The 57,671-nt window shown below is 38.3% G+C and carries 57 protein-coding genes (2 of these 57 only partly in view); 46 read left to right on the top strand and 11 right to left on the bottom strand.

Annotation, left to right across the window (positions count from 1 at the left end; all coding sequences use genetic code 11):
- Positions 1 to 181 carry the 5' end (the start) of an AAA family ATPase gene (locus BM308_RS00890; protein ID WP_074942424.1) on the bottom strand. The gene continues 3,872 nt to the left of window position 1, outside the view, so the window shows 181 of its 4,053 coding nt (coding positions 1–181); it begins with the start codon at positions 179 to 181; its stop codon lies beyond the left edge, outside the window.
- 160 nt (positions 182 to 341) lie between these two features.
- On the bottom strand, positions 342 to 1,322 hold the full coding sequence (locus tag BM308_RS00885) for a hypothetical protein (protein ID WP_074942423.1): 981 nt from the start codon (positions 1,320 to 1,322) through the stop codon (positions 342 to 344).
- 345 nt (positions 1,323 to 1,667) lie between these two features.
- On the opposite strand from BM308_RS00885, the gene BM308_RS00880 reads away from it, so the two are divergent.
- The 16 genes from BM308_RS00880 to BM308_RS00800 all read left to right on the top strand — a co-directional run bounded on the left by BM308_RS00880 (position 1,668) and on the right by BM308_RS00800 (position 14,463).
- The gene (locus BM308_RS00880) at positions 1,668 to 1,877 is read left to right on the top strand and encodes a helix-turn-helix domain-containing protein (protein ID WP_074942422.1); all 210 of its coding nucleotides are present in this window, start codon (positions 1,668 to 1,670) and stop codon (positions 1,875 to 1,877) included.
- Between the two features lie 12 nt (positions 1,878 to 1,889).
- Positions 1,890 to 2,984 (top strand): DNA cytosine methyltransferase, encoded by a 1,095-nt coding sequence (locus BM308_RS00875; protein WP_074942421.1) that lies wholly within the window; start codon positions 1,890 to 1,892, stop codon positions 2,982 to 2,984.
- On the top strand, positions 2,974 to 4,023 hold the full coding sequence (locus BM308_RS00870) for a DNA cytosine methyltransferase (protein ID WP_074942420.1): 1,050 nt from the start codon (positions 2,974 to 2,976) through the stop codon (positions 4,021 to 4,023). The genes BM308_RS00875 and BM308_RS00870 overlap by 11 nt, the downstream gene beginning before the upstream one ends.
- A 3-nt stretch (positions 4,024 to 4,026) precedes the next feature.
- A complete protein-coding gene (locus tag BM308_RS00865; protein WP_074942419.1) occupies positions 4,027 to 4,812 on the top strand; it encodes a hypothetical protein in 786 nt (261 codons plus the stop codon).
- Positions 4,785 to 5,993 (top strand): McrB family protein, encoded by a 1,209-nt coding sequence (locus BM308_RS00860; RefSeq protein ID WP_074942418.1) that lies wholly within the window; start codon positions 4,785 to 4,787, stop codon positions 5,991 to 5,993. Before BM308_RS00865 ends, BM308_RS00860 begins: the two co-directional genes overlap by 28 nt.
- A gap of 32 nt (positions 5,994 to 6,025) precedes the next feature.
- The gene (locus tag BM308_RS00855) at positions 6,026 to 7,291 is read left to right on the top strand and encodes an LlaJI family restriction endonuclease (RefSeq protein WP_074942417.1); all 1,266 of its coding nucleotides are present in this window, start codon (positions 6,026 to 6,028) and stop codon (positions 7,289 to 7,291) included.
- Between the two features lie 483 nt (positions 7,292 to 7,774).
- Entirely contained in the window at positions 7,775 to 10,276 is a 2,502-nt protein-coding gene (locus tag BM308_RS00845) for a hypothetical protein (RefSeq protein ID WP_074942415.1), read from the top strand.
- A gap of 255 nt (positions 10,277 to 10,531) precedes the next feature.
- Entirely contained in the window at positions 10,532 to 10,774 is a 243-nt protein-coding gene (locus tag BM308_RS00840) for a hypothetical protein (RefSeq protein WP_074942414.1), read from the top strand.
- Positions 10,775 to 10,849: 75 nt separating this feature from the next.
- Entirely contained in the window at positions 10,850 to 11,239 is a 390-nt protein-coding gene (locus BM308_RS00835; RefSeq protein WP_074942413.1) for a hypothetical protein, read from the top strand.
- Between the two features lie 85 nt (positions 11,240 to 11,324).
- A complete protein-coding gene (locus tag BM308_RS00830; protein WP_074942412.1) occupies positions 11,325 to 11,621 on the top strand; it encodes a hypothetical protein in 297 nt (98 codons plus the stop codon).
- Positions 11,622 to 11,635: 14 nt separating this feature from the next.
- Positions 11,636 to 11,941 carry a hypothetical protein gene (locus BM308_RS00825; RefSeq protein ID WP_074942411.1) on the top strand — a complete coding sequence of 102 codons (306 nt, stop codon included), beginning with the start codon at positions 11,636 to 11,638 and terminating at the stop codon, positions 11,939 to 11,941.
- A 14-nt stretch (positions 11,942 to 11,955) separates the two neighbouring features.
- A complete protein-coding gene (locus BM308_RS00820) occupies positions 11,956 to 12,210 on the top strand; it encodes a hypothetical protein (RefSeq protein ID WP_074942410.1) in 255 nt (84 codons plus the stop codon).
- A gap of 64 nt (positions 12,211 to 12,274) precedes the next feature.
- Positions 12,275 to 12,580: a hypothetical protein gene (locus tag BM308_RS00815; RefSeq protein WP_074942409.1), complete on the top strand. Its 306-nt coding sequence runs from the start codon at positions 12,275 to 12,277 to the stop codon at positions 12,578 to 12,580.
- A 13-nt stretch (positions 12,581 to 12,593) separates the two neighbouring features.
- Positions 12,594 to 12,899 carry a hypothetical protein gene (locus BM308_RS00810; RefSeq protein ID WP_143098540.1) on the top strand — a complete coding sequence of 102 codons (306 nt, stop codon included), beginning with the start codon at positions 12,594 to 12,596 and terminating at the stop codon, positions 12,897 to 12,899.
- Positions 12,900 to 12,913: 14 nt separating this feature from the next.
- Positions 12,914 to 13,219 (top strand): hypothetical protein, encoded by a 306-nt coding sequence (locus BM308_RS00805; RefSeq protein WP_074942407.1) that lies wholly within the window; start codon positions 12,914 to 12,916, stop codon positions 13,217 to 13,219.
- A gap of 296 nt (positions 13,220 to 13,515) precedes the next feature.
- On the top strand, positions 13,516 to 14,463 hold the full coding sequence (locus tag BM308_RS00800; RefSeq protein WP_177214392.1) for a tyrosine-type recombinase/integrase: 948 nt from the start codon (positions 13,516 to 13,518) through the stop codon (positions 14,461 to 14,463).
- A 5-nt stretch (positions 14,464 to 14,468) separates the two neighbouring features.
- Here BM308_RS00800 and BM308_RS00795 read toward each other — a convergent pair whose 3' ends face one another.
- Positions 14,469 to 14,663, bottom strand: a complete 195-nt coding sequence (locus BM308_RS00795; RefSeq protein ID WP_074942405.1) for a hypothetical protein — start codon at positions 14,661 to 14,663, stop codon at positions 14,469 to 14,471.
- 326 nt (positions 14,664 to 14,989) lie between these two features.
- On the opposite strand from BM308_RS00795, the gene BM308_RS00790 reads away from it, so the two are divergent.
- From BM308_RS00790 to BM308_RS00770, 5 genes are all read left to right on the top strand, one after another.
- Entirely contained in the window at positions 14,990 to 15,397 is a 408-nt protein-coding gene (locus tag BM308_RS00790; protein WP_074942404.1) for a hypothetical protein, read from the top strand.
- A gap of 11 nt (positions 15,398 to 15,408) precedes the next feature.
- Positions 15,409 to 15,648: a hypothetical protein gene (locus tag BM308_RS00785; protein ID WP_074942403.1), complete on the top strand. Its 240-nt coding sequence runs from the start codon at positions 15,409 to 15,411 to the stop codon at positions 15,646 to 15,648.
- A gap of 39 nt (positions 15,649 to 15,687) precedes the next feature.
- Entirely contained in the window at positions 15,688 to 16,551 is an 864-nt protein-coding gene (locus tag BM308_RS00780; protein WP_074942402.1) for a metallophosphoesterase, read from the top strand.
- Positions 16,552 to 16,553: 2 nt separating this feature from the next.
- On the top strand, positions 16,554 to 17,474 hold the full coding sequence (locus tag BM308_RS00775) for a hypothetical protein (protein ID WP_074942401.1): 921 nt from the start codon (positions 16,554 to 16,556) through the stop codon (positions 17,472 to 17,474).
- A 272-nt stretch (positions 17,475 to 17,746) separates the two neighbouring features.
- Positions 17,747 to 18,883, top strand: a complete 1,137-nt coding sequence (locus BM308_RS00770) for an RNA-guided endonuclease TnpB family protein (RefSeq protein ID WP_074942400.1) — start codon at positions 17,747 to 17,749, stop codon at positions 18,881 to 18,883.
- A 95-nt stretch (positions 18,884 to 18,978) separates the two neighbouring features.
- On the opposite strand, the gene BM308_RS00765 is transcribed toward BM308_RS00770, so the two are convergent.
- Complete coding sequence (locus tag BM308_RS00765) at positions 18,979 to 20,091, bottom strand: replication initiation protein (protein WP_074942399.1); 1,113 nt, start codon at positions 20,089 to 20,091, stop codon at positions 18,979 to 18,981.
- A gap of 2,588 nt (positions 20,092 to 22,679) precedes the next feature.
- Here BM308_RS00765 and BM308_RS13285 point away from each other — a divergent pair.
- Together BM308_RS13285 and BM308_RS00760 are read left to right on the top strand one after the other, a co-directional pair.
- Positions 22,680 to 22,847: a hypothetical protein gene (locus BM308_RS13285; RefSeq protein WP_177214391.1), complete on the top strand. Its 168-nt coding sequence runs from the start codon at positions 22,680 to 22,682 to the stop codon at positions 22,845 to 22,847.
- A gap of 1,114 nt (positions 22,848 to 23,961) precedes the next feature.
- Positions 23,962 to 24,864 carry an SEL1-like repeat protein gene (locus tag BM308_RS00760; protein ID WP_074942398.1) on the top strand — a complete coding sequence of 301 codons (903 nt, stop codon included), beginning with the start codon at positions 23,962 to 23,964 and terminating at the stop codon, positions 24,862 to 24,864.
- A 223-nt stretch (positions 24,865 to 25,087) separates the two neighbouring features.
- On the opposite strand, the gene BM308_RS00755 is transcribed toward BM308_RS00760, so the two are convergent.
- Both BM308_RS00755 and BM308_RS00750 read right to left on the bottom strand, forming a co-directional pair.
- Entirely contained in the window at positions 25,088 to 25,678 is a 591-nt protein-coding gene (locus BM308_RS00755; RefSeq protein ID WP_074942397.1) for a hypothetical protein, read from the bottom strand.
- A gap of 2 nt (positions 25,679 to 25,680) precedes the next feature.
- The gene (locus tag BM308_RS00750; protein ID WP_074942396.1) at positions 25,681 to 26,460 is read right to left on the bottom strand and encodes a ParA family protein; all 780 of its coding nucleotides are present in this window, start codon (positions 26,458 to 26,460) and stop codon (positions 25,681 to 25,683) included.
- 1,399 nt (positions 26,461 to 27,859) lie between these two features.
- Here BM308_RS00750 and BM308_RS00745 point away from each other — a divergent pair.
- Positions 27,860 to 28,207 (top strand): hypothetical protein, encoded by a 348-nt coding sequence (locus tag BM308_RS00745; protein WP_074942395.1) that lies wholly within the window; start codon positions 27,860 to 27,862, stop codon positions 28,205 to 28,207.
- A 303-nt stretch (positions 28,208 to 28,510) separates the two neighbouring features.
- On the top strand, positions 28,511 to 28,942 hold the full coding sequence (locus BM308_RS00740) for a hypothetical protein (protein WP_074942394.1): 432 nt from the start codon (positions 28,511 to 28,513) through the stop codon (positions 28,940 to 28,942).
- 84 nt (positions 28,943 to 29,026) lie between these two features.
- On the opposite strand, the gene BM308_RS00735 is transcribed toward BM308_RS00740, so the two are convergent.
- The 4 genes from BM308_RS00735 to BM308_RS00720 form a co-directional block, all read right to left on the bottom strand.
- Positions 29,027 to 29,221, bottom strand: coding sequence for a hypothetical protein (locus BM308_RS00735; protein WP_074942393.1), 195 nt, complete (start codon positions 29,219 to 29,221; stop codon positions 29,027 to 29,029).
- A 2-nt stretch (positions 29,222 to 29,223) separates the two neighbouring features.
- Complete coding sequence (locus tag BM308_RS00730) at positions 29,224 to 31,677, bottom strand: DNA topoisomerase 3 (RefSeq protein WP_074942392.1); 2,454 nt, start codon at positions 31,675 to 31,677, stop codon at positions 29,224 to 29,226.
- A 10-nt stretch (positions 31,678 to 31,687) separates the two neighbouring features.
- Entirely contained in the window at positions 31,688 to 32,521 is an 834-nt protein-coding gene (locus BM308_RS00725; protein ID WP_074942391.1) for a hypothetical protein, read from the bottom strand.
- Positions 32,522 to 32,622: 101 nt separating this feature from the next.
- Entirely contained in the window at positions 32,623 to 33,267 is a 645-nt protein-coding gene (locus BM308_RS00720; RefSeq protein WP_074942390.1) for a hypothetical protein, read from the bottom strand.
- A gap of 115 nt (positions 33,268 to 33,382) precedes the next feature.
- Here BM308_RS00720 and BM308_RS00715 point away from each other — a divergent pair, with 115 nt between their 5' ends.
- The 4 genes from BM308_RS00715 (at position 33,383) to BM308_RS00695 (ending at position 36,134) form a co-directional block, all read left to right on the top strand.
- Positions 33,383 to 34,231, top strand: a complete 849-nt coding sequence (locus BM308_RS00715; protein WP_074942389.1) for a GIY-YIG nuclease family protein — start codon at positions 33,383 to 33,385, stop codon at positions 34,229 to 34,231.
- Positions 34,232 to 34,287: 56 nt separating this feature from the next.
- Positions 34,288 to 34,620 (top strand): cyclic-phosphate processing receiver domain-containing protein, encoded by a 333-nt coding sequence (locus BM308_RS00710; protein ID WP_074942388.1) that lies wholly within the window; start codon positions 34,288 to 34,290, stop codon positions 34,618 to 34,620.
- Positions 34,621 to 35,215: 595 nt separating this feature from the next.
- Complete coding sequence (locus BM308_RS00700; protein WP_074942386.1) at positions 35,216 to 35,578, top strand: hypothetical protein; 363 nt, start codon at positions 35,216 to 35,218, stop codon at positions 35,576 to 35,578.
- 73 nt (positions 35,579 to 35,651) lie between these two features.
- Positions 35,652 to 36,134, top strand: a complete 483-nt coding sequence (locus tag BM308_RS00695; RefSeq protein WP_074942385.1) for an SMI1/KNR4 family protein — start codon at positions 35,652 to 35,654, stop codon at positions 36,132 to 36,134.
- 41 nt (positions 36,135 to 36,175) lie between these two features.
- On the opposite strand, the gene BM308_RS00690 is transcribed toward BM308_RS00695, so the two are convergent.
- The gene (locus BM308_RS00690) at positions 36,176 to 36,673 is read right to left on the bottom strand and encodes a hypothetical protein (protein WP_074942384.1); all 498 of its coding nucleotides are present in this window, start codon (positions 36,671 to 36,673) and stop codon (positions 36,176 to 36,178) included.
- Between the two features lie 172 nt (positions 36,674 to 36,845).
- Between BM308_RS00690 and BM308_RS00685 the strand changes: the two genes are divergently transcribed.
- The 17 genes from BM308_RS00685 to traN form a co-directional block, all read left to right on the top strand.
- The gene (locus BM308_RS00685) at positions 36,846 to 39,590 is read left to right on the top strand and encodes a TraI domain-containing protein (protein ID WP_074942383.1); all 2,745 of its coding nucleotides are present in this window, start codon (positions 36,846 to 36,848) and stop codon (positions 39,588 to 39,590) included.
- A gap of 63 nt (positions 39,591 to 39,653) precedes the next feature.
- On the top strand, positions 39,654 to 41,810 hold the full coding sequence (gene traD / locus BM308_RS00680; protein ID WP_074942382.1) for a conjugative transfer system coupling protein TraD: 2,157 nt from the start codon (positions 39,654 to 39,656) through the stop codon (positions 41,808 to 41,810).
- 10 nt (positions 41,811 to 41,820) lie between these two features.
- Positions 41,821 to 42,411, top strand: coding sequence for a hypothetical protein (locus tag BM308_RS00675; RefSeq protein ID WP_074942381.1), 591 nt, complete (start codon positions 41,821 to 41,823; stop codon positions 42,409 to 42,411).
- Positions 42,412 to 42,414: 3 nt separating this feature from the next.
- Complete coding sequence (locus BM308_RS00670) at positions 42,415 to 43,050, top strand: IncC plasmid conjugative DNA transfer DtrJ family protein (RefSeq protein WP_074942380.1); 636 nt, start codon at positions 42,415 to 42,417, stop codon at positions 43,048 to 43,050.
- Between the two features lie 133 nt (positions 43,051 to 43,183).
- Positions 43,184 to 43,474 carry a type IV conjugative transfer system protein TraL gene (gene traL / locus BM308_RS00665; RefSeq protein WP_074942379.1) on the top strand — a complete coding sequence of 97 codons (291 nt, stop codon included), beginning with the start codon at positions 43,184 to 43,186 and terminating at the stop codon, positions 43,472 to 43,474.
- A gap of 15 nt (positions 43,475 to 43,489) precedes the next feature.
- Positions 43,490 to 44,122 (top strand): TraE/TraK family type IV conjugative transfer system protein, encoded by a 633-nt coding sequence (locus BM308_RS00660; protein WP_074942378.1) that lies wholly within the window; start codon positions 43,490 to 43,492, stop codon positions 44,120 to 44,122.
- The gene (locus BM308_RS00655) at positions 44,123 to 45,256 is read left to right on the top strand and encodes a TraK domain-containing protein (protein WP_074942377.1); all 1,134 of its coding nucleotides are present in this window, start codon (positions 44,123 to 44,125) and stop codon (positions 45,254 to 45,256) included.
- A gap of 12 nt (positions 45,257 to 45,268) precedes the next feature.
- Positions 45,269 to 46,690 (top strand): TraB/VirB10 family protein, encoded by a 1,422-nt coding sequence (locus BM308_RS00650; protein WP_074942376.1) that lies wholly within the window; start codon positions 45,269 to 45,271, stop codon positions 46,688 to 46,690.
- Positions 46,691 to 46,771: 81 nt separating this feature from the next.
- Positions 46,772 to 47,260, top strand: coding sequence for a TraV family lipoprotein (locus BM308_RS00645; RefSeq protein WP_074942375.1), 489 nt, complete (start codon positions 46,772 to 46,774; stop codon positions 47,258 to 47,260).
- A 24-nt stretch (positions 47,261 to 47,284) separates the two neighbouring features.
- Positions 47,285 to 47,668, top strand: a complete 384-nt coding sequence (gene traA, locus BM308_RS00640; RefSeq protein ID WP_074942374.1) for a TraA family conjugative transfer protein — start codon at positions 47,285 to 47,287, stop codon at positions 47,666 to 47,668.
- 66 nt (positions 47,669 to 47,734) lie between these two features.
- Positions 47,735 to 49,114 (top strand): hypothetical protein, encoded by a 1,380-nt coding sequence (locus tag BM308_RS00635; RefSeq protein WP_074942373.1) that lies wholly within the window; start codon positions 47,735 to 47,737, stop codon positions 49,112 to 49,114.
- A gap of 11 nt (positions 49,115 to 49,125) precedes the next feature.
- Positions 49,126 to 51,882 carry a type IV secretion system protein TraC gene (traC, locus tag BM308_RS00630; protein ID WP_074942372.1) on the top strand — a complete coding sequence of 919 codons (2,757 nt, stop codon included), beginning with the start codon at positions 49,126 to 49,128 and terminating at the stop codon, positions 51,880 to 51,882.
- On the top strand, positions 51,875 to 52,216 hold the full coding sequence (locus BM308_RS00625) for a hypothetical protein (RefSeq protein WP_074942371.1): 342 nt from the start codon (positions 51,875 to 51,877) through the stop codon (positions 52,214 to 52,216). Before traC ends, BM308_RS00625 begins: the two co-directional genes overlap by 8 nt.
- On the top strand, positions 52,200 to 52,727 hold the full coding sequence (locus BM308_RS00620; protein ID WP_074942370.1) for a S26 family signal peptidase: 528 nt from the start codon (positions 52,200 to 52,202) through the stop codon (positions 52,725 to 52,727). The genes BM308_RS00625 and BM308_RS00620 overlap by 17 nt, the downstream gene beginning before the upstream one ends.
- Entirely contained in the window at positions 52,687 to 53,976 is a 1,290-nt protein-coding gene (locus BM308_RS00615) for a TrbC family F-type conjugative pilus assembly protein (protein ID WP_083425376.1), read from the top strand. The genes BM308_RS00620 and BM308_RS00615 overlap by 41 nt, the downstream gene beginning before the upstream one ends.
- Entirely contained in the window at positions 53,976 to 55,151 is a 1,176-nt protein-coding gene (locus BM308_RS00610; RefSeq protein WP_074942368.1) for a TraU family protein, read from the top strand. Before BM308_RS00615 ends, BM308_RS00610 begins: the two co-directional genes overlap by 1 nt.
- A gap of 3 nt (positions 55,152 to 55,154) precedes the next feature.
- On the top strand, positions 55,155 to 57,671 hold the 5' portion of the coding sequence (traN, locus tag BM308_RS00605) for a conjugal transfer protein TraN (RefSeq protein ID WP_074942367.1). Its footprint extends 495 nt past the window's final position; the window shows 2,517 of its 3,012 coding nt (coding positions 1–2,517); it begins with the start codon at positions 55,155 to 55,157; the stop codon falls past the right edge of the window.

Below are 57,671 nucleotides of genomic sequence, written 5' to 3'. Positions count from 1 at the left end.
CGGTGTAGTTTCCGGATAGAGCGAAACCATATTCCCGTTTTACATTACCACTCAAAGCCTCTTTTAACAGAGCCTTTTGATATCGTCCTAAACTTGAATATGTGCTTTCTTCATTATCTAAAGAACAGCCAACGTATCTGTTAAGTTCATCGCTATAGTTAATGCAGATTTCCGTACTCATAATCACATCCTCACTATTTGCTTTAATTGTATTTATGAGTTCACTCAGTTTTTATGAGAGTGAAAATATGGAGGTATTTCTGGACTTAGAATGTTGGAAGAATAATGTTTATACAACAGAGGAATAGGCGAACAGTGTCGCCTTTCCTTTGCAGTTTGTATTAGTCACAGTCACCGTTTAAGAAGGAATAAAGATGGCACTGAATTGAGGTAGGGGCTTTAGGGAAAAGTTCATCAGAATGCTGCACGACAAACTCTACAAAATCATCCTGTGAGTCAAACTCATGCACATAGTATTCATCTTCACATTCCGACTCATATGATTGATCAACATCATCGTGTGACTTATGGGTAGTTGATTCTGCATCAGGTTCAATACCACCATCTACGGAATTTGAAGATTCACTCTCCTCGGACTCATCCGTAAAATCCAGATCGTCCTGTGAAAGAGGCAATTCATCCAAATCACAGTCTAAAAAAGCCGGCTCATCTTCTTTGGTGAAAACAAGATCCTCATTAATGTCATAATCCATGTGATTATCAATAGAATTAGAGGAGTTGTTCTCTTCAGCGTCAAGCATATTACCTGGAGCATAGACACTGTTAGCCAGGTTCTGAGCATCTTCGTTATCGCAAATATTGCTGAACAATACAGTAAGATCATTGATATGAAGGGACTTTAGGTATTTTCTTACACTAAAGCAGTCGGCAAGAGCTTTGAAAAAAGACCACTTCTCATCATTGTAGAAATATTCATCATCAATTAGAGCATCAAAATCAGATAGATTTATTAGCCCCTTATTCTGAAGGCAGTTCTTTATAATGTTAAGTGTATATGGATTAATTAACTCATCATCAAGAACTAGCTCTCTGAGATTGTCATTGAAGGAATAAGCCCTATCACCACCATCGTCAAAATCCCAGACAATATCTGACGCTCTTAGGAAAAAAGGGATGAAACAAGCTAATCTTAGGTAGGCAAGGGTGTTGCTAACATTTTCATCCGTAGCTGCCTCCTGCAAGTAATCTTCAACAGGAACGTTTTGAATAATGTTCCATAGATAATTCAAAACTGCATTTTCTGTGCTGTTTTCAGTAAGCATAAACTGACGGTCTATCTTGTTAATATCAAGCTCTTGCATTTTAAGCTCCATTATAAAAATTCATAGGAAAGTTTCTTTACCTGATGACTAAAGTTTAATAATGAAGTCTCTCTTAATTTATGAGAATGAAAATATGATATAGATTGCTAGTTAAAAAAAGTTAACTTGGTAATAATATTAAAGGAAAATCATACTGTGATTAGCATAATTATCAAAGCAAGATTATTGATTATAATCCAAATTTACCTTATCTATGGTTATTCTATTTGAAATCATATAGTAAGACGAAAATACCATTCACAAATTGGACCGTTATTGTTAAGGGATGAATATAGTATAATATTGTTACATAAATGTTATAAAAATGACGATAAGGCTTTATATATGAGTTTTTCTGAAAGTATAAAAAAAATCAGAAGAAAAGCTTTTCTAACACAAGATAGTTTTGCAAAAAAATTAGGAGTTTCCTTCGCTACGGTCAATAGATGGGAAACAGGAAAAGCAAAACCTAATCTAAAAGCAATGAAATTGATTGACGACTATTGCAAACAAAACAATATAAAAATAGATGTCTGTGAACTAATAGATGAGTAAAGAGAACAAATAATGCATAAACATAAGTTTATAGATTTATTTTGCGGCTGTGGAGGCTTGAGTTTAGGTTTTAAAATGTCTGGTTTTACGCCAATAGCAGGTATCGATTTTAATAAATCTGCAATAAAAACATACAAAAAAAACTTCGTAAAATCTAAAGGCATTTGTGCTGATATTTTGTCCCTTGAAAAAGAAGATATTTGTTCGTTAGTCGAAAATATAAAAGACGTAGATTTGATAATTGGAGGACCTCCTTGTCAAGGATTCTCAAACGCAAATAAAAACTACGTTGAATTAGATGATCCGAGAAATAAACTTTTTTTTGGCTTTGTGAAGTTTGTTGATTTGGCTCAACCAAAAGTTGTTGTCATAGAAAACGTTCCTCAAATTATTACCAAAAATGGAGGTTATGCAAAAAATCGAATCACAGAAATATTCACAGAACGAGGATATTTTGTTACAAATGCGATACTAGATGCATCTAACTATGGCGTACCCCAGAAACGATTAAGAAACTTTTTTATTATTACAAAAAATAAAAAGTTTGATATGAATAGTATTAAAAAAAATGAAAAGCAAATAACAGTTCTGGATGCTATCGGTGAGTTATACCAGTTTGAAGGAACTTCATCTGATTTTAGAGAACTTCATTTAGAGCCAGATTCTCCTTATCGAACATATTTACGAGCAAAAAACAATAAAATTGTAAATCACGATATTCACTATCCTGCTGAAATACAACAAAATAGAATATCTTATGTTCATCAGGGCGGTAATTGGAAAGATGTTCCAGAGGAATTATGGAAAACTAACAGAACAACGAACTCAAACAGAAAAAACCGACATTCGTCTGCATACAAGCGACTAAAATCAGACGATGTATCAGTTACTATTGATGCAGGAAATCAACACAGTAACTATTATCACCCTGTTTTTCACAGACTTCCGACTGTTCGTGAGGCGGCTAGAATTCAATCATTTCCAGATAACTTTGTATTCGAGGGAAATATGACAGAGCAATACTTACAAGTTGGAAATGCTGTTCCTCCTCTCATGGCCAAAAGTATTGCAGATGCAATCATGGAATTATTAAATAATGAAAAATAAAATTATAGATCTTTTTTGCGGATGTGGTGGACTTAGTCTCGGTTTTGAAATGGCGGGATTTGAGGTTTCATATGCAATTGATATGTGGGAACAAGCAGTAAACACTTATAATTATAATCATAAGAATAAAGTTGCAAATTGTGTGGATATACATTCCCTATCAGATGACCAGATAATATCATTAAATAAGAACAACGATATTGTAGGAATTATCGGTGGACCTCCCTGCCAAGGTTTCAGTAAAGTAGGAACAAGAGATAATAATGATCCTCGAAATCACCTATACTTAGAGTATTACAGAGTAGTTAAGCTAGTAAAACCAGAATTCTTTGTTATCGAGAATGTCTCTGGATTGTTAACCTTATCTAAAGGAATGTTTAGAGACGATATCATAAAACGCTTTGGTAATCTTGGATACAACATATCTTTCAAAGAAGTTTTAGCATCAGATTATGGTGTTCCTCAAAATCGACGCAGAGTTTTCTTTGTTGGAATGAAAAATTCGAATTTTGTTTTTCCAGAGAAAATAAAAAAAATCGTTACAAGTAAGGATGCTATTAGTGATTTGCTTCCTTTAAATGTAGAAAACGGTCTAGATAAAGAACATGACTATGCAACCGAGCCACAGAATGAATATCAAAGACTAATGAGGGGAAATCAAAAAAAAGTAAAAAACCACCAAATAACAATTCACACTCAACAAACAATTGATATTATTTCAATGGTACCAGATGGTGGAACTATTTATGATTTGCCAGATGAATATTGGAATATTCGTAAATATCGAAAAGGCTTTGAGCGAATGCCAAGCTTTAAGCCTTGCCATACTGTTGATACAGGTCATAGAAATTATTTTCACTATTCAGAAAATAGAATTCCAACAGCACGTGAAAATGCAAGATTACAGTCATTTCCTGATTGGTACGAGTTTCTTGGGACAAAAACAGATCAATATAAAGAAATTGGGAATGCTGTACCCCCTTTACTTGCATCTCATATTGCAAAAGCAATTATGAAACAAATACAAAAAAAGAAATAATTTATGGATATTACCGTCTCAAGTCCAGGATCTCCAGGTACGACCTTAACAGACAATGTTAAGGAGCAAATACTAATTTATTTCGATATTATCAATAATATTGAAGGGGAAGTGACCAGAACAAATATAAAAGAAGAAATAGAAAAAAAACAATTAAATTGGAATTATGCCAGAAATATTCTTCCTTTTTTAAAGCATTGTGGAATTATCTCTTATCAAGATGGGACCAAAAAGGGATCTATTGTTAATTTTACAAACATCGGTCATACATACATAGATATTTTGAAAACCATAAAGGTAACAAATAATGAGCCCGAAGGAGAACTAAAAAAAGAAATCTTGACAAAACTTGAGAAAATACAAGAAATTATTTTCTTCCAATGCCTTGTTATTATGATGAAGAAGAAAGATTGTAACTATAGCCGAGATTTCTTCGATGTTCTATGTTTTGCAAAAAATTATGGAAGTATCGACCAATGTGAATATTTCTTAATACAAGAAAAAAGAAAGACTAATAATTCTTTTTATATAGAAGAAATGAAGGAAACAATACAACAATACAGAGCAGGCATTATCAAAATAAATGTGACTCAAAAGACGAAAAACGATAGCAAAGGTAACCAGAGTAAAGTCAACTCTTTTCCTTACGTTAAAGGTAATTTCGTAAAAGCAGGAATATTTATCGAGAGAGACGATAAGCAAGTATGTTTCAATGAGGAAAGGATAACTGAAGTTAACGACGCAATAAAGGAGATTGAACAATGTCTGAATTCAGCAAAGTTGCAATAGACTCTATAACACAAAATTTGGATGATATCAGACAGCGTCTATCATTAAACATCCAAGGAAATGCAAATACACAAACATTATCCGGACAAATTCTTTCAGAAGATGATCTTGAAAATAAAAGAATCAGTGGAGGATTAAATATTCTTCTATACGGCGTGCCTGGTTCAGGAAAAAGTTGGACAATCGAGCATGAGTATTTAGATGAAAAAAGCATTGTTGAGAGAGTCGTATTCCATCCTGATTATACTTACTCAGATTTTGTAGGACAAATACTCCCAGATGTAAATAACAACCAAGTAACATATATATTTACCCCTGGACCTTTTACAAGGATTATGCAAGATGCATATAACAATCCTCAAAATAAATATATTCTAATAATAGAAGAGATTAACAGAGGAAATGCTCCTGCAATATTTGGAGAAGTGTTTCAATTATTAGATCGAAGCTTGGAGCTTAAAACGGTCAATAAAATAAATTATCCAATAGGCACAAGTGAGTACGGAATAACAAACAGATATATTGCTGAGCAGATGTATAAAGATGGAAGTCATAAAGTAAGAATTCCATCAAACCTGTCAATTATTGGCACAATGAATACTTCTGACCAAAACGTATTTACACTTGATACCGCATTCCAAAGAAGATGGAATATGAGATTAATTGAAAACACTTTCGATAATGTACACCCTTCATTAGCTGATGCGTTAATATTAGATACTGAGGTTACTTGGAAGACATTTTGTACAACAATAAACAATCTTGTAATCGCAAATAAAGCAAAAATTGCATCAGCAGAAGATAAACGTCTCGGAGTATTCTTCATTCATAAAAGCGACATTGAGTTCAATGTAGAGAATGTTTATAAAACCACAGAACTTCGTCCTGAACTTAACTCTTTGCTAGAATTAGAACGAAATAACAATATTACTCCAGAACAAAATAAAAGACTTGCCGAAATAAGAGATGGATTAAAGAACATTCGCAAATTTCCGGAGAAAGTCCTTAAATACTTGTGGGACGATGCTTTTAAATTTAACCCAGAATCTCTTTTTGATACGGATAATATGGATAGTTTAGAAAAAGTAATCCGAACTTTCGTTTATTCAAAAGGTAAAGATAGATTTAATATTTTTAAACCTAGCGTAAGAGCAATCTTCTATCCCGACAAACATGATTAATAGTCTTCCAAAATAACAGGATAGTTCTTTCGATGAATATTAAGAAAAATTTAAGGGAACATTGCCATGTCAATAAAAATGGAGAAGGAGATAGCTTTGTCGGAATAAAAGCAGATACAGAAGATGTTGTAATTAATTTTCCAATTGGCTACCAACTTCCGCCAAACGATGAATCTCTCCGCGCTGACATATTTAATCTTATCAGTGTCCTTTCCTCGTTCATGAAGGAAGAGAACCTTCTCGAAGATGACCAAATTGATAATGAAGTAGCAGTAAAGCTTCCTATGCATGCTTACATTAAGGTGATTAGAGATTATCTAAGAACAGGCAGATACTATACTGAAACAGAGCATAGATTCAAAACAGATACAAAAGGAAATGCTTCTTGGTCTCGGACGTTAAAAGAACAAAGATCTTTTGTACAGAAAAATGGAGCGCTTATCTTTACAAAAATGACTGTTCGCTCGATAAACCCAAATACAAATAAAAAAATAACTCAAATTCATCGTTATTGTGTATATGAGGCATTTGAAAAGTTGGGATGGCTTTATGTCCCTTATATGCCAGAAAAACCCGGTATACAACCAGATAAAAGAGAGGCTATTTACATACTAGAAAAGAAACTTGCATCAACACATAACGATATAGAGCATGAATTATTTTCAGCCATGATTTCAATTCTACAATTTAAAGACGAAAAATCATCCTCAAAAAAATTTTTCTTTGGAACAGATTTTTTCGAGAGAATATGGGAAAAAATGATTGATAAAGCATTCGGAATTGAAAACAAAGAAAAATATTTTCCTCGAACAAAATGGATTCTCGATTACGGTATAAACAGGATAAAAACGCCATTACAACCAGACTCTATTATGATTTATAAAGACAAATTTTATGTATTAGATGCAAAACTATATCGTTATGGATATAGTGGCAATCCTGATCATTTACCAAATGGACAAGATATCAACAAGCAAATAACGTATGCAGAATACATTGAAAGAGCTAAAGGTGTCCCTGATTCTATACTATACAATGCATTTATAATGCCTTTCAATGGTGAAGATAACCCTTTCCATGATGATTTAAAAAACAAAGATAATCAAATATCAAATAGTAATTGCATTATTAAAAATATCGGCGAAGCAATAGCGGATTGGAAGCCAAATCCAAAGAAATATGAAAGAATTCAAGGTATTGTAATTGATACTAGATTCCTAATGTACAATTACATCACTATGGCCGACAAATATAAAAGCCAGTTAGTTTCAGCCATTGAAAAAGTTAATTATCGATAACTATTTACAGATTTATAATCTTTAACAATTTATTCTCTCCATCGTAAATATAAAAACGGCTATAGAAGATTTATTAAGAAGAAAAGACAAATAATGTTGAGAATTTAATATGCGAAGCATATAGGTAAAAATACGAAGAAAACTAAGAACAGTAGTAGGGCAATCTTGTTTCTGTTTTTAACATCATCTTCAGCCGCCAAATCAAAAAATTTTTTTATAAAATAGGCTGAGATTATTATCCAAATAAATAATCTAGGCGCAGTCCAAACTGCAATATCTATAATCTGCATATAGAAAAACCTCAATTCTACAAACTTTCAACGAATTATGAAGGTCTTATTTTTAAAATAGATTACCATCATTCCGAATTCTGATATCCTAATAAAAATAATTAGTTACATTCATTCACTCTCACAAAAACTGAGAACATAATTTCCTATAATCAGAAATAACAATCAAATACCATTTTCTGAGAATAGGATTATGACAACAGACACTATCGATAATTATGACCTAAAGAAGATCTACAAAAAGGTTGACGAATTAGTTAACAAATACGTCGGTAAGATTTCTATCGAAGATATAGAAGATTCATCCAAAGATGAAGACAAGTCCACTGACGAAAAAACACTTGAACAGAAAACCAAAGAAAAATTACACAAAGACTTTATTAAATATCTTTTAAGTGATGTGGATTTTTTCAAGGTTTTCATCCTTCTCCTCCTTGCCCCTAACGGTCTGACTAAAAACGACATTGCTTTATATTTAATGGATGGCAAATATGAAACCAAAACAGATAAAAACGGTAGGGTGCGAACACCAGAGGATCAGATTAAAAGAAATGTTACCTACATCGAGAAGGATGTAGCACACCTGTCCGCATTGCTTCATCTGTTTTATCCAACAGAACGAGATGCTTTAGAAATTGTTCCAAAAATAGATAAGACTAGATCTCGGCAAATAAGATATGGTTTTAGAAATTATGATGTTGCAAGAAAGTTGTTCAGCGGGCTAATTAACTTTGAAGGAGAGCTTCAATCATCTCCAGAAGTTACTAAAAAACAGAGAAATGAAATAGCTGACCAATGTATTGAGTATATTTTAAAAGAAGCTGATTCAGGTAGCAAAATACTTAACAAGACCTATAAAAATACCCTTATTAGTCTAATAAAAGCAATTCAGAACAAAACTCTATGTAAACTGTCATTCTGCTCCATAGACGAGGTTGATGAAGATTCTGATTACGATTATCTGTTTTTTTTACCTCTTATGATCAGAGATGCAACCGCAAAGGAGCTTGATTGGAACTTGTTTATACAAGAAAACCATTCAGATCAGGATACTCTTTTCAAATACCTTCAAATGTTAGACTTAGAATCAGATTATGTGGTTTATGGTTTGAGGTTTGAAGGCGATTATAAAGGAGAGAACATTGAATGGTATAAAAATGCTGATACAGACAGTATTCCTTTAAACATGATCCAGCAGCTAAAACTTACTAAACATAACCTAACAGAAAAAGGCTTAAACGAGACAGAGTTCTATCAGTATGCAACTCACCCTATTTACAATTTGAATCCATACCGCAATTTATGTGGTGAGGATTTTTATCTGCTGCTGCCAACCGAGTTCTACAAAAAAATCCCTTCTGATATAAGAACAGAGTGTTTCAATTATCAGTACGAAACTTATGGCACACCACAAGACAAAGCTAAAGATTGGATTAAGTCCTGTGGTGAGTTTTTTGAAAACTCAAACTATATCCTAGGGTGGGGTGAGGATGGTCCAGAGGGTTTCAACCTGACTTATTACAACGAGAACGCAGAATACAGTCTGGTTAAGTGCAAGAATTATGTGGAGTTCCTTAACAAACTCAATCAGTCCCACATTATCCTTCCGGATGATGCACTACCTAGGGAACTTGTAGACAGACAGCGTTTCATGTTTATAAAAAGCTTTATAAGAAAAGATTTTATTGCAAGTCCGCATTTGATTCAGCAGTACGAGAAAAAGATTATCATACCTGTCTATGAGGTTACTCCAGCAGAAGATGTATACCAAGAGTCTGCATCAGAGTATGAAATTAACAAACTACGTACTTATCTGAGCAAGTTTAAATTCTACTATTTAGACGAAATGCTCTACACCAAAATCAGCCCTAACATTTTCTGTAAGGCAATCTGTAATATTGAAGCATATTATGATGATTGCGAATTCAAAATAACGAAACGAGGCATTCCTCTTTCTGTATATCAACAGAACGGTGAACATTACCTTATTTATTGGGCTTATCTAACTCAGCTTAATAATCTCAATGATAAAAAAGGAAAGCAGATTACCTGGGAAAACACAAAAGAATGTATTGAGCTGGCAAATGAATTTATATTGGCATCTAATCCAACCACTAACGGACAGCTTGATGTATCAGAAAAAATGGCTCTGACTTTACAAACGATTCCTTTACGTAAAGTTGTAAAAATCTACTGTCCTGAAAGTGCCTATCTTGCTGTCGGAGCTCAGAAAAAACTGCATAATTATGTAGATAAAGAGCTTAAATTGCCAACTGATCCTAGAATTGATGACATAACAAAAATCAGCAGAACTTATTATGTCTCTTTTGATTCTGATGAGTTTTTATACTCCCTATACTTGCCAGATTCATTTACTAATGTAAAAACTTACAGGGACATTAACGACTTTTTATACGACTGCAGTTTCGATATTCCCGATGTTGTACGTTCAAGTCTGTCGCTAAAAGAAAATGAATATATAGCAGAAAACCATTCGTTAAGTTTTATAAAATTTGAAACCTACAAACGAAGTGATGTCATCAGATTTCTTCATGAGCATGTGGGTAGGGTGTTCTATCTGGATACTTCTGAATATATGGATGATCCGTTCCATATCTTTGATGAACTTTCAAATGACTGCAGCAAATTGAAAACTACTGTTACTAGTATGTGGGAGACATTAGGAACATTTTAATTCTCCACTCCAAAAGCAGATTAAGGCTTATCAAAACACGATAAGCCTTAAACACAGTATTACCCCAAAAGGTTAATGCCCCATGGAATATCTATCATCGCTGTTTAGACAGATTCTTACCGCTATTTGACCATTTCATTTTGCTGAATGAATAATCTCTAAATTCACTCATATTTTCACTCTCATAAAAACTGATAGAACTTATAGTTAAAATTAAAACATAAAATCCAAACATGAAGTGTAGAGGTAATAATTATGAATTTATCTGATATATATGCGCTAATTGCTAGAGACTACTATGCCCGTGAAGAAGCTCGTAAAAACGGCATTATCGTAGTTAGACAAGCAAAGGTAAGAGAACATGAGATTGTCGTACAACCTCATTTCCAGAAGAACACTCTTAATTCCAAATTTCAGATTGGATTACCTTACGCTGGAAGAACTATGAGGGACATTGAAATCGGATTGAATTGTACAAAAAATGTTTCTTACTCTTAACACGGCCTGTTTGGTGCAATTTCAGTAAGCCCCAGAAGATAACCACTGTAACGTGAAAGATGAGTGATTATTAAAATGGTTATATACGAACTTATCAAAGAGTCAAAAGAAAAACTCGACTATAGCTATTATCCCGAGGGTAATAAGGACAAGAAAGCAGGGCTAATCACGATAGATCGTATCAATGAAGAAATCGATCTTACTGAGGTTGCGGAAGGTGACTATGAAATAGTTGTACTAGAAGAAGACCTCTTAAGAATGGATCAGAGCTTTATTGACCTTGCCGCAGAAGAAGGTGACTTAGAAAGAGCTCGTCTACTGCGGGAGGAATTAGAAGAAAACAAAAAGAAAGGAAAGTATAAAGGCTTTCAGTATTATTGCTATGCCTGTCATGTAATTCATAACCTCGTTAAGAAATATAACAGCGGCATTATTCCGCAGTCAGACACAGTCTATTGGTATTAGGTCATACATGGCTACTGCAAAAGCTTGAGTATTGATGTACCTAACACTAGGAACTTAATTCTAAAAGGAGTCAACAATTACCGACATGGAGCACAAGCCTAATGGATGGAATCTTCCTATTAACCAGATGACTGATGAAGAATGGAAGGATTATTTCGAGTGTCGAAAGAAATATGATATTAAATTGTCTGACAAAGAAAGAAAAAAAATATCTGATGAAGCACATAAATATCTTAAAGATAGAAAAAAATTTATTGAAATAAGTAAGAAAAACCCTCTTTTCCCAGAATTAGCTATCGCAGCTAAAGCATGTTCTGGTTTAAAAGGATTAAAAGAATGTAATTTATCATGGGCTAAAGAGGTCTATCCAGATGAATTCTAGTTTGAGAGGTGTGTATGACTGATATGGAACACAAACCAAACGGCTGGAATCTTCCAATTAATCAGATGACTGAGGAAGAATGGAAAGAGTATTTCGAATGTCGAAAGAAATATGATATTCATTTATCTGAAAAAGAGATAGCTGAAAACTTAATAAAAGCTAATAAAGTAAGAGCAGATCAGAGAAAATATATAGAAATATCAAGAAAAATCCCTCTATTACCAAGCATTGCTATTGTATCAAAAGCTTTTGAAGGATTAAAAGCATTAAGAGATTATAACTTATCCTGGGCAAAAGAAGTCTATCCAGATGAATTCTAGATTGCGAGGTGAGTATGACCGACATGGACCATAAGCCTAATGGCTGGAATCTTCCAATAAACCAAATGACAGAAGAAGAGTGGAAAGATTATTTCGAGTGCCGAAAGAAATATGATATTAAATTGTCTGACAAAGAAAGAAAAGCAATATCTGATGAAGCTTATAACTACCTACATAACAAGGAGAAATTTGTAAAAATAAGTAAAAAAAATCCTCTTTTTCCTGGACTTGCTATTGCTGCAAAGGCATGTCATGGTTTGAAAAAATAAAGGACTACAACTTATCCTGGGCTAAAGAGGTTTATCCAGATGAATTCTAGTTTGAGAGGTGTGTATGACAGATATGGAGCACAAACCTAACGGTTGGAATCTTCTAACAAATCAGATGACAGAAGAGCAATGGAAGGACTATTTTGAATGCCGTAAGAAGTACGATATCAAACTATCAGATGAAGAAATAAAAGATATTCTTACAAAGACTTTAGAATTTATTGACGATCAAGATAAGTATGTGGAAATATCCAAAAAAGTTCCTCTATTACCAGGAAGTGCTATTGTCTTTAAAGCATTTCATGGTCTAAAAGCGATGAAAGATTATAATCTTTCTTTGGCTAAAGAAGTCTATCCCGATGAATTCTAGTTGTGAGGTGACTATGACTGATATGCAACATAAGCCAAACGGCTGGAATCTTCCTATTAACCAGATGACAGAAGCAGAGTGGATAGATTATTTCGAGTGTCGAAAAAAATACGATATAAAAAAAACAAGAGAAGAAATTACACAAACATCTATTGAAGCTTGTAAATTTATAGATGATGAATATAAATATGTTGAAATAACTAAAAAAAATCCTCTTATACCAGATATTGCTATTGCTGCAAAGGCTTGTCATGGTCTGAAATTCATTAAGGATTTTAATTTATCATGGGCCAAAGAGGTTTATCCTGATGAATTCTAGTTTGAGAGGTTTGTATGACTGACATGGAACACAAGCCAAACGGTTGGAATCTTCCTATTAACCAGATGACAAAAGAAGAGTGGAAAGATTATTTCGAGTGCCGTAAGAAATATGATATTAAATTATCTGAACAAGAAATTGCAAATAATACAAATGAAGCAGTTAAATTTTTAAATGATATGGAGCAATTTAAAAAAATTGCAATAAAAAAACCTCTTTTACAAGGATTAGCTATAGCATCTAAAGCCTCTCATGGTTTAAAAGCAATTAAAGATTACAACTTATCCTTGGCTAAAGAAGTCTATCCCGATGAGTTCTAAACAAATCCCATACAAAAGGCTTTGAAGAGGGTTTAACAAAACAGTCCAAATTTAGGTTTTCTCGTTAAATGATCACTCGTTTCATGCCTTTGGATCATTGACTTTACAATGATGGATCAATCTTTTCTCAGCTCATGATCATGCAGTTTAGTGCAGGATCACTTTTTTAATGCTTATTACAATCCGTAAAATAATTTACAGTCACGTTAAAATCCTGAAAGAAGGCACAAAACAATTTACAGTGACGATAAAAATGTCATATACTTAACATGAACAAACACCTTGGGAGAACTGTTATGTCAGGTGACAATCTATATTCGCTTACACTGACACGTGATAACGCAAATATCGGTATTCTGGCCATTCAGGAATATCTTGTCTCCCTACAGTCTGAACGTTCCCGCAAGACCATGGTTTATTGTCTGAATATAGCCATGACTGCAATAAACACCACAATTGAAGAATTCAATTGGGTAGGACTAAAAGACAGTCTAGTTGCAGCAATCGTCACCCGTCTAACTCAGGATTACGCTCCGGCAAGCGTTAACATCATTCTCGTTGCCTTAAAATCCGTTGCCAGAAGACTCTGGGCTCATGACGTTATCTCAACTCGTGATTATGAGCTCATCAAAAAAGTTAAGGGCGCCAGAGGCTCACGTGTACACAAGGGTAGAGCCTTAAATGACGGGGAACTGAATGAACTCTTCGAGGAACTTGATAGCTATGACAGCTCAAAAGCTATTCGTGACCGAGCAATAATTTCATGTCTGTTAGGCTGCGGTTTACGTAGAGCTGAGGTTGCCGAATTACAGTTTGATAACGTTCATCTAAACGAAGATGATCCGTACCTCACCGTAATCGGAAAGGGTAACAAAGAAAGAAAATGCTACATACCCGATGAAACCGTGGAGCGATTAAAAGAATGGTTCTTTATCCGTAAAGATAGCCCTGGTGCATGTTTCAGTCTGGTAGACAAGCACGATAATGTTCTCGAAAAGAAACTTACGCCATACAGAATCTACAGAATCACCCAGGATTGGGCTAACAAGATCAACATGAAACGCTGGACTCCTCATGATTTACGTAGAACTTATGCCTCCAATCTGCTTGGAATGGGGGTAGACATAAATACTGTAAAGAACATGATGGGTCACGCTAGTATTACAACTACCCAGATTTACGACCGTCGTGGCGATGACAGCATGAGAAAGGCTGTTCATCTGATGAATCGCAAAGCTGGGTAGATAAATTAGCTATTATTCTGTTCGTTCACTTCGTAAATCACTAAAGCAGAGGAATATTGCCCCATATCACTACAAACTCTATTGTATTTGATATCAATTATTTTCAATAACTTGTTTTCTTCTAAAAACTTATTCAAGACTTTCTCTAGGTTATCTTCTTGAAAATCCGGATTTGAAAAGAGTTCTTTGGTTTGTAACATTTTTGCAATATTCCTTATGAAAGAACGGTTAAATAAGGTTCAATGCTACAAGAGCTCTGTTAGACAAAGCTTAGACTTCCGAATTCCCGCCCTCTAATCTCAATATTGCAGTAATTTTTTTCAAAATAAAAATCAAAATTTTCATTCTCATAAATTCTGAGAGATCTAATCAATACAATATAAACATAAAAGCAGAAGAAATGAAGAACATTGGCTTTAGCACATGATCGTTCCAAATCTTAAGCATTATGAAATTATTATTTGGAAAAATCGTTAAGAAAGGCTTAGGGAGCACAGTTCTGCTTTTAAAGAAATAGGGGATAACGATGGAAGAACTTCAGGTCAACGGCGAGTTCAGCAAACTTAAAGGATTTTCAAAGGATATTTCAGAATTCAAGGAGTTCTCAATAGACGGTTTCAGATGTTTTTCTGCAAGACTATCCAACAGATATGAAGATTTTTTGGTTGGATATATAGCCTTTGATGATGAATACAGTTCTGCGATTGATATGGCTCTTGAGAATACATATGAACTTCCTGAAGGTGTTGATATTTCATGGGAGAGGAAAATACCTCCGATATTGAGAAGATTTAAGCATCTTTTTGAAGGGTTAATCTTTCTTGGAGTTGACTTAAATCATACATATGACAAAGAGAAAGGCGTATGCCTTGATGAGAAGACTTTGATTTATGAGCTTAAAACAGTAATCGAGTTTGTTAACCATTTCAAATAGGAACTGTTCTTATGGTTAAGCTAAGAAACATTACCATGCATGAAGACGGAACGGTATCAATGGACTGTCATGTAATAGATAGGATTAAAAGGCCAGATTTCTTTTTGCATTTTAATCCGAAGACCAGAGAGATTTACTCAGATATGACTGATATTGACTACTATTATGCAGGTCATGCTGTTTTGCATATCTACTTTCTAGTAAAAGATGGAATAAAACTGCCTAAAGAGAGCACTGCAGCATGGGTATAAAAAACTAAATGAAGGTCTACCCCAAAGGATAACGCACAAATGACAATGGATACAGAAACATTTGTTACACCTTATTACGAAGTTAAAGGATTCAGTCCTACAGAAAAGCTGTTTGTCATGACTGATCTGCATGGCTGCAGTCAGGCGATGTCACGACTGCTTAAGCATTATGACGGAGGTTCTAAGGTCGTATTTCTGGGTGATGCGATTGATCGTGGTCCTGACAGCTACGGTGTTATAAAAACACTTCTGGAGCTTGATGCATTGTGTATTCTTGGAAACCATGAATTCATGTCTTTAGAAGCTCTATATCCGGAGACTGTGCATTACAAAAATTGGACACCATTATGGCATACCGTAAACGGTGGAGATAAAACACTTGATTCCTTTGACAAAGCCATTGCTGAAGGTGCTGATTACATCGAGAACAAAAATAAAATCAGATTTCCAAAAATCTATGATGATTACATCAGACGCTGTCAGTCACATTATCTTAGCGGAAATATTCTGTTATCCCATGCAGGAATTCCAGCTCATGACAAAGTTAAATTCTGCGAAAATCCGTTTGATCCACAGAACTTTGACGATACTTTTCTCTGGAGAAGACCTAGGACCGCTCTAGACCAATATAGATACGAACCCCGTATTTTTAATGACAAGGAAGTTTTCTCTGTAAGTGGACATACTCCGATGCCTCCCCATGTGATAAGACAAAATTATGGGGTAGAACTTGATACTGGACACATGATCAAACTGGCGATGGAAATTGAGCCAGATGATAATCATACAAACTGCAGATACAGAATTATAGGGACAATCTGCACCGAGGTTGATACTCCATGGTACACACTTGAGCAGGTAAAAAAGTGTGTTGAGAAAGAACTGATTCTAAAAGAGATATAACCATGGATGGCATTAAGTTTATTAACTCAAAAAACATTCAGCATTATCTGCGGGAAATTGATTACAGACTTAGTTCAGAGCAGATATTGTTTCTGCTACTCAATAATCATTTTCTAACTGTTGATGAAAGAATCTCTGCATTAAAGGAGCAGAAAGAAACAGCTACAAACGACAAACTTGTATCAATTACCAACAAATTTTTTGAGGAATTAGTGGGGATAAGACTGCATGACTTCATTGACAACTACCTTGATAATTTAAATAGACAGATTGCTTTCCTAAAAGAAGAGGATAAACGTTTCTGCTATCAGCTTTACGGATTGTCAGATTCACGTAGATACAAACTTATCGGGACTTTTCAAAATTATGAAAACGGCCTTAATCGAATTGAAGAAGAATCTGATTGCTACAACTATTTTAAGGTGAAAAAAATTCCTTTCGAGGATGCATTTGACCGTGAATATTTCAAACAGAAATATCTGGAGCTGCCATATGCCGTGGCTTATATGGATAAGGAGCTGATGCTTTTGGACTGTTATGCTAACGATATAAACATCAAACCGCAAGATCATTATACAGACTGCATGTATATCACTATTCCTCTGCCTTTTAAGAAGGGAGATATAGTCAGATTCATAGAATCACCATGGATTGAAAAGACGGATAAAGACAAAAGGTCGGAGTATAGCGTTTTTCACAGTTACGCCCCAACAGAAGATAATTTACACAAGTATCAGGGAACAGATCGTAGTGATATGTATTACTGTGGCTATAGACCTAAGAAACATGGATTTAAGCTAAATTACTATGATTTCTTCTGCTTTGATATTGAATATGCCGATTCAGCAGAATTAAAGGGGCGTAACAAAAGACTTAAAGATTTGAGCGACGTCCTCAAAGACAAATGCGAAAAGGAACACTAGCACAAAAAAGAAATTGTTCACAATAAATCAAATTACCAACTTGTTTGATTTTTAACGATATCTAGCAAGAATTCCCCTACCTCTATAGGTAGTGGGATGAATTGCTTTTACCCTACCTAAATCAATATCTATTTTTCTGTTAGTTTTTATTGAAGTAATTACTCCACCTCTAAATATCTATCACTTTATGTTATATTTATATTAGTAATATATAATGTAATGTGTTATTATACTTTTATAAAAAAAACTATTATATTTTTTCATGAAGAAAGATGTTCACAGCCTATAAATTCAGAATTTATCCAGATGAAAAACAGAAAGAGCTTTTTGTAAAGACTTTCGGCTGTGTACGTTCTATATACAACAAAATGCTTGCAGACAAGATTGAGCATTACAAGAAAACTCAAAAAATGCTCAATAACACACCAGCCCAATACAAGAAAAATTTTCCATATTTCAAAGAAGTGGATAGTCTTGCATTGGCAAATGCTCAAATAAATCTACAGACAGCATATAAAAACTTCTTTAATAATCCTAAGACCGGCTTTCCTAATTTCAAATCTAAGAAGAATACAAGACGTTCTTATACAACCAATCTTGTAAAAAACAATATTGAACTTAAATCTGGAAAGCTCAAACTTCCAAAGGTAGGATTTGTAAAAATAAAACAGCACCGTGAAATTCCTGAAGGCTACATCCTTAAAGCGGTAACAATAAGTCAGAATGGAAGTGGTAAATTCTTTGCCAGCATTCTGTTCAAATACGAACATGAAGTTATACATAAAGAGCCAAAAAGCTTTCTTGGCATGGATTACTCCATGCATGATTTGTATGTAGATAGTGAAGGTAATAAAGGAGAATACGAACGCTTCTATAGAAAGTCAGAGCAAAAGCTGAAAAGAGAACAGAGAAAGCTTTCTCTGATGAAGAAAGGTTCTAAGAATAGAGCTAAACAAAGAATTAAGGTAGCAAAAGTCCACGAAAAAATAGCCAACAGCAGAAAAGATTTCCTGCAAAAAAAATCACGACAGATAGCCAATGTCTATGATTGTGTATGTATTGAAAATCTTGATATGAAAGGTATGTCTCAAAGTCTGAATTTTGGAAAATCAGTTCATGATAATGCCTTTGGAAGATTCACAGAATTACTTTCATATAAATTAGAAGAACAAGGAAAATATCTGGTAAAAGTTGACCGGTTCTACCCAAGTTCGCAATTATGCTCAGTCTGTGGATATAAGAATAAGGAAACCAAGGATTTATCCATACGTGAATGGATTTGCCCACAATGTGGAACAAGTCATGACAGAGATATCAATGCAGCAGTAAATCTGCGAAATGAAGGCAAAAGACTTTTGCTGAATCAGATAAACAAAAACCGAGGGGCACTCGGGGTTAGCTTGTTGTGAGGTAAAAGCTCACTGCTTAACTCAATAGAGTTATCGAACAAGAAGCCCCCACTTCTGTTAAGTGGTGGGAGTATGTCACCTAACTTTGCTATCAACTAGAATGGAGTATCGGTCTCCTCAACAGCGACAACCTCTGCCTCAGCAGCATCTGCAAGAACATCTTCTTTTGGAGGTTCATCATTCAGAAGATTCTCCATTTTTAGAGAAAGCAGCTCATTACGGTGTTTCAAGCGCCATAAGTCAATGAATTCCTTGCCTAGCTCTTTTACCTTCTCAAATTCATCAGAAAGCTGTTTTCTTCTTTCTGCATCAGGATCAAGTTTAGCCAGCAGCAGATCGTTGCGATCCCAGGTAAACTCGATTTCCACAACCGGAGAAGTCTTCTTGGTTGGATCTTTTTTAATTTTCTTGTATTGAAGATTGATGAAATAAGGGAACTCAACGCCATTATAGTTTGTCAGCATATCAATCTGAGTCCAGGATATTTCACCAATAGCTGGAAGTAAAATCTGTTTCTCAATACGAGCGGTAGTATAGATTGAAGATTTTGGAATGCCCATCAGATCTTTGAACATCTTCCAATCAAAGCTGATAGAGTTAACCGGCTTATTATAAGCCTTACCCATGTTTTTATACTGAGTAAGCAGTCTAAACAGAGTTTTGGAATACTTTCCCTTTAGAACAAGGAAATTAGCCAGCTCAAACTTAGTAAAGTTACTCTTGAGTTTACTTAAGATATATTCAAACTGTTCATTAACTTCCAAAGTCAGATTTTCAATTTCTTCAGCTGAATCAAGCTTGATTTCCATAGTCTTAAACAGATTGATAGTCTTTAAGACTTTGCCTCCGTCTTTCTGAGGAATAATCTGAGTAAAATCAAGTTTAAAGAAATGATCTTTGAGAGATAAAACAAGTTTGGTAAGTTCTTTTGTTGTATAATTTTTAACGACCATATTCGAGAGATCGGTGTTCGAAAATACAACCGGAGCATGACCTTTATCTTTAAGTCTCACTAACAGAGAGAACAAAAGATTCTGCTCCTGCTCATTAAGAGTTCCTAATGAAATCTGGTTTAAATCATTAGAATAGGCGACAACAGCTTTAGGCATCTTGGATGCCTTAACTAATTTGTAGTCCTTAGATTCGTTAGACTCTTTTTCAGATTTGGAATCCTTAGACTTTTTATTCTCTTTAGCTGTATTAGCCATTCTTAGTTCTCTTTAATAGCACAAAAAATCATACAAAGATAAACTTAAACTTAAAGCGATAGACTGTCAAGTATAAAAGAAGATTAATTGTGATCGAACACAAAAGAGAATAATAAAAACAGACGAAATCAATCTGAAAAAATGACGTTTTAAGTAAATTGAAATTTTTAATAATTACTCAAATAACTTTTTGTATTTCCGTATTTTATTTGTTTGCTTAGTTGCATTAAGTTAACTGCATGTAAAATATATTAAAAAGGTACTTTATGAAAAAGCGACAAATTTATATCTTAAATATAATTCATATAAACTAGTACTTTAATGTAATAAGATAAGTACAAGTTTATACAATTATCTATACATTTCTATCAGTTTTCATAAGTATAAAATAATTAACTTCTGGCATAGAAACGCCTAAATACTCATACGAAACGATTCCGTTAGAAAATAAGATAAAACATCTAGCATGTCCCCATTCAAGTACAAGTACTGTTACACACATAGACAACTGAGAAGACACATACAACAAGGAAAGGCATATATATCGGATTTATAAATAACAGCTCTATATCCGATGACAACTCCCCAAAAAGGTACTAGTTTAGAATGGTATCAGGATATAAAACATGTAACTTGTACTTATTATTCTCTCCCCATATGAGTACAAGGCTTGTCAGACATATCACTTAAACCGCTTATAAATCGCTTTGATTAAGAATTATAGAAGAAGGGATTCGGTAAATATTTCCCCATTTGAGTATAAGAAGTCCCTATTTAAGTATGAGAAAAGGATGCAGCTCCAGACGAAAACAGTTATGTTAAGCAATCTTTTTTTTTGCAAGAGAACTCCCCATATAGGTATAAGCTCTCCCCAAAAAAGTATAAGTCTAAAACCACTGATACCAACAATCCGCAGAAAATAAGGGGATGACAGTGACTGATAGAGAGTCCCTATTTAAGTACAAGTTTTCCCTATCTAAGTACATACTTTTCCGCTCTGAGGATAAGCTGCAATATTTGAATTCAAACAAAAGTCTTTAATATCTTTTTTATGAATCAATTTGCCAGGAAAAAATAAATTCCCCATATAAGTATAAGCTTTCCCTATTTAGGTATAAGATACAGAAAGACAAAATACAATAACTCTTTTAATATCAGTAGGTTATAGTTGGTTTTTACTATATTCCCCAAAGCAGTACAAGCACTCCCCATATAGGTATAAGATGAGCAAACTAAACTAACAGATATTTTGAAGAATCAAACAGTTAATTGTCGTTATTTAAATTTCCCCAAACAGGTACAAGATTCCCCATTCAAGTATAAGCACAAGATAAAAAAGGATTCCGTTCGGTAAAGCAAAAAAAAATATGCTAGGTTCAAGATCCCCAAATAGGTATAAGCTCTCCCCATATGAGTACAAACAAATAGAAGATTTTTAACGTCCAGAAGAAACCAATTCAAACCTTAAGACAACTTAATTTTGCATTGAAAAACATTCCCTAAACAAGTACAAGTTTAACGAATAAGAATTGATATTTATGTTTATAAAACAAGATGTTATATGCATTTAATCCGTCTTTCCCCATTCAGGTTCAAGTTCTCCCCAGATAAGTACAAGCACAAAGAGAAAAGAGGAATATATAGTCGTAAAATCAAATAGTTATATAAGGAATAAATGTCTTTCCCCATATGAGTACAAGAGATATTTTTTTCCCGATATAAGTACAAGTAATATGGTTCAAAGGCTAAGCCCAAATAAGTAATTTTTCTCTAAACGGCTTTTATATCGGATTTATGAAGACACCACCTACAATCAATAATAAGTCCCCATATAAGTACAAGCTTAACAACCAACATAAACTAACTAGACTCCTGGAAATGATTTATTAGAAACTGTAAAGATATTTTATTAGAAAAAAGTGGGAAAGTTGTGGATAACTTGTCGAAAGATTGTGGGAAAGTTGTTGGAAAGCTTTTAAAGGATTCCCCGTCTGATGATAAGCAGCTCCCGAGATAGGTATAAGAGATTCTCCCTAGAAAAGTACAAGTTTGCTCCCTATAGAGGTATTAGATCTTCCCTGTAGCAGTACTAGTTTTTCCCCGTTTAAGTATAAAAACCTATCTAAACTCTTTATTCCATGCGGATCTTGGCAAGGGAAACTCTGAAAGCTCAAAACTTTAAGAAATGGATCTATATATAAAAATAATGTATAGAAAATTTTATTTATTATTGAGCACTCAGTCTATTTAGGATCATCATAGCAGTTTTAGAATATCAAGCAAGAAAATCTAGTCCTAATCTGAGCCACTGTTTTAAACGTAGCAAAAATAAAGAATGGTATAGCCACTCTACACAATTAAGTTTATTTAAAGTCTTGAAATCATCTAAAAGGGAAGATTTCTTAAGTTCTAGATTAAAAATTTTATCCTGAGCATAAATAAAGTCTTATTCAATCTACTCTGAAACCTTTTCCATATTTCATGAAGTCCTAAATGGATCTAAAAGAAACGAAAAAATTCGTTCTCAGAAAAAATGATTAAGTTAATACCTATAATCCAAAATAATGATTCAACTTCTGGAGTTGCCAATGTCTAAAGAAAACGAAATCAAATATATCTATAAACCAGACAAAAATGCCTTTGAAAAAGCCAGAAAACAGCATAAGAAAATCCAAGAAATAGTAAAAGAACACAAGATTCCCTATATCTCGAGTGAAGAAATAGCAGATCTACTCAAAGACAGAGAAAAAAAATAGTCACTCTGTAGTGACGTAGCCTAATAAAGAAAAATTTATTTCTTCAAATAAATCTGTTTGAACGAAATTTCTATAGGAATTCTAATTTGTGGGAAACTTGTCGGAATATCAGTGAGTTAGTCCCCGTTTAGTGCTAAGTCATGTCCCCATATAGGTACAAGATTTTCTCCCGATTTAAGTACAAGTTTTATCCCTTAATAGGTACTTGTTCTTCCCTTCAGAGGTATTACTTTTTCCCCATTTGAGTACAAGATCATGTTGATCCCCCTTATTTTATGCGGAAAGTGGAGAAGGAAACTCTATACCTTAAATCTGGAAATATATATGTATAAATTATTTTTATAAAAGGACGCTGCTTTTGTGGGAAACTTTGAATTTTGGTGCTTGTAATTAGATCTCTGTAATTACAGTTACAGTCCAATTATCAGCAAAGCTACTCTAAAACAATAGATCTCTTATCGTCTTAATTAACACCAAACAAGAACGATTCTTCTAATAACATAGCTTAATGTTGAATATCTACCTTAATTCCAGACAGTAGGAACTGAGTTTTGATGGAACATTAACTTATCTTTTTAACAATATCGGTACTAACACGAATCATCTACAGAAATAATGGTAAATTGGATCTCATCTGTAGAGGCTAGTTGAAGTATATTTTTACGTGCTATACTTTCAATAGAAGGACTTTCTAATAGTTTATTTATATTAGACATCGTATTTTTTATGTAAACACTATAGTTATTCACTGTGTATGGGTATTACTCTTATAAAATTTAACATAAGATAAATTATGCGAAGTTATAATATACGGATAATTATTATCTTTTAGCTTTAAATTTTTTTATTACTAAATTTGTTTTGATCCTCTTCAATAAATACCATTTAAATTGATGTTGTATATTTGAGATATTCAATAAAAAAAATTGTGACCCCATGCTTATAATGATAATATTCTCTCTAAGTTTTTTAGATTACTAATCCCCTTCCTTTATCCTCATCTTTTAATCAAATATATTATGATGTATGCTTTTTTATACATTTAAAGGATATTTCTTTTAACCATATTGTTTTCATTGGACTGATAATTATTAACTTTGATGGGGATTATTTTATGCTACTAAATAAAATCTGCTGCTCATTATTCATAATTACAACATTTGTAACAGGATGTTCAGTTCTAAGTCCAGAAAGAACTGTAAAAGGCAGTAACAATAATAATGCAGTTACCCCCTCCTCTCAAACTGGATTCATAAATCCAAGACAACTTTATGCTGATTGCACCTTTGGAAATAAATTGGAGTCTTGTAATAAAGGACTAGAGATTATGCCGAGTGTTCAAATGAACGAAAACACTAAAAATGAAGTTATCTGGGAAATGACAGAAAAGGCCTGTGCTTTAAAGGATTATGAGAAATGTTCTTCAATTGGTCACTTACTAATTATGGGAGAGGGCTTAACTACCTATGCACCCGTAAAGCAGGTTGAAAAAGGATTAAATCTTCTTATTGAAGCATGTAACAATGGTGATGGAGCTTCATGCGGAACAATAGCATCCTCACTTTGGGGAAACGAGCATTCACCAAACTATAATCTTGGATACTCAAACTATGATAAAGAAGTTATAGGAAAACTTTTGGGATTTAATTACAATAATGACAAACAAAGAATAAACAAGATGTTTGATTACAGTCAGAAAGCTTGTAATTTAGATAAATTGGAATGTTGGCATCTTGGTTTGATGTATAGACTCGGTGTAGCACCTGTGAATAAAGATATCAATAAGGCATTAACTTATTATAGTTATTCAGATGCGAAAGAGCGTGAAGTTGAAAAGACAAGAGATATAAGAGCGAGTTATTCAGCTGGTCCTTTAGGGGAAATCTATGAAAGTAAAAAAGACTATAAAAAAGCTATCTCCTACTACGAAAGAGATTGTTCTATCTCAACAAAACATGGAGCAGCTCCTGAATTTAATTCCAGTTGCCAAAAAATAAATCTCTTAAAAAATAAATAATTGACGATTTTTTTTTAGGAACAGCAGAAATCTAATATATTGTTTTTGCTGTTCTTATTAATAATATTTTTACAAAAAAATATACTCCCCTACTCCAATTAATCCATGATCATTTATACAGAAAGAAAAAAGGTAGAGGATTGCTCCCCTACCCTCGAATGGATGTGTCTTTAATAATTCGATTAAGTGGATTTTTTTTATGATCCCCTACCCTACCGGTTTACTAATCTTCGTTGAACTTCAGAAGTTCTTTCATTTTCTCGTAGGTTTTCTTGTTTTCTTTCAGATCTTTCTTAATGCAAGATCTGATGTAAGAATTCAAGTTGCCTTTGTGAAGAATTAAAGCAGCGTTTTCCATTTCTTCAATCATTTCCATAGGAATAGCGATGTTTAGTTTCTTACACTCTCCAAGTACGGCTTTACGACCAGCTTTTGATGCGGCTTTTCTGTTTGATGGCTTCTTTTCTGCTTTCTCTGTAGTAACAGTCTCTATAGTTGGTTCTGCAGTCTGTTCTTTAACTTCTTCGACAACAACCTCCTCTGGAGTGGTATCGTTGGCGACTGTTTCTGCTGCAGTTTCTGTTTTTACTTCTACTGCAGGCTTTTCTTCTGCAACAGCCGGTGCTGCAGGAACTTCTGGAGCTGCAACTACAGGAGTTACTTTATTCTCTTCCTGTACTACAGTTTTTTCTGCAGGACTCACCTGCCCCGCCTGATTTGCTGGATTGTTCTGATTTGATTGAGGTTTTACTGTTTTATTGATTGCGTTGGCAAATCCGAATTTGCTGCCTTTTTTAATTCCACTTAGAGACATAATTACTTACCCTCAATGTTTAAATCGTTAAGAATTTCTTCAGTTAACTCTTTGTAATCAATTGCGGTTGTGCAGCTAGGTGCATAATCGAAGATAGACATTCTGAGTGTCTGTGCTTCCTGGCACTTAACTGACTCTCTAATTCTTGTTGAGAATACCTTGGTATTCATTTCCTTGGCGTATGATGGAAGTAGCTGATCTTCAACTTCCTTAGTAAGGTTCTGCTTGCCTTTATACTTGATGATAAGCAGTCCTAAAATCTTAAGATTTGAATTCTCTTCCTGGTATTCCTTAATGGTTTCATAGAAATCCATAATGCCCTGAATACCGAATGCGTCACAGGTTACAGGTGTGATTACATACTCACATGCCATCAGCACGTTGCCTAAAAGAATACCGGCGTGAGGCTGGGTATCACAAAGTATGAAGTCGTAATTATCTTCAATCTGAGCAATGCCCTTCTGTATGTACTTATACATCTTTGGGCTTGGTTTGATTTCTGTATCTGCTAACTGAAGGTTCTGATCTGATGCGATAATGTCACCGTATTCAGTATGCTGAATGCACTGTTCTGCGGTAACGTCTGCAGAAAAGATTAAGTCGTATAGGGTTGCAACACCATCTGTCTCTGCCTGGAATACGTTAGTGGTGTTTCTCTGAGGATCGGTATCGATTGTTAAAACTCTAAATCCCCTACTCTTCAGGTCTGCTGCTAATGCCAGAGTTGTTGTTGATTTACCAATACCGCCTTTACGATTTGCAATGCCTATTTTGATTGCCATTCTTATGTTCCTTAATTCTTATTATTAGAGCTCGAAAGCTGAGCAATTAAAGTATTTACTTTAATTCGTATTTCGTACATAAAAAATACAACTTATACAGAAAAGGCTAATTTATGTATAAATTATATTTTTTATATAAGAAATGCCCTACTCCCTAAATATGTATTTTTGATATTTTCTGTATTTCTAATACATTTAAATGCTAAAACATATTCTTAACATAGCAAATATAACATATGTATCTAATGTAATTAAGTATGCAAAAGCTATTTTGTATATTAAAAACATCAAGTTAGCTTAAAAATGTATATGTAATATATAAAATACCCTAAATACAAAAAAATGGTTTCTTTGTACCTTAAATATAACAAATACACTTTATGTATCTAATCTTAATTTAAGTATAACATATACACCTAATATATTAAATACATAAAACACCAATAAATATGTAAAAGGTATTACAAATACAAGAAATGTATAAAATAGTAATACAAATATATAGTACATCAAAAATATTTGAAATAGGTATAATGCTAAAAAGATATATAAAAAATATAAAATAGCCTAAATGTATAAAACTATAATTATGATGTTAAAAATACCTAAAATACATAGAATTGAGATAATATAGAAATATATATTACAAATATAATAAATATCAAAAATACAAGGGGGTATAAAAGAAATACAACAAATATATAAAATATTATAAATATAAAGAACTTAATAAAAGATATAAAAAATATAAACTATATAAGAAATACAGAAAACTATATAAAGAGTATTAGAAGTATTAAAAATATTCAAAATACATAAAAATATATTTAGTGTATTCTGTATATATAAAATATAATAAATGGATAAAATTATAAATAATGTATTAAATACCTAACTAATATATGTAATATCTAACTAAATGAAAAAGATATAAAAAATACAATAAATATACAATATACAAGAAACTAAATAACATGTGTAAGAAGTATTAAAAATACTTAAAATGTAAATAACTAAATTAAGGCACTTCTAATATAAAAAATACATAAAATATCTTTTTGCAATAAAAGGTATTACATACACCATATATACAATATACTCTTAACTCTAACTATGTATACATAACTCACTAAATATAAGAAATATCAATAATACGAAGAAAGATATTAAAAACATAAATAATATATAGAATACATAAATGTATAAAAGATGTATTTAATATGTATGATATGTAAAAAATGTCTTTTCAGTTATATATCGCCTAATTAACGTTTTTAATCTGAGATTAAGCTGAACTTAATGGAGTAGGGGAGTTTTTTTTTATTAGAAACCGATCTTTTTCTATGATGTTATTGAATTAAAGTATATACTTTAATTATAGTGCTTTAGAGGATTGAATATGTCAGATACTCCAACCGAAACTCCTAAAAAGAAACGTGGTCGTCCTTTAGGTGATAAACCTCCTAAGGTTACAAAGAGCATTAAAGTTAGTGAACACGATTGGGATGTGTTTAATCTGTTCTGTAACATGATGGGGAAAACCGCTTCTGAAGTTATTGGTATTCTCATTAAAAAACTTGCTCTCTCCACAAATTCAAAAGAGGAATACGAACTTCAGAATAAACTTTTTAAGCTTCTAGAGTTGCCGGTATTTGAATATCAAGAAAATAAAATAGGCCAGAAGACTGCTAGAGAAAGATACAAAGCAAGGAAAGCTGCAGCAGAGACAGCAAGATCAAAATACTAACTGTTTATTTGTTAACGTGGAATAGGGTAGGGGAGCGTTTTTAATGCTTAAAGTTAAGAAAACCCCATGTCTTTCGACATGAGGTCGTCTTTTACTAAGAGGATATTTATCCAGACAATTAGTCTTTCTAAATACAAAAAAAAGAATACTCTTTTCATTCATTTTTAACAAGTCTCAAAAAAAACTTTTTCCTTATAGATCAATTCAGATCTCAGAATTCTCGAAAAAAATGCATACCTTAGAAAGAAGCCCATTTTTTTCTGTATTAGAATTTTCGCAGTTTTTATCTAATGGAGGAAAATCATGTTAAACATTGAAGAAAACTTTGCTAAGGATTTATTGGAAGATGCTGCTTTAGTTCTGTCTGCAGAAAATGATGATTGTAGAGAGCCTGATAATGCTGTCAATTCTATCGGTAGGGGAGAATTTACACTTTATCGAATTGGGATCGGACAGCATATTCTGAAAGCTCATCTCGTAGATGATGATTTCACACAATACAATCTGCTGCAGACTCCAGCAGAAGTAATTCAGGCATTCTTAAACCTCGACAAGGGTAATGAACTGTCTTCATATATGAAAACTCTATACCGTTGTGATGAGGATGAAGAAGTAACAATCACTCTGCCTAAGAAACTGCTGAAGAATATGAAACTTCAAGCCAGAACAAGAAATCAGGATTTACAGTCCTATATCCTTTCTCAGCTAAATGATTCTTGTCTGAACATGCGATAGGGGAGAGAAATGGTCAAACAAATAGGGGAGGGGACAGCGATAAAGCCTTTAATTAGACTTTATCTTCTGTTCCAAACAAAGCAGTTAATGTTTTAGTAAATCCTTTCCTGTCTCAACCGCATTAAGAATATCCTGACGGAACTGATTTATCTCAGATGAAACATCTGAATTGCCTAACACTTGATTTACTACGGTAGCAACATAGTTTAATGTCGCCTCCGGAGCAAACACCACACCCATGGCCATCACAAAGGTAAAAATTGACAGCAGTCTAAACATCATCAGCTCCTCTTGTTATCTGGTTCGTTGCCGTGCATATCTAAAGTTCCATCGCACTTTGGATAGTTCATGCACGAAAAGAATGGTTTCTGAAGTTTTGTACCGTCCTTACGTTTGCTGATATAGCGCATCTCGCCACCGCACTTCGGACATTTTGGCTTGAGTAGCATTGGCTTTCCGGCAACCTCGTTAAAGAAGCTCTCACAGCCTTCGCATTTCCAGAAATAGCCGAACTTTCCCTTATGCCGCATGACAAGTCCATTACAGTTAGGACATTTAACCGGCATACATGGTTTACCCCTGGAATCATTGAGGATTAAACCGCAATCGTTGTGCTGACACTTCCAGAATATGCCGAACTTGCCTTTATACTGACGCATAGGATTAGCGCATTTAGGGCATTTTGGAGCGGTCTCTGGATTAAACAGCGGCACCGGCTTACGGTTCAGTTCTTGATAGGTCTGTTTGCAATCTGGATTTGTACACCCGAAGAATAAGCCATTCTTACCTTTAATCAGCCTTAATGGTGCTTTGCATTTTTCACAGAAGAACTTTGGTTCATCCGGGGTATTTGCACTTACAATCTGCTGAATACGGGAAATGACTTCTGAAGACTTACATTTACTGCAAACGCTGTTCAGCCAACTTACAATGCTGTTGATGAATACATCAGAATTAGCACTTGTACCGGCATTCACGATGTTATCAAGCTCCAGCTCCCATAGTGCGGTCATGGTAGGGGACTTAATCTCCTCTGGGAGTATGCTCATGGTTGAGAATGCCTTTGCTGTTGCTTCATAGTGATTTTTCACAACTTCGATCCAGCCGTATTTCTTCAGATTCTCGATAATGGTGGCACGTGACGATTCTGTACCGAGACCCAGCGTCTGATTGAGTATTTTCTTCTGCTCTGCATCAGATACGTATTTGGCTACGTTGGTCATGGCTTCAATAAGTGATGCTTCATCAAAGTGTTTTGGTGCTCTGGTATGTTTTATCTGCATCTGAGGATCATTCACATACCCCTGTTCCCCGGCTTTGACATTAGGAATATTGGCAATTTCAGTGTCTTTATTTTCCTTTGTTGGGGAGTCTTCACTGTCTAATTCCTCATTGTGGAAAATCATTCTGTAGCCGGCTTTAATCAGAGTCTTACCACGGGCAATAAAGTCATAACCTTCGCATTTTGCCTTGATAGTCAGCACGTCATACTGCGCCGGAGCATAGAATTGAGCAATGTAGAAAAGTCTGATGATGTTGTAAATCTTAAATTCATCTGACGATAGGGAAGAGAAGTCCTGCTTTCCTGTGGACGGAATAATCGCATTATGGGCGTGTCCTTCCATCTTCTTGTCACTAAAAGCCCTTGGACACTTTGTAAGATCACATCCGTTTACCATGGGAGCGATTGTAGGATCATTACTCAGCTCCTTGAGGATTGTTTTGGCATCCTCAAACTGTGCCTTTGGTAGGTACTGACAGTCTGCTCTTGGGTAGGTGGTGAGCTTTCTCTCATACAGAGCCTGAGCTATCTCCAGAGTTTTTGATGCCGAGAAACCGAAATGTCTGGCTGCATAAATCTGCAGTCGTGACAGTGAGAAGGGGAGAGGTGGATTCTCATTCTGGACTGTTCTATCTACAGCCGTTAAGGTAATACTCTTATTGTCTATATCACTGATAACTTTTGCTGCAGCCTTTTCATCAAAGAGATGACCTTCGGGATCAAGCTGATCTGCTGCCGGTATCCATTTAACTCTAAACGAGCCGTTCTGCACCATGACATTAGCCTGTACCTCATAAAAATCACGGCTGACAAAGTTCTTTATTGCTTCATCCCTCTGACAGATAAGATTAACCGTAGGAGTGAGGATTCTACCGATATTAACCACCTCGTGGCGTACACCGTTGCTTGAAAGACAGGTGAACAGTCTGGTCATATTAAGCCCCACAATCCAATCAGAACAGGAACGGGCAATCGCTGACTGATACAGACCATGGGTGGCGTTCAAAGGCTCAATGTTGTTAAGAGCCTTGCGGATTGAGGTGGGATCAAGGGCGCTGAGCTTTAATCGGTAGGTTTTGCCACTGTAATTGCAGTAATTAAGTACATTCTGGGCAATAAGCTGACCTTCACGATCATAGTCGGTGGAGACTACAACCTCATCGGCTTTGGTGACAAGAGATGCTGCGGTACGTAACTGCTTTTTTGAACGTATATCCTTCACCGGTAGCCATTCAAACTGAGTTGGTACAAAAGGAAGTGTCTTTACATCCCATACCTTTAAAGCCGGATCATAGTAATCCGGATCAGCTAGAGACAAAAGGTGTCCATGACACCATGTAACCACCTCATCCTCGTTTACTCTGATGTACCCGTCATCGGCAACGTTGCTGCTGTCTAGTACATTCGCAAGATCACGGGCCTGAGAGGCCTTTTCAGCAAGATATACTCTCATCTGTGTACCTCTAGATTTGCTTTAAGTCGCCAAAATCAAATATGTCGTCACGAAGGTCGTTCTGCTCGACATTAACTGCTTTGTTAGCCTTGCTCTTTGCTGCTTTCTTCTTAGGATGATCTTGTGGACAGTCCAGACAGGGAATAACCGGCTCGGACTTTACGACAGGAATCGGTGTATTGGCGAGTTCATGGCCTTTAACGATACGTCCATAAACGGTGTTGGGTAGAACATCATTTGCTGTGGTCCTAACCGAAGCTCTCTCACTTGGTGTTCTGATTCCGTGTCTGGCTAATATATCTGTAGATGGGAGTTTACAGTTGTCTAAAAGTTCGATAGGGAATCTGTTTTTATTTTTTTTAACAAAACGCCAATCAAGTCTGTCCATGTTTCTGCCGTTGGTTCCGTCACAAAGACGCTGCCAGCGACCTAGTTCATAGTAGGAATAGTCTTTGATAGATGCTGTCTTGAATATGTCGTGAACATCGTTTTTTTGGGCTGCGGGGGCATTGTAAGTGTTACGACGCTTTAAATCATAGCGTACATTAGACGGATACTGCTCTGGGTTAAACTGCTCGTTACGCTTAGATAGAGTATGTTTAAACCCTCCTTCTTCAATGGCTGCAGAACGTCTTTCGTCAGCATAGTAGGATAAAGTAAGCTCTCGACTGATTCTGTCTGTCTTGTTTTGGGTTAGCTGTTTTTTGTAGCCTGGATTCCTCTCCAGAGCGTTCTCATAATCTAGGCTGCTATGAAGTGTGCTGTTTGGCTTTGTTGTACATGCTGTGGCCAGCAGGACGACGGATAGTCCTGTGGCTATAAGAGTGATTTTACGGTTAAACATTATCTATTGTCCTTTAAAGTACGAATTATGCTAAGTACATTAAAGACGAATAGACGGTTATTTAAGGTCTGAAATAGGGGAGAGGTTTGGCGAACTGCTGCCTATTTCTTTTTCTTCTTCTTCAGATAATCATAAATATTCTCTTTAAGAATTCTTTCTGTCATCACTTCCATGAACACTTTTGCTGCGAAATCTTCTATGTAGTCTAGTTGTTTTATCTTATCGAGGGTGAAGCACGCACTAATGACAGATGGAAAAATGAGTTTATTCTTTTCGTCAACCATGTATTTCAGATCTAATCTTTCTGTGAAGTAATCAGCGTAAAAGAGCGCAAGTTTAGGGTATTTTCTGCATAGAACACTACATTCTTTATTTGTTAAATGCTCGTAATAGTCACGCTGTTTTTCGTTTGTTATATCCAACAAAATAATAATAAATTGGGTATATGTTTCCGGGAACTGCAATCCTCTCATCGTTAGAAAAAGCTCCATGTACTCTTTCTCGATGTTAAGAAGTTTTTTCTTTGCCATTTGAGGATCGAAGGATTCTGTATCCAAAAAAGAATAAAACTTAACGTCACCGGTTATATCGTTGAGATAAGTCTCAAAACTGCAATATGGTTTCAAATTGACATTATAAGGAGCGGTATTGTCATCTGGCTCATCTTTATTCTCCTTATTTTCATAATTGACTCTGCATATCTGTTCTAAATGTTTCTCTAAATCAAAAGTGCTATTTGGTTTCATGTTTTTTCTCTCAAATTCAATTATCGTTAAGTAAGAATTACGGTTTCTTTTGTTTTAATACTAACCATTTCATGTCTCAGTTATTCTGAGAGTGAAATTTTTAGAAAGGTTTTCTATGCTGATTAGTGAACTACTTACCGATATAGGCGATTTGAAAGACTATAAGATCCACTTTGCAAAGTATGATCAGAAAAAAGAGCCTTTAGACGTTTATCTTGCTGACTTTGATAACGAGTGGAAAGGCTGGAATGCCTGGTCAACCGGTAACAATATCTTTAGTCGCAAGTATATATTCTCCCTCATTAACTTCTATCCTGAAAACAATACATGGCTGTTTGGCGGTATATGGGAAGTAAAATCCTTCAATTGGGAACTTGCAGAGAAAGTTAAGAATAAGCAAGCAGAGCCTTGCTGTCTGTATGAGATTGAACTCTCTCCAAAATACAAAGAGCTTATCGGAAGACTCAAGATTTCCTATGAGCACAAAGACCGTGCTGTTCGTGTCATGATGGAGAAATATTTCCCTAGACTTGAGCTAAAAGAAATACTTGCAGAGCCTTATTCTGAGAAGTCTTTTGCCGGATATAAGAATCTGCATGTGGATTTTGCAAAGATGAAACGTATTGTGACTAAATCCCTTCCAGAATGGAAGAACGCACTGCAGATTAAGGGAATATATCTTCTTACAGACAAGCTTACAAACAGAAGATATGTAGGTCAGGCTGCCGGCGAAGGTGGAATATGGCAACGTTGGAGTGATTACGTAAACACTTACCATGGCGGAAATGTTGGCTTGAAGAAGTATCTATCTGAAAAGGGGCAAGACTATTTCGATAATAACTTCACTTTCACTCTGTTGGAGATAGTTGAATCCAACCTGGAAAACGATATTAACGACAGAGAAACATATTGGAAGAATGTGCTTTTAAGCCGAAATCCAGAGTTTGGGTTTAATGAGAATTGATAGCGTAAAGTAACTGTAATGAAAATGCTTTTAATGAAAACATCGCATTAAAGAATATGGAAACTAATCAAAAACAAATAGCTCCAAACAGTGTGAGAATATGGCTGGACGATGAGAGAGCTGCACCAGATGGATATGTTCACTGTCACAGTGTTAATGAGGCTATCAATCAGATCGAGTTTTACGAACAGAAAAGAGTGACTATTGAACTGCTGGATCTAGATCATGATCTCGGAGACTATGCAAAAGACGGTGGAGACGCAATTAAGCTCATAGATTGGCTTTGTGAAAGAAACACTTTCTACAAGATTGTTCTTCATACCGCTAACCCTGTTGGTAGAGCAAACATGATGCGGACTATTAATAGATATTGGCCAGATAAAGATTAAGAAGTCTAATTGATTAGCAATCAATAAATGTTGTGTTGAGCGTTGAGATTAAAGGAAAACAGACATATAATAAAAACAAGGCAGAGGAATTGGCGTTCCTCCACCTTGCAGTAGTTCTACCTTACCAAACGGCTGTTGACCATAAAAGTAAGAATAGAACAATCACAATAACAATTAAGGATTTCATTTTTGTTTTCCTTAACATTGTTAGAACAACAGTTCTAAACTACTTTAGAGCCATCTCGGCCGATGGCTCTAATGAGTAGATAGAACCACCTAGTCGAATTTCTTCGACATATTCTTATTATATCATATCTATTAAACTTATCATATTGATTTTTAAAGTATTTCTATAACTTTAAAAAAAATAAGCAATTATTTTTGACTTATAAAATACCATTTAATTAATAGTATTAAATTAAAAAATACGTATTTCATATTTAGCTTTTGTCATAGATAAAACTCTTCATTGGAGGTTCAATGTCAAAAGCCTAATGCTTCTAAAACAAACAGCTAATTGAATACTAAGTATCAGCAACTAGAATCCTCTGCTTGTTGGCACACAAGCATTTGAAGTATATAAGGATTTATAAGAATGAATATGAAGTTGTTATCTGTTTTAGCTTTTGGCGGTTTGATTGCTTTAACCGGTTGTGGGGAAGAAAAATCTACTGTTTCAGCAGTAAAGGTTGAGGTTAACAATTGGTACTGTCGTCCTGATCTGCATGGCTTTGGTCTGTACACTGCAGAGCCTTCACACAGAATCAGTATGATGGAAGAACATCATGAAATCGTTGATGGTCAGGAATTCTTTTACAAGTGTAAAGAGCAGAAGTTAGGTTACTTCAGTGACGAATACAAGAATCTTGTAGAGCTTGAACACAGAGACAGACAGGCTGACCACACCTCTGAAAGACTTGCGCTGTTTGCGAAGTGGAGAAAAGAAGCAGGAGTCTAATCTTTCTTCATATATTGTTAATATTTGCCTTATCGGTAGGGGAGAGCTGTTCTCCCTTATAGAAAAAAAGAAAATGTTTGAAGATTATTACAAATACATACGCAAAGAAGACGAAGTTAAAAGCGTAGAGGATATCTGGAAGACCGGAATGGTCTTTTTTAAGATCGATAACATAGATGAAGAAATCGCCACTGCCGAAAAAGAATTAAACATCAGCTTTCCTCCGGAGCTTAAGTCCTTTTATAAAGAATTAGGCTATGGATTCTTAAGACAGAACGAGGATCGTACTTATAACAACTTGTTCTTCCCTCCTACAGAAATCTCCGCCTTTTATACAGGCTTTGATTTCTACGCGACCGATGAGAGACAGGAGTATTATCCTTTTGATGGAGAGAATCTGATTTTCTTTGAAGTAGACAGCGATGTTTTTATGACCATAAAGATGAAAGGGCCTGATGCTGGTTGCATATTCTATTTCGATGACAAAGTGGCATCGTCCATCAAAGAATTTATAGAGAGAATGAAAACTGATTATAACTATTACATGAAGATGTGAGCTAACTATACTAAATTACAGAAAACGAGAAGTGTTAATTACTACTCAAGCTTTAGCTCAGGGATTTCTGGATCTATTTCTTTCTCTTTCTTCGTAGGCTCTGGCACGTTCTTGCCGTGTTTCTTATTTAATGAAGCGACAAGTTTTCTACGTTTACCAGAGGTTTCAGTAATCTGATCTTTCTTTGAAAGACGGGTTTTCTCAAATTCTTCAAGTGAAGTAAAACTCTTTGGGATAATTCCGGCATGGCGGAATATCTTCAAAAGGTCACTTGATAGTAAGTCTAGGTGAGGGGCTTTCTTTTCTAGTTTGACGGAGTTTGGTCTGTTAATAATCCCCAAAGGGTCTAACTCATCAGTAACAGCAAAGATGTGGTTAACAAACTCACTTACGGTAAGACCATAGGCATTGGCAATTCTGTGGTAATTGTCTAGCTCATCCGGAGTACACCAAATAGACAGACGGGAACTTCTCAGATTTCCATCTGCGGAGCTGCGTGGTCTGCCACGACCTCTTTTTGTCTTATCTGGTTCTGTCATTTGCTTTTACCGTGACTATAAATTTGTTTGCACTTCTATTGTATGTGAATTTTAAGAAAGATCAAAACACTACATTCCAAATATCCACCCTTAATCATACAGTTATAGCTCTGCAGATTCGCTATTGTGTACCAACGTATTTAATGTTTGAACAGTATGCTGTAGCCATTTCATGAAACTATTTAATCCCTTTGCCCCTCGAAAACAGGAACAGAAAACAGCAGAAACTGCTGTGGTAAATAAAGCCGTTAATGCTGAAGTAAAAATCTTCAACACCCCCGAAGACATTGAGGGAATGTATGCCTATACTCCCGAAGCTCTGCTGAACTCTCCAGAGATAAAACCTCTTATCGAGAAAATCAAGCTGGCCATGGGCTCACGAACCGAGCTCTTTGACAAATATCTTTATCCTTCAATTGTTCAGGTATCACACTACGTGCAGAAACTCCCCGCCTCAGAAAGTGCAGCGGGTAAACCTTCAAATGTCTTTGGTCATCATATCTCTGTGGGGGGATTACTCCTTCACAGTCTTGAAACTATGTACTTTGCGCTGAATGATTCACGTCTTGCTTTCTTCAACAAGGGAATTCTGCCAAAGGACAGAGATAGAAATCTGGTTGCCTCAAGAATTGCATGTGGTCTATCCGGTCTGCTGCATGACATTGGCAAGCTCAATGATCCGGTTATTGTTACCTACACCGAGGAAAGCGGTCTGAAGACAGAGCATATCTACAAGTGTGTCGAGTCAATTCCGGACTGGCTTTCACGAGTTCACAATCTTCCATTGGAAAAGGTTTACTGTGATGGTCAAAATCAGAATCCACCGGTGTACATTATCAAATCCTGGAAGAAAGGTCGTACCGATAAACACGAGATTATTGCTCCTTTCTTTATCCGCAGTTTTATAACCCGTGGCACGTTAAAACTCATAGCAGACACTTCAGAGCAATTGTTACAGAACTTCATTACTGCTATTGATTGGAGAGTGCTGGCAGCAGATTACACCGGCCCACGTGACAACATCATTTACAACATCTGGTCTGTTGCGGACAAGACTTCCTGTATACGTGACAGTAAACGAGCTACAAAGCTTTATCTAAAGCCCTTAAATTCCAACCAGGAAATCAAACAGATGCTAATAAATTCCTTTAACTCTCTGACTGACACCGGTGAAATCGCTGTTAATCAGGAAGACCAATGCTATATCTTCACTCACGCCTTTGTGAATGGAGGTGAATATCCATTTATCGTCCTCATGCGCTTTGATGACATATCTTTGGGGATGTTTCTTCGGGTAATCAGCAAAGCCTCTGACCTATACAAGGCTGACGTACTGCAAGATCATGAGCCGACTCTTGAGAACATTAAAAAGCTGCTCGAAGAAAGTGATCTGCTGCTGCCTTCAAAGTCAGAGGATGGGCTATATTCCGTCAAAGTCAGACAGGAAACATTTAAAGCCATTGCCTTCAAGCGATTCAAGGACGTTATTATCTTCAACGGTAATCTCTATCGAGCTCAGCAGACAGAATTAACTTCTCTTACCGTGGAGTTTACTGACGGTATCGAGCCGGTATACACCAAAGAAAGTCTGGCTACCAAAGATTTACGCAGTTCTCTGGTTCCTACAAAGGATGAAAAGGCTGCAGATGAGGAGAATTCAAAAACACAAACAAACTTGTCTGACAACTCCGTTAATGCAGAGCCGGTTGCTGGCGATTCAGAAACTATGGTTGGGGAAGGGGAGAGAGAGATTCAGACCGCTCCACAGATTGTGCCTTTTATACCGGTAGCCGATGATTCCTACGATGATCCGACTGTAAATCAGCCTGAGCTTTCAGAGGAAGACGAACAGTCTTTACAGAAATATATCTGTGAAACACCATTTGCTCCGTTTAACAGTGTTGAGCCCGCAATTACTGACAAAGGCTTTATGGCGAACGAGAAAGAACTCTCTGACAAGCTGGCTTTAGAGGAGAGGTATGAGCGTCCTCAGGTATTAGAAGAAGGAGAAATCCGTAATTTTGACCGAGCTATTTACGATCATAAGCTCAAACAGAAAGAGCTTGCCTCAGAACAGAAGAAGGAGGCTCTGCTAATTTCTGATACTGTCACTGAAGATAATGCTGATATTTACCATTCAGAACGTGAGCCTTACTACAACGGCTTAAAGACAGATGTGGTTATGGCAATCAAGGACGTGTGCGAGTCTATAGCAGATGAGAAAGTCGCCCGTAATCTTTCCATTCAGATCTGTAATCGTCTTAACGGTAAAGCCTTTTCCTACATAGACTATATCACCGTAGACAACAAGTATGCCTACGCTGCATTCTGCTGGAATGACAACATTACCAAAGATGCTAATGCCGTGCAGTATATCCGTGGCTTTGACCGCTGCAATCTGTTCCCTCGAAGAATTAACTCCGTGATGAACAATACCCGTGAATACTACTATTTTGAGCACGTGCAGATGATTAAGCGTGTTTCCAGAATCTTCAAGCTGGCCGGGATTAAGCCTATCAAGATCAAGTGTAAAGACCATCCTTACGAAACTCTCGCCAATGGCTTTAATACTCAGGAACTGATTGAGTATATCAAGCACCGCATTATTAATCTCGATAAGAACGAAACTCTGTACGGCTGTGAGTGGAACGGCTATGCCCATGATCCGCTCGGTCGCAGAATATCCAAAGAGGTTATCTATCGCTGTGGTGAGGAATACGGCTCTAAAGGTCTTGGCAAAATTAAAAAGCTGTTATCCATAACCTCACAGATAACACCGCCATACATGATTTTAGACGGGAATGAGCTAGTGGTTGGTTATCAGCGACAGCTCTGTGCTCAGAAGTCAACCGAGATAAAGCCTACCCAGGAGGAGAACGAGCTTTTAGATCTCCCTCTGTGTACCTTCTCAAGCTGAACCTAAACCGTACAACAAGTATTAACCAATTTCCACAATGTGGAAAACACTAAAGAGCAGAATATGAAGTTTAACAACACACCTTTTGAGTTTGAGTCTATCTACCGCCCACTCTATGAGCTACGCATTTCATTCATGTGGGCTGCATGTGGTTCACTGACTCTTTCGAACATTGGATTCTTTGCTACTCTGTCCTACAGAATGGCTCTGCTGCAGGCATCAGTAAGTTTCATCATGTCTGCAGTCTTTTTTGTTAAAGGCTATGACGTGATGAGAATGCAGAATCGACTGTATGGAGCTCCCTTTAAATTTATCCCTTTAAAGGACTTTGCCGAGAAGTCACAGAAATACGTTTGTCAGGACTCCTTTTTTCTGGGTGAAGGTTTTGTCTGGACGCCTGAGCAGACCCAGCGAGCCTATGAGATGCAGAAACTCGATTGGGCTAAGATCAGCTCCTATCATCGTTTCTACGGTATTAAGGAACGTATTAAGCGTTTTAAAAAGGATTACGCCTTTGAATTCAAAAAACTTACAGAGCAGAAAAAGGGGTCCGAGAAAAGCAGAAAAAAGCTTGCCTCCCTACATGCATTAAGTAAGTTTGTCACCAGACTGCCTGACAATCAGGAAATGGGACAGCGCTGGATTCAGGGGCTGGCTGCTAAGGATGAGGAAATAACTATTCCGGCTCATTGGTTAAACGGTCATCTTTTAATCTTAGGTACAACCGGATCGGGCAAGACCAGATTTGCCGACCTTATGATTACTCAATGCATCATGCGTGGTGATCCGGTAGTGATTATTGATCCTAAAGGTGATCTTGAGATGAGAGACAATGCTCATAAAGCCTGCCTTGCGTACCGTGATTACTGTATCTCAAAGGGGATGGACGATCCCGGTGACAGATTTCATTTCTTTCATCCGGCTTTTCCGGAGGAAAGTGTCCGACTTAATCTATTGGCTAACTCAAATCGTGATACTGATATAACCACCCGCATCACCAACCTTATTCCCTCACAAGGCGGATTTGATCCCTTCACTGCCTTTGGCTGGCTATCCATTAACGCGATTATTCAGGCGCAGCTTTACTGCGGAGATAATCCAACCATAAACTCAATCAAGATGCATCTTCTGGACTCCATGGAAAAGCTTACTTCAAAGGCTGTGGATGCGTTCTGTACACGTACCGACCAGCTTGAGATTGAGCTTAAATCCAAACTGAGCCATGCACCTTATCGTGACCTTGTAAATCAGATGCTGGTGAACTTTAAGAAGGTTACTGATGAAATCATTACGAGCTGCAAATGTCAGGTCTTCAATGAGTACTACGCTGACTCAAAGGATGCTACCAACATTGCCTCGCTGGTAAAACTCAGAAACCACCCGAAGGAGCATTTTTCAAAGATGATTAACAACATGCTCCCTCTCATGGATATGCTTACCGTAGGCACTCTTGGCACTATGCTTTCCATGTCTTTGGGAGATGATCCGGATATGGCTAATCCATCTATCAATACCATGGACATTCTGGACAGAAAAGGAGTGCTCTACATTGGCTTAGACTCTCTTTCAGACAAAATGGTGGGTAATGCTATCGGAAGTTTAGCCCTCTCTGACATCGCAGCCTCTGCGGGTGCAATATATAATTACCGCGAAGATAAGAAACCTATAAATATCTTTGTGGACGAGGCTGCCGAGTGCGTTAATGACTCTTTCATTCAGATTTTAAATAAAGGTCGTGGTGCCGGTTTCAGACTCATGGTTGCTACCCAGACAATCTCGGACTTCACCACGGCTCTAGGCTCAAAAGAAAAATGCGAAATGGTGCTGGGCAACATCAATAATGTGCTGGCTTTACGAACTAAAAATCCGACCTCACAGAAATTCCTATCGGACGATCTGCCAAAGACCGCCATTAAGCAGCTTGTTCATACTCAGGGTATCAACTCACTGATAACCAACCCTCTTGAACATGGTTCAACACAGTCTGAACAGTTAAAGGAGACAGAGGCTCCACTGATTTCACCTCAGCTATTTGGTCTGCTGCCAAATCTTGAGTACATAGGAATATTCGCAGGAGGACATATCGTTAAAGGAAAGATTCCATTCATAAAGTCTTCAGTAGAACACCATAAGGAAACTAAAACCGAGAACAACACCGACAGTCGCATTGACGACTTTGAAATTGAAGAAACAGAACAGAAACTGACTCAGAATTTATAAGAAGATTATTATGTACTACATCCTCAACGAACTTGAACAGACTATTATCAGTGAACTTAAAGAGTCACTAGTAAAGCTTGATAGTCCCTATACCGAAAAACTTGATTTACTGCTCCATGAGAACTTTAAAACCGGTGCGGTCATCAAACGCTTTGTACTGCTGCTCTCAACCCATGTAAAAAACAATGAAGGTATTCCCGTCTGTCATGCAATCATCAACACTGTCTTAAAGGAACTTACTTTAAGCAGACCTCGCCTTAACAGCAGCGAAAACCTTAAGAACTTCATCAGCTGTCTGACCAGGGAAACCATTAAAAAGTTTGCTGTCAAAGTCAGAATCAGTGACATGAAGGAATGGAATCTTGAAAACGCTCTTGAAACCGGTGATCTGCTTTCTGTCAGATTCTTAAAGAATATCCGTGGTTCCAGAGTATCTGCATACAGGATTGAAGATCTAAATGGTCTAAGCCTGAATCTCATGCATTATCTGTCTCCTGTAGGACTTGATTTAAAGGAAGAGAACAGGGAGGCTGCTCATAATCCTGAGCTTTTCACGCCTCCCTTTCCCATAGAGCCTAACTTTGTCATTGTCGAGGATTAGCTGATGCAGAAAAATCATTTGTTCCGTAACTGCGCCTTAATATTTGTGTTTGAACTGCTGTTTTTAGTGCTGTTTCTTTCGCCTGAGCATGTGGCAACCACCATGGCAAAGGAAGGTGTAAAGATTGAAACTACTCTGGGAACAGATACTTTAAGGGAGCTTGATAAAAGAACTTCACAGAGTTTCAGTTCACTGTTTCTGGAGTCCGGTCTATATGCCGGTGTGTGGCATACACTAATCCCGACAGAGGATGAGAAAGAGAAATCAGGTGCCTTTAAGAATACCGGTAAGGGACTCTTTAAATGGGCTGAAGATAAGCTTACCGTCTGTATGTTTCTGATGTTTCAGCTGCTTTTCAGAGTACATTTAATGGGGATGTGGCTGCCATCTGCGCTGCTTGTACTTACCGCCTCCGTATACTCGGGCATAAACCTTCGACGCATCAAGCAGGGTAATTTTGCCTTTTCATCTCCAACAGCTCACCGTTCAGCAATCAGAGGAATCATAGTCATGGTTACTCTTCTGCCTCTGTACTTTTTTCTGCCTATGTCGGTGTCTCCTTATCTCTATCCGGTGCTATACCTCATCTGGGCATTTATGATTATGGGCATTATCGCCAACATCGCCAAAAGAATTTAAGCTTTCAAAGGCGGAGCTTTCCGCCTTTGTTCAAAGCATGCCAATCTACCCAAAATCCCCCCTTATTCAGCTCTTATAACAAAGTCGCTGTTGTCAGAATATGCACTAAATATTTTGGTTAACAGGATAAATTATGAGTGAAACACCTATTCAGATCCCGACTCATCAGGATGATCCGCAGTGGATTATCATCTGGCCGATAGATGAGCTGCTGCCGATTGCCATTCTAAGCGGTGTCGGTCTGCTCTTTGAACAGCTTACTATCTGTTTTCTGATTGGTATCGGTATCGCCAAAGCCTACAAGTACGCCAAATCCTCACGTCATAACGGTTTTGTTCTCCATTGGCTCTATGCCCATGGTCTGGCTCTTTCAAGAAGTAAAACCATGCAGAACACCTATTTCCGTAAATTCATTCCACGCTAAAGGACACAAGATTAGATGAATATTAAGAATTGGAAAGCCTCGTACCAGGCTTTAAAAACCGAAGCTGGTCTGTCCCGTATTGCTCTGGCCGGATGTTCTCTGGCTCTGGTTTTACTGTCCTACCATGCCGTAACTAAAACTCAGACTGTGGTAATTCAGCCTTTTGGTCTGCAGAAAAGTGCATGGGTAAGCGAGGACTCATCCTCACAAAGCTATAAAGAGGCATGGGGTCTTTCTCTGGCTCAGATTTTAGGAAATGTCTCCCCGGGCAACCTCGATTTCGTGCAGAAACGCCTGTCTCCACTTTTTCCTTCAAGCATTCATGAGAAGACCATGACCGCTTTAAGAGCACAGGTGATCATGATGAAAACCAACCGTGTGACAACCTCTTTTGATCCCAAAGAAGTGGTGTATGAGAAGTCCACCGATAAGGTCTTTATCTACGGCAATTACATCTCTCAGTCTCCTTCAGTTAAGCCACGCAAGGAAAAGCGCACCTATGAGTTTGTCATCAACATGGAAAGCTATCTGCCACAGGTGGTGCAGATGGATACCTACGCTGACGAGCCTCATACCGAACAGCGACTTGAACAGCTAAAGAAGAAAGAGAAGGAACAGCGTGAAAAGGAAAAGAAGGAGCGAGCATAAATGAAAGGTTTTAAGCTGAAGACACTTGCAGGAACTGTTGTTCTTGCCTCAATAATTCCTGTAATCGCACAGGAGTCCGAAGTTAACGGCTCTAATCCGCTGTTCAGTATTCCAAGTCTTGAGGCTGCTCGACAGAATCACAACAACTCTGTTCCTCAGTCAACTAATTCCAGCACCGAAGTTACCACCAGAACTCTGGTCGACCCCATGCTCGAGAAACTTAAAACCAAACAGGATGAGGATAAGCTCAAGGCTGAGATTGAAAAGCTGAAGCTTGAGAATAAGCGTTTAAAGGACAGACAGGGCGTTGAGCGACAGGAAATCCCTTCTGTACCCGCCTCGGTTTTGACAGAAAACGTTCCTAAATATAACGTCAACGGTGCAGAAATGCCTATGACCGTGGGCTCAACTGACAATGACATTATGGTTAAGCCCGGTGTTAACCAGATTGTGCAGATTGCCGTGGGGCATACCAACCGTATTGTGACACCCTTTGCCCACCCACAGGTAAGCTCTGCATCCCTAACCGGTGGCGAACAGGGCGAGGTTACAGTCAAGGATAACGTGGTTTATGTCTCAACCGCAAAAAACTACCCGTTATCCATGTTCATTACTGAAAAGGGCAACGAGAATCTATCAATCTCTTTAACTCTTGTACCTCGCAAGATCCCATCCCGTGAGATCAATGTGTCTTTCCGTGACTCCAACGTTTCCATGCGCTACGCTTCAGAGGATGCGGAGGCATGGGAGAAGTCACAGCCTTTCCTGTCTGGAAGTAACAAGAACTTAAGAACTATTGCTCTGCAGGGAATTCCCGCAGGCTACAACCTTACCAATCTGCCAAAGGACTATGCCTTACCAAAGTGCCGTGTAGACGGTTTTAAGGTTGATTTTTCACAGGGACAGCTTATAGCCGGCTCAAAGCTTCATTACGTTATCGGCAAGGTTACAAACATTTCCAAAGAGACTCTGGAGTTTAAGGAGAGTGGCTGCGGTGATTATGACGTGGCTGCTGTTGCCTTATACCCAACCAACGTCTTTGAGCCGGGGGAGAGTGCGGAGATTTATGTCATCAAGCACGCCCAGGGACGACAGGAAATCAAACAGGTAAGAGCTTCAGTCTTGGATAAGTAAGGATATTGGGAAATGAGCGATAACTTCAACAGCAAAAGAAAAAGCTTTCTGGATAACCTCCCTCCGGGGCTGCGTAAGGTTGTCTATCTTGGTGTAGCCGGTACGGGTATTGTCACCCTCTGCTATGCCTTAACCTCTGATGTTACTCCGAAGGATAGAAACAACGAGATTAAGAATGTTCTTACTGATAAAAAGACTGACGATTTAGGTATTGAGTCACTGCTTGCTCAAATCAAAATCTCCAACGACAACTTCCGTGAGGTCAAGGGTAAGCTTGAGCGTCAGAGCAAGGAATATCAGCTCATCCGTGATGAGTACAGTAAGAATCAGACCGCTTTAAACAAGATCAATGCCTTAGAGAAGACCTACGGTAAAAGCGTACAGACCTTTGAGACACAGATGAAGGCTCTTTCTGACCGTATTACTGAGCTTTCAAATGAGAACAGCAATCTGCATAAGGAACTTGAGCAGAGTCATAAAGCAGCAAAGAACGCGGATAACAGTGCGAATACAGGAAATGCCGGGGATAACACAGACTTTATTGATAAGCCGGTAAATCTCAATGATCCCAATAAGCTTTTTGCAGAAGCACCAACTCCGGAGCTGGATACCCTTGCTGACGGAGAAGGCGTAACACCGGTTCTGACCACAAGCGTCATCACCGAGGATTTAACCCGTAAAGAGACTAAGCGTGATAAGAAAGAGCCAGAAATCTATATCCCTTCAGGCTCAATTCTTAGAGGAGTGCTCTTAGCCGGTCTGGATGCTCCAACAGGAACTAACGCTAAGAAAGATCCGTTTCCTGTTAATGTCCGTATCCAGAAGGATGCCATTCTGCCTAACGGTTATTCTGCTGATGTTAAAGAGTGTTTTCTGCTCATGTCCGGCTATGGCGAACTCTCCTCTGAAAGAGCTCTGCTGCGTGGTATCAACCTTTCATGTATTAAAGAGGATGGCGGCATTATTGAGGCGAAACTCCCTAGCTATGCTGCAGGCGAAGACGGTAAAGCCGGACTGCGTGGACGACTTGTTTCAAAGACCGGTTCTCTGATCATGAAGACCATGATTGCAGGCTTTGCCTCCGGTATCTCCTCCGCCTTTGATGTGAATATGACTCCAACTATCAACACTTCCTCCAACGGTACTGTGTCATACGAGAAAGTTTACAACAAGGAGGCTCTGCGTGGTGCTGGTGCTAAAGGTGTAGCCAAAGCCTTCGACAAGCTTTCCGACTATTACATGGGCATGGCTGACCAGATGTTCCCGATTATCGAAGTGGATGCGGGTAGAACGATTGATATTGTCGTAACCCAGGGCGCAACACTAACCACTGTCCGTGACAAGGACGGTAATGCGGTAACTCCGGGGGTAATGGATAGCGATACACCAGAGGAAATAACCTCAACAGAGCCACAGGCTTCGCTTGAAGGATAAAATCGCCCCTCTTCAAGGTCAGTAAGAGATTGGCATTCTGAAACAATAACCAAAGAGAAAACAACATCAGGATCAAAAGAGATGAACAGAAATCTGCTGTTTAAGACCATGGGCGCACTTGCGGTCTGTGCACTAATGAATGGCTGTGCCTCATGGTTTGCTGTAGGTGAGACCGAATATACCTGTAAGGGCGTGCCTGCCGGTACTAAGTGCGTCAGCACCTCAAAGGTCTATGAGATGAGTAACAACGGAGAAAATCCTGTAGATAACCTCAACAAGGAGCGTAAGCAGGATAAGACAACCACAACTAACGGAGGTAACAAGAGTGATTTTGTAATCGACAATTTCGTAACACCTAATCTGCCTAATCGTCCGGTGCCGGTCAGAACTCCTGCCGTGGTAATGCGTGTGTGGTATGCGCCATATACAGATGCTGACGGTAATTTCATGGTGCCTGGTTACAGTTACGTTGAAATTGAGCCTAGAAAATGGACTCTGGGTGTCAATCAGCACGGCAATGCAGCAGGTATGACAAGAGTGTTTGAGCCTCTGAAAAACAGTTCCAATTAACCTAAATCAAAAAGGAAAACAAAAATGACATCTTTAAGTAAGTTCGCGACAGATAACAGGAAGGTTATCTCCACTTTGTTTCTAATCGCCTTTGCCTTGGCATTATTCTGTGTTCTAAACAGTGTAAATGCCGGTTCTGAGGGTAAGGAGTTCAGTGAGGTCTATGACAAGATCACCGGCTGGGCCCAGGGAACATTAGGTAAGATTCTTGCTTTAACCTGTATCGTGGTGGGTACTGCCTTCACTATCTCCCGTGGTACTCTGATTTATGCCGTAATCGGTATTGCTATGTGTCTTGTTCTCTACAACGCACCAACCGTAATCGACGGTATTCTTTCAGCCACCGTTCACGCTGACACCGCATTAGAGCCTGTGAAGGCTGTAGTTACCAACGGTCTTTTGAAGTAATTCTCTCCAAAAAGGATAGATAAGCCTGAACTTTATGCTTCAGGCTTTTTTTTATAAGGAATGCCCATGAAATGCTCTTATCTTTCTATTGCCTTATCTTTGGTTCTTGCCACAGCCGTTTATGCTGCTCCGGTGTTTGACGGAACTACCGAGAATCTGAAACCAACCTCTGAGAACAACAAAATCATTACCGTAACCGATGCGGATAACAAGAAGAATAATGTCGAGGTTCTGGATGTAAATAAGTACTTTGACTTTAAGTACAAGAAAAATAAAGAAGGCAAAATCACCGGATTTGAGTTTAATCAGCAGAAGATGAATGAAATGCTCAAGGATATTGCACCTCTCAAGGTGGGCACAATGATGGCTTTTCAGAAAGACTCAAAGCACATGGTTCTCATGTCTGAAAATCAGCGTTTTATCTTTATCGGTCAGCTTTATGACGTGTTCAACGGTATGAGGAAAATCAGCACCGTGGACGAGGTACGCAACTATGCCATGCGTCTTAACTATGAGCAGATGGGAATTGATCCCGACGAGATGAACTCAGTATCCATCGGCCATGGCAAGGATAAGGTGGTTATCTGGGTTGCTCCAACCTCCCCTTATACCAAGAAGATTATGGAAGAGGCTATTGCCTTAGTCCAAAGCGAGGAAGGGGAACGCTATACCTTTTATTTCGTGGTTATCCCGGCGGATACTGCAGAGAGTTTTGATTTAACCAAACGTTTCATGTGCGCCCGTGAAGAGGGGAACAGCAAAATCGGAAATCTGCTTTTGGAGGATGCCCTTGATACCTTGCCAAAGGGGGATTGTCCTTTAAGCAAAGCCTTTGAAAAGACCTTTGTTTACAAGAGTCTTAGTGATGTTGATCTGGTGCCGTTCATCGTTGCTCCGGATGGACGTGTGTCCCGTGGTATGCCGGGCCCTAACCTCAAATTATTCCTTTTGGATGATAAGCCTTCAAAGGGCTTAGATGTAACAGACGGTGAGCAGAAGAAGCTTAAAGTAGAACTTGAAGATCAGATCGTAGACAAGGCACTTGATAACGAGATAGACAATCTCAATCAGAACACAGATTACGATGTACTCTCAAAGACTCCAACTTCATTTGAGGATAAACAGCGTGAGAGCGAGAGGGCAATTGCTGATTTAAAGGCTCAGTACGCTCCAAAGATACAGAAATACAAGGATAAGCTTGCATCAGAAAATCTTACCTACAGCTCTGCAGCTCAAAGAGTTAGAGATGCCCGTAATGCACTCTCTGACAATACCCGTATGGACTATGCCGAGAAAAGCCGACGTATACAGGAGTATGAGGGGAGAATACAAGCCCTTGATGAGAAACATAACCGTAAGGTCGATGACTACAATAAGTCCATTGAAAGACTGCAGAAAGAACTACAGTCACGCATTGATGAGCTAACACAACGATTGGACAATTAAAGGATTACTTTATGTTTTCGCTCAATTCATTATTGTCGCTTTTAGATTCCTCACCACGATCACTCTCTAAGATCAGTCCCACCATAGCCTATGATGAGGAGCATAAGCTTTTCTACAACGATGATAAAACCTTGGGTTTTGGTTTTGTCTGTCAGCCTATTCCGGGCGGTAGTGATGATCTGCAGGCGCAGATTACCTCCCTGTTATCAACCGAAATGCCAAAAGGGTCGATGATGAGCTTTATGCTTTTCAGAAGTCCCGACATAGACAAGCAGTTAGCACAGATGTTTAATCTGCGTTCTGGTCATCAGCATGAACTTCTAACACCTATTTTAAAGGACAGAATCAACTTTCTGCGTTATCACACCCGTAACCGTATCACCTCCAACATGAATAACATCTATTACGACTCCGGTCTTATAGTGGATGTGAAACTCTTTATAACGGTGAAGATACCGGTGAGATCGGGCATTGACCCCTCAATCACTGAGATTGACCGTGTATCCGAGTGCCGTAGCAGAATTGAGTCATCCTTGCGTGAAAGCGGGTTCTGTCCTCAGACCATGGATGCAAGGGCATGGCTTAGAGCCATGAGCACATTGGTTAATTGGTCAGATAACGCATCGTGGAGAAATTCTGTTACTGAGTGGCAAGAGGATATTCCTCTAAACGAACAGTTCTACGACAACGATACTGATCTTGATGATACCGCAAGTCCAAGCCGTACCATGTTCGGTCTGGGCTATACCAATCAGAAGACCAATGATCCCAATGATCACTTTGAAACCTACGTGCAGATGCTCTCACCTAAGACCTATCCTTCGGCCATGTGGTTTGGCAACGCCATTAAGTACATGGGTGATTTCTCCGGTAATGACAAGACGGTAAAGGAGAATTATGCCGTGATTGCCCATGTTTATTTTCCTGATCATGACAATCAGAAAGGTTTTTATGAGAGAAAGCGACAGACTACCGCTAAATTTGCCTATGGCCCGCTGTTCAAGCTGCGTCCGGCGTTGGGTCTTGCCATGAATGATCTTGAGGCGTACACCAAAGATCTTAACGAAGGTGGAAGAGCTTTAAAGATGACTTTATCCATCATGCTGTTTGCGCCAACGCAGAAACGTCTTTTAGCAGCATCCACAGCCATTCAGCAGCAGTTTGAAATAGACAAGTTTAAGATTTTACCCGACAAGTATATTCAGCGTGAGATGTTCACCAACTGTCTGCCGATGTGCGGTGAAATCAAGTTTCTGTTTGGTAATGAGAGCAAGCGAGCTTTGTCAGTCACCAACAAGACCGCAATTGCACTCTTACCTCTGTTCTCCGAATGGAAGGGCACAGGCACAGGTCACGTGGGACTTATCTCCCGTACAGGTCAGCTTATGACGGTTTCTCTGCATGACTCTCAGACCAACAAGAATGCCGTGATAGCAGCCGAAAGTGGCTCGGGTAAATCCTTTTATACCAATGAGCTTTTGACCATGTATATGTCCGAGGGGGCTAAGTGCTGGGTTATCGATATTGGTCGTTCCTATGCCAAGCTCTGCGACTCTTTGAATGGTGAGTTTATCTCCTTTGAGGACTCCAAAAATCCATGTCTTAACATCTTTGAGCTTGTTAAGGACTATCACGAGGAGAACGATATTCTTAAATCTGTGGTTAAGCTTATGATTGCCCCTAACTCCACACTTTCGGATACTCAGTCTTCTGTGCTTGAACGTGTTATGGACGAGGAATGGGCTAAATACGGTAACTCTCTTAATGTCGATCTCATTGAGAAGGCTTTAAAGCTAACTGGTGAAAAGATGTCCGATCAACGTATTCTGGATATGGCAACACAGCTCTATCCTTTTACAACCAGAGGTAGCTTTGGCCGTTACTTCAACGGTCGTAACAATATCTCCTTTAACAAGGATTTTACCGTATTGGAGCTTGAGGAACTGTCCGGAAGACCAGCGTTAAGAAAAGTTATTCTTGCAAATCTGATTTTCCAGATCCAACAGGCGGTTTTCCTCTCACAGGATAAGTCTCAGAAGAAAATCTGCATGATTGATGAGGCATGGGATCTTTTAAAGGAAGGACAGTCAGCTCTATTCGTAGAGCATGCTTATCGAAAGTTCAGAAAATATAACGGCTCGATGATTATCGCTACACAGTCTCTAAACGACCTGTATTCCTCTAATCAGACCGGCAAGGCGATTGCTGAGAACTCCGCTTTCTTTTTCCTTCTGCATCAGAAACCGGAAACCATTGAGCAGGTCAAGCAGGAAAAGCGACTTGATATGTCTGATGGCGGTTATTCCTTCTTAAAGTCAGTACACACCGTAGCCGGTGCTTTCTCTGAGATTTTCGTCAAATCCGGAGCTGGCTCAGGGGTAGGACGACTGATTGTGTCGGACTTTCAGAAACTTCTGTACTCAACCAACCCTGAAGATGTGCAGTTAATCAACGACTATGTAAGGTTCAAGCACCTTAATTACGTGGATGCGATTAACCACGTGCTCATTGATAGGGGACTGTACCACGACTTTACACCTAAATCTGGTCAGAGTCCGTATCTGACACGTGAACAGTATGAGCAGTTCAATTTAAACCGTATGAAACTTGAGGATTTAGGGCTTATAGACAAGCAGCTAAGACTTATGTGTGACACCAGAAAAGCTCTTGAGTCCATGGGCTACGTCTATGACGAGGACGGGAACATTATTTCAAGTCCTTACGACAACGAGGATAACGAAAAGACAGAGGAGAAGATAAATGCGTAACGGGAGCTCTGGAATACTTAGTTCAATTATGTTTCTAATGCTTTTAGGTATGGGGGTAGTGCTCTTTAATCTGCATCAGAATTACAGAAATCTTAAAGCGGTCTACGAAAACAGCCCCCAGATTGTAGCCATTGATTGGAATGCTTTTGTCAGAATGGACTCATTCAAAGATGAAGCAGAACAGGAAAAATACTTTGCTTACGCAAAGGATTATGTAAAGAAACTAACTGAGCATAATTTTTATGTGATAGACGCAAGATACCTCAGTGCTGCTCCTAAAGACAGTCTTATCACCCTAAAGAAAATTAAAGAGCTATATGAAGATAAGCACTAATCCAACCATACTAGGACGTAGGACAACCTGGTTCAAGCTGTGTCTCTGTCTTGCGTTCTCTGTAATCTGCATGGTTATGACCGCCAATATCTTCAGCTCACGCTTTAAATTCTGCGGGGATGGGCGTTTATACAAGTGTCTGCCTTTTACTCTCTACCTTCTGGACAGATGGCAGACAAAGCCGGTAGTAGGCAACTACTATGGCTTTCTTGCAAGGGATACCGTCTTTTTTGATGATGGTGATCTGCTTGCCAAACGCTTTGATGGTCAGTTTTTAGATCATGTGCAGATAGGTCCTAATGAAGATGTGCTTATCAATGGAAAGGCTGTGGTTCATGGACTGCAGCTTGCACCTCGTCTTAACTGCCAACGCTCTGATTTTTACGGTTCTGCAATCATCGAAAAGGACGAATATTTCGCCCTTGGAACAACAGTAGATTCATACGACAGTCGATATTGGGGAACGGTAAATGAGACTCAGATTGTGGGTAGGCTCTATCCTATTTTTTAGCTCTTTGACTGCAGCTTTAGCTCAATCTCTGAGCTCAACTTTATCTGAAAAGGATACCGAGCAGTTTCGTGCGTTAGAGGAACGTGCATTAAAGGGAAGGTTAAACGCACCGGTTTTTGATCTGAGGTTCTCCGATACCCAGAAGGCGAAGCTTGAGTCTTTCAAAAAAGATGCTCAGACCTTAAACAGCCGGGTACAGGATCATGTTGCTGCAAAGGTAGCTAAAATGACCGGTAAAGCCCCACAGTCCATGGGCACTGCTGATATGACCAAAGCTCAGTACAGTACCCTTGTTTTCGCTTCCCTCTCCATGCCCGATAACGATATAAAAGAGCTTTACCGCTCCCTTGCCGGCACAAAGGATACTGCTATTGTCATTCGTGGACTGCCAAAGGGTACGACCACTATAAATGATGCAATCAGAAAAATTCAGCAGATTGCCATTGATATGAAACTCAAAGACGCTCCTTCTGTGGTTATGAATCCTGTCTGGTTTGAGCAGTACCACGTAAGCGTTGTTCCTACCATTGTTAAGCTCAAATCTACAACCGCAATGCAGTCGGTTGACCCGAACAATCTTAAACCTAAAGAGCCACCAAAGGTGGAGGCAAGAGTTGAAGGTGTGCTCTCAACTCTCTGGCTTAATGACAGAATCCGAGAGGGTATGAAAGGGGATTTAGGACGTATGGGCCCGGTGTATGAAATCGGAGAGACTGATATTGTCGCTGAGATGCAAAGTCGAGCTGCAAAGATTGATTGGGATGCCAAAAAGAAAAACGCCTATAACCGTGTCTGGAACAATCTTCCCTTTGAAGAACTTCCTAAAGCCACACAGGATAAGAAACGCCTTGTCGACCCGACTTTTATCCTAAAGCAGGACATTAAAGGGACTGACGGAACTGTAATTGCTGCGAGAGGAACAAAGGTCAATCCTCTGGATTCATGTCCTTTTACAAGGCTTATGGTGGTCTTCAACGGTGATGATGAAAAGGAAATCGAGTTTGTAAGAAGTCATTTAAAGCAGTGGCAAAAACGACTTGGTAAGAAGGATGAACAGACCTTTCTGATACTCACTAAACTCGACCGTCAAAAGGGTTGGAAAGCCTATGAGCAGATTACAAAGACTATGGATGCCAAAATCTATCTGCTACAGAACGATATAAAAAACTCTTTTCAGCTTGAGACCAGCCCATGTCTTGTTTATCAGCAGGGGCGTTATTTTGCGGTTGAAGAATATAAGGTGCAGTAATGATTAGTTTAAGAAAGTCTGTTTTTGCGTGTGTATTAACCACGTTACTTACTGTGTCCTCCGGAACACTTGCTGAAAGTATGCAGGAGATGCGTGATAGTGCCGGTTTGAAGGTAGAGCAGAACGAGAGTCTTGGCGGAGGCGAGCTTAACAGTGGAGTAGGGAATAACACCGGTGATGATCAGCTTGATGATGCGATGAATGCTCGCTGTGTGGACTCGGGACTGCTTTCAAGCAAGATGATTACCAACACCTGCTGGACCTGTATTTTCCCGATTATCATGCTCGGAGCTGCAATCGGTGCGGATAAGGATGAAGCTCCTGCAGACAGAGTTAAACAGGTGGTATGCCTTTGCAACGATACTCTGGGCGTTCCTTATCCTGGGTACACCTATGGTTTCTGGTATCCCTCAAAGCTGATTGAGTTTGTAAGAATGGCGGGGTGTCTATCTGCTCTGGGTGGAGAGACATTAAGTTTTTCTAAACATGGACAGGGGACATGGGAGGTGGATGAGTTTACCGAGGAGGATTCGAATGCAACCTCCGTGCATTACCACTATTACTCTTTCCCAATACTTCTGATCCTCAATATGTTCGCCAAGACCGAGTGCATTAAAGACCATTATGCAGACATTGATTTACTGTATATGTCTGAGGTTGATCCGACCTGGTATGACGATGAAATCTGTTATTTCACCAATCCAGAATCGATTATGGTGGCAAATCCGATAGCTCTTTTAGCCTGTACTCCGGAGGCTCTGTCAGCAACAGCTCTGGGTAAGCCTATTGATTCGCTGTTCTGGTGTGCCGGTTCATGGGGCCCGGTATATCCCTTTACTACCAATATCCATGGCGGTGGCGGTTCTATGCGCCATTCTTCCTTACTCACCACACGTGTTCTTGCAGCTTTGCACCGCCGCTTTTTCCTCAAGAGAACGTATGGCAAGGATGCCATGTGTAAGAGCTCCATGGCGTTTTTTATCCCCAAAACACAGTACAAGATCACCATGATGTACCCCGTCCCGGAGAAAAAGTCTGCCCATGTAATCGGACAGTCAGAGCTATTCTGGGGTACATCAAGAATTGTTCCCGTGACGGGAGAAGATCCGATTTACCTTATCTGGAATTGGAACGACTGCTGCATGAGCATGGTTCAGGGTAGCGCAGGACATTAAGTTATGAGCAAAGTATTTAATGAAACAGAGCTTAACCTTAAAAGCTCGGTTATAACCTCGTTTTTAGGTTCTACTGTTACCAAAGGTATCTGTTATGCGCTGATTGTAGGTCAGATGGGACTTTTAGCCAGAGTGGCCAGAGCTGATCTGATTTTGCCGGAGAATCAGCAGGAGAGAATTTTCAAGGCAAAGAGTACTGCTAACTCTAAAGGCTATGAGTGGACACGCAATCTGCAAAACAACGCTTTAAGCACCAATATATCTGCAGGGGGAGACATTTCCTTTAACAGCATTAAGCTTGATGACTCCTCAAATGTATCTGCAGCGAAGGTTAACAACATTAAAAGCACCAACGGTAGGGGACAGGAGAGCAGACTTAATCTTTATGACCTGTCTCCGGACTCATCCAAATGCCGAAATGGCGGTGACTGCGGCAAATACTATGCTGATGGTAAACTGCCTAATGTTCAGTCTCTGCAGGGCGTTTACACAGAAGATGCAAGTGTTGCCAACGAGAACGCTATTGTCGAGTACGCTCAGAGTTCCCATGACCGCTTAGATGCAGACGTGAAGAACAACAATAATTCCAATATGTCAGTTCAGTCCCATGTCTATGCGATTATGAACGATACTGCAAAACTTAATAAGCCTAATCTTGCAGAAGATCCAATGTTCAACAATGCAAAGGCTGTTATTGGTGGTTCGGTACAGAATGTGTTCTCTGACTGTGGCAAGACCGAGAACTTTATCAAGGGACTTAAAAAGACACGTCATACTTCGGTTTACAAGAGCTGTGTAGAGGATGCTGTGGCGACCTGTACTCTAAGGAAACAGCCAGCCTTTCAGGTTTTAGGCTATTTTGGTACCAGCGGTAAGCAGATGTTCGGTTCATGTGGTGAAAACTGCACGAAGTATTACCTTGGCGATATGCCACACGCTAAAGATTCTAATTATCAGCAGAGCATGACAGCGGGCAGCTGTGCAGCACATACTACTAACTCTACACTGACTATCAACAGTCTTGAGTCAATCAGAAAAGTTAAGATCACCAACATCACCTACGCGGGAACTGTAAAGGTAAAGATTGACCGTTCCGCCCCGGGGATGCCTTTAACTCACCTCTTTAGCTACGATGCTTACGGTAGTCCCAATAACCATGGGTGCGTGCAGAATCATCCTTACGTGCGCATGGACTTGAATCTGGATATTACAAGTTTCTTTCAGACCAAAGAGTCTAATCCGATTGTGGACTTCACCATTGAATACACCGGAGCTAAGCCGATTATTGAGGTTGAGGTTATCTATGATCCCAAATATGCTGTCAACAACGACTATTGGACGGGTTCAGATGACTGTCTGAACAGAGCGGCTGCAGTGTATAAGGGAGAGCTTGAAGGCTCAATCGAGTGTAAGGACTCTTTAACTCTGCTTGATGGTTATGTCTATTCCAACGGTATTATGGTTAAGGCGTCGGCTTTAAAGTCAGAGTATGGATTATCGTCAGCGTGTACCTCTGCAGAAGTGAATGTCACCGATGAGAAAGCGGATTTTCTGAAGGGGCAAACCTTATGCTCTGAGCTCCGCAAAAACGGCTGTGGTTACGTCTCTGAACACTGTGAACAGGAAGGATACAACGGAGTGGGCTGCAAGCTCTCTTCCTATGTCTATGACTGTGGTTATGACAACACCATCAGCAGTGAGTCAAAAGCTATTTCCTGTCCGGGCAAGGTTGAATGCCAGGGCAAGGACTGTATGAATCTCTTGATAAAAGAGGAGGGCAATGCTCAGGACTTTAACAAGGCATTGGCTCTTCTAAACGAGAGTCAGCAGTCTGCAACCGAGGCTTCGTGTACCCGAGATGCCAACAACAATCTTTCCTGTACCTTCTTCCCCGGGGAACGCTCAGAGTGCTCCAACCAGAAACTGCTTGGTATGAGCAACGATTGCTGTGATCCGGACGGTATGCCGATGCAGGATATTCGTGGTCAGATTGCCGGAGCGGTTTATGCGTCAAAGGTCTTCTTCGTAAAGGACATGGCACTGACCAACGACATTTTTGACAATTCCGTGGGCTCTATGGACTCCTATTTCAGTTCAGCCGTTGGCGGTTCTGCATCTCAGACAGAGATGGGCGGAGGTGGTTCACCTACACAGTTTGTGGTCGGAACTTTATGGGATGTTTTCAAGAACTATACCGGAGTTGGACAGTCCTTTACTAAGGTACAGAACAAGCTTAATGCTCCGATTGTGAATACTCTCAATAACATCATTCCTTACGCCGGTGAAATCTATGCGGGCATTGAGGATGCCGGCATTAAAATGCTTGTTACCAATCTCATTTCCAAATTTGTTGAGGAGGCGATGCAGGAAATCTACAATGAAATTGTTGAGTTTGCTGTGGAGCAGCTTGGTCTGGATGCTGCCGGTGGCGGTAGTGCTGCAGTCGGTGCGGGTACGGAAACTGCTGCAAATGCCATGGGTGCTGCCTTGTCTGCCTGTCTGATGTGGATTGCCATTATC

Origin of the sequence: Succinivibrio dextrinosolvens (assembly GCF_900116345.1) — a bacterium.
GTDB classification, from domain to species: Bacteria; Pseudomonadota; Gammaproteobacteria; order Enterobacterales; family Succinivibrionaceae; genus Succinivibrio; species Succinivibrio dextrinosolvens_B.
Note: the sequence above shows the minus strand (reverse complement) of the source record. Positions and strands in the feature narration are given on the sequence as shown.

What these genes read in the sequence shown, in the direction of transcription:
- BM308_RS00885 (WP_074942423.1), bottom strand. Translation starts at nt 1,322, where the DNA reads ATGCAAGAGCTTGATATTAACAAGATAGACCGTCAGTTTATGCTTACT.
- BM308_RS00880 (WP_074942422.1), top strand. Translation starts at nt 1,668, where the DNA reads ATGAGTTTTTCTGAAAGTATAAAAAAAATCAGAAGAAAAGCTTTTCTA.
- BM308_RS00875 (WP_074942421.1), top strand. Translation starts at nt 1,890, where the DNA reads ATGCATAAACATAAGTTTATAGATTTATTTTGCGGCTGTGGAGGCTTG.
- BM308_RS00870 (WP_074942420.1), top strand. Translation starts at nt 2,974, where the DNA reads ATGAAAAATAAAATTATAGATCTTTTTTGCGGATGTGGTGGACTTAGT.
- BM308_RS00865 (WP_074942419.1), top strand. Translation starts at nt 4,027, where the DNA reads ATGGATATTACCGTCTCAAGTCCAGGATCTCCAGGTACGACCTTAACA.
- BM308_RS00860 (WP_074942418.1), top strand. Translation starts at nt 4,785, where the DNA reads ATGTCTGAATTCAGCAAAGTTGCAATAGACTCTATAACACAAAATTTG.
- BM308_RS00855 (WP_074942417.1), top strand. Translation starts at nt 6,026, where the DNA reads ATGAATATTAAGAAAAATTTAAGGGAACATTGCCATGTCAATAAAAAT.
- BM308_RS00845 (WP_074942415.1), top strand. Translation starts at nt 7,775, where the DNA reads ATGACAACAGACACTATCGATAATTATGACCTAAAGAAGATCTACAAA.
- BM308_RS00840 (WP_074942414.1), top strand. Translation starts at nt 10,532, where the DNA reads ATGAATTTATCTGATATATATGCGCTAATTGCTAGAGACTACTATGCC.
- BM308_RS00835 (WP_074942413.1), top strand. Translation starts at nt 10,850, where the DNA reads ATGGTTATATACGAACTTATCAAAGAGTCAAAAGAAAAACTCGACTAT.
- BM308_RS00830 (WP_074942412.1), top strand. Translation starts at nt 11,325, where the DNA reads ATGGAGCACAAGCCTAATGGATGGAATCTTCCTATTAACCAGATGACT.
- BM308_RS00825 (WP_074942411.1), top strand. Translation starts at nt 11,636, where the DNA reads ATGACTGATATGGAACACAAACCAAACGGCTGGAATCTTCCAATTAAT.
- BM308_RS00820 (WP_074942410.1), top strand. Translation starts at nt 11,956, where the DNA reads ATGACCGACATGGACCATAAGCCTAATGGCTGGAATCTTCCAATAAAC.
- BM308_RS00815 (WP_074942409.1), top strand. Translation starts at nt 12,275, where the DNA reads ATGACAGATATGGAGCACAAACCTAACGGTTGGAATCTTCTAACAAAT.
- BM308_RS00810 (WP_143098540.1), top strand. Translation starts at nt 12,594, where the DNA reads ATGACTGATATGCAACATAAGCCAAACGGCTGGAATCTTCCTATTAAC.
- BM308_RS00805 (WP_074942407.1), top strand. Translation starts at nt 12,914, where the DNA reads ATGACTGACATGGAACACAAGCCAAACGGTTGGAATCTTCCTATTAAC.
- BM308_RS00800 (WP_177214392.1), top strand. Translation starts at nt 13,516, where the DNA reads ATGTCAGGTGACAATCTATATTCGCTTACACTGACACGTGATAACGCA.
- BM308_RS00795 (WP_074942405.1), bottom strand. Translation starts at nt 14,663, where the DNA reads ATGTTACAAACCAAAGAACTCTTTTCAAATCCGGATTTTCAAGAAGAT.
- BM308_RS00790 (WP_074942404.1), top strand. Translation starts at nt 14,990, where the DNA reads ATGGAAGAACTTCAGGTCAACGGCGAGTTCAGCAAACTTAAAGGATTT.
- BM308_RS00785 (WP_074942403.1), top strand. Translation starts at nt 15,409, where the DNA reads ATGGTTAAGCTAAGAAACATTACCATGCATGAAGACGGAACGGTATCA.
- BM308_RS00780 (WP_074942402.1), top strand. Translation starts at nt 15,688, where the DNA reads ATGACAATGGATACAGAAACATTTGTTACACCTTATTACGAAGTTAAA.
- BM308_RS00775 (WP_074942401.1), top strand. Translation starts at nt 16,554, where the DNA reads ATGGATGGCATTAAGTTTATTAACTCAAAAAACATTCAGCATTATCTG.
- BM308_RS00770 (WP_074942400.1), top strand. Translation starts at nt 17,747, where the DNA reads ATGTTCACAGCCTATAAATTCAGAATTTATCCAGATGAAAAACAGAAA.
- BM308_RS00765 (WP_074942399.1), bottom strand. Translation starts at nt 20,091, where the DNA reads ATGGCTAATACAGCTAAAGAGAATAAAAAGTCTAAGGATTCCAAATCT.
- BM308_RS13285 (WP_177214391.1), top strand. Translation starts at nt 22,680, where the DNA reads ATGTCTAAAGAAAACGAAATCAAATATATCTATAAACCAGACAAAAAT.
- BM308_RS00760 (WP_074942398.1), top strand. Translation starts at nt 23,962, where the DNA reads ATGCTACTAAATAAAATCTGCTGCTCATTATTCATAATTACAACATTT.
- BM308_RS00755 (WP_074942397.1), bottom strand. Translation starts at nt 25,678, where the DNA reads ATGTCTCTAAGTGGAATTAAAAAAGGCAGCAAATTCGGATTTGCCAAC.
- BM308_RS00750 (WP_074942396.1), bottom strand. Translation starts at nt 26,460, where the DNA reads ATGGCAATCAAAATAGGCATTGCAAATCGTAAAGGCGGTATTGGTAAA.
- BM308_RS00745 (WP_074942395.1), top strand. Translation starts at nt 27,860, where the DNA reads ATGTCAGATACTCCAACCGAAACTCCTAAAAAGAAACGTGGTCGTCCT.
- BM308_RS00740 (WP_074942394.1), top strand. Translation starts at nt 28,511, where the DNA reads ATGTTAAACATTGAAGAAAACTTTGCTAAGGATTTATTGGAAGATGCT.
- BM308_RS00735 (WP_074942393.1), bottom strand. Translation starts at nt 29,221, where the DNA reads ATGTTTAGACTGCTGTCAATTTTTACCTTTGTGATGGCCATGGGTGTG.
- BM308_RS00730 (WP_074942392.1), bottom strand. Translation starts at nt 31,677, where the DNA reads ATGAGAGTATATCTTGCTGAAAAGGCCTCTCAGGCCCGTGATCTTGCG.
- BM308_RS00725 (WP_074942391.1), bottom strand. Translation starts at nt 32,521, where the DNA reads ATGTTTAACCGTAAAATCACTCTTATAGCCACAGGACTATCCGTCGTC.
- BM308_RS00720 (WP_074942390.1), bottom strand. Translation starts at nt 33,267, where the DNA reads ATGAAACCAAATAGCACTTTTGATTTAGAGAAACATTTAGAACAGATA.
- BM308_RS00715 (WP_074942389.1), top strand. Translation starts at nt 33,383, where the DNA reads ATGCTGATTAGTGAACTACTTACCGATATAGGCGATTTGAAAGACTAT.
- BM308_RS00710 (WP_074942388.1), top strand. Translation starts at nt 34,288, where the DNA reads ATGGAAACTAATCAAAAACAAATAGCTCCAAACAGTGTGAGAATATGG.
- BM308_RS00700 (WP_074942386.1), top strand. Translation starts at nt 35,216, where the DNA reads ATGAATATGAAGTTGTTATCTGTTTTAGCTTTTGGCGGTTTGATTGCT.
- BM308_RS00695 (WP_074942385.1), top strand. Translation starts at nt 35,652, where the DNA reads ATGTTTGAAGATTATTACAAATACATACGCAAAGAAGACGAAGTTAAA.
- BM308_RS00690 (WP_074942384.1), bottom strand. Translation starts at nt 36,673, where the DNA reads ATGACAGAACCAGATAAGACAAAAAGAGGTCGTGGCAGACCACGCAGC.
- BM308_RS00685 (WP_074942383.1), top strand. Translation starts at nt 36,846, where the DNA reads ATGAAACTATTTAATCCCTTTGCCCCTCGAAAACAGGAACAGAAAACA.
- traD (WP_074942382.1), top strand. Translation starts at nt 39,654, where the DNA reads ATGAAGTTTAACAACACACCTTTTGAGTTTGAGTCTATCTACCGCCCA.
- BM308_RS00675 (WP_074942381.1), top strand. Translation starts at nt 41,821, where the DNA reads ATGTACTACATCCTCAACGAACTTGAACAGACTATTATCAGTGAACTT.
- BM308_RS00670 (WP_074942380.1), top strand. Translation starts at nt 42,415, where the DNA reads ATGCAGAAAAATCATTTGTTCCGTAACTGCGCCTTAATATTTGTGTTT.
- traL (WP_074942379.1), top strand. Translation starts at nt 43,184, where the DNA reads ATGAGTGAAACACCTATTCAGATCCCGACTCATCAGGATGATCCGCAG.
- BM308_RS00660 (WP_074942378.1), top strand. Translation starts at nt 43,490, where the DNA reads ATGAATATTAAGAATTGGAAAGCCTCGTACCAGGCTTTAAAAACCGAA.
- BM308_RS00655 (WP_074942377.1), top strand. Translation starts at nt 44,123, where the DNA reads ATGAAAGGTTTTAAGCTGAAGACACTTGCAGGAACTGTTGTTCTTGCC.
- BM308_RS00650 (WP_074942376.1), top strand. Translation starts at nt 45,269, where the DNA reads ATGAGCGATAACTTCAACAGCAAAAGAAAAAGCTTTCTGGATAACCTC.
- BM308_RS00645 (WP_074942375.1), top strand. Translation starts at nt 46,772, where the DNA reads ATGAACAGAAATCTGCTGTTTAAGACCATGGGCGCACTTGCGGTCTGT.
- traA (WP_074942374.1), top strand. Translation starts at nt 47,285, where the DNA reads ATGACATCTTTAAGTAAGTTCGCGACAGATAACAGGAAGGTTATCTCC.
- BM308_RS00635 (WP_074942373.1), top strand. Translation starts at nt 47,735, where the DNA reads ATGAAATGCTCTTATCTTTCTATTGCCTTATCTTTGGTTCTTGCCACA.
- traC (WP_074942372.1), top strand. Translation starts at nt 49,126, where the DNA reads ATGTTTTCGCTCAATTCATTATTGTCGCTTTTAGATTCCTCACCACGA.
- BM308_RS00625 (WP_074942371.1), top strand. Translation starts at nt 51,875, where the DNA reads ATGCGTAACGGGAGCTCTGGAATACTTAGTTCAATTATGTTTCTAATG.
- BM308_RS00620 (WP_074942370.1), top strand. Translation starts at nt 52,200, where the DNA reads ATGAAGATAAGCACTAATCCAACCATACTAGGACGTAGGACAACCTGG.
- BM308_RS00615 (WP_083425376.1), top strand. Translation starts at nt 52,687, where the DNA reads ATGAGACTCAGATTGTGGGTAGGCTCTATCCTATTTTTTAGCTCTTTG.
- BM308_RS00610 (WP_074942368.1), top strand. Translation starts at nt 53,976, where the DNA reads ATGATTAGTTTAAGAAAGTCTGTTTTTGCGTGTGTATTAACCACGTTA.